Annotated in this window: 38 protein-coding genes, 1 pseudogene and 1 riboswitch (1 of these 40 only partly in view); of the genes and pseudogenes, 24 read left to right on the plus strand and 15 right to left on the minus strand. The window is 63.4% G+C overall.

The features are described 5' to 3' along the window. The 3 genes from murQ to murA form a co-directional block, all read right to left on the minus strand. Window positions 1-396, minus strand: the 5' portion of a protein-coding gene (gene murQ, locus NKJ06_RS06555; RefSeq protein WP_352809405.1) for an N-acetylmuramic acid 6-phosphate etherase. It extends 528 nt beyond the left edge of the window; 396 of the gene's 924 nt are visible here — the first part of the coding sequence; the start codon lies at window positions 394-396; its stop codon lies off the left edge, out of view. 179 nt (window positions 397-575) lie between these two features. Next, entirely contained in the window at window positions 576-1,454 is an 879-nt protein-coding gene (locus NKJ06_RS06560; protein ID WP_352631449.1) for a glucosamine kinase nucleotide-binding domain-containing protein, read from the minus strand. Then, window positions 1,451-2,707, minus strand: coding sequence for a UDP-N-acetylglucosamine 1-carboxyvinyltransferase (gene murA / locus NKJ06_RS06565; protein WP_352809408.1), 1,257 nt, complete (start codon window positions 2,705-2,707; stop codon window positions 1,451-1,453). Before murA ends, NKJ06_RS06560 begins: the two co-directional genes overlap by 4 nt. A gap of 171 nt (window positions 2,708-2,878) precedes the next feature. On the opposite strand from murA, the gene NKJ06_RS06570 reads away from it, so the two are divergent. Both NKJ06_RS06570 and NKJ06_RS06575 read left to right on the plus strand, forming a co-directional pair. After that, window positions 2,879-3,739 carry a MurR/RpiR family transcriptional regulator gene (locus NKJ06_RS06570; protein WP_352631453.1) on the plus strand — a complete coding sequence of 287 codons (861 nt, stop codon included), beginning with the start codon at window positions 2,879-2,881 and terminating at the stop codon, window positions 3,737-3,739. A 149-nt stretch (window positions 3,740-3,888) separates the two neighbouring features. Further along, window positions 3,889-4,578 (plus strand): SDR family NAD(P)-dependent oxidoreductase, encoded by a 690-nt coding sequence (locus NKJ06_RS06575; RefSeq protein ID WP_352631455.1) that lies wholly within the window; start codon window positions 3,889-3,891, stop codon window positions 4,576-4,578. A gap of 48 nt (window positions 4,579-4,626) precedes the next feature. Here NKJ06_RS06575 and NKJ06_RS06580 read toward each other — a convergent pair whose 3' ends face one another. The 3 genes from NKJ06_RS06580 to NKJ06_RS06590 form a co-directional block, all read right to left on the minus strand. Continuing rightward, window positions 4,627-5,982: a glutamine synthetase family protein gene (locus NKJ06_RS06580; protein ID WP_352809410.1), complete on the minus strand. Its 1,356-nt coding sequence runs from the start codon at window positions 5,980-5,982 to the stop codon at window positions 4,627-4,629. Window positions 5,983-6,094: 112 nt separating this feature from the next. After that, complete coding sequence (locus NKJ06_RS06585; RefSeq protein ID WP_352631459.1) at window positions 6,095-6,310, minus strand: hypothetical protein; 216 nt, start codon at window positions 6,308-6,310, stop codon at window positions 6,095-6,097. Window positions 6,311-6,580: 270 nt separating this feature from the next. Continuing rightward, on the minus strand, window positions 6,581-7,279 hold the full coding sequence (locus NKJ06_RS06590; RefSeq protein WP_352631461.1) for a GntR family transcriptional regulator: 699 nt from the start codon (window positions 7,277-7,279) through the stop codon (window positions 6,581-6,583). A 460-nt stretch (window positions 7,280-7,739) separates the two neighbouring features. Between NKJ06_RS06590 and ftsZ the strand changes: the two genes are divergently transcribed. The 12 genes and pseudogenes from ftsZ to NKJ06_RS06650 all read left to right on the plus strand — a co-directional run bounded on the left by ftsZ (window position 7,740) and on the right by NKJ06_RS06650 (window position 22,980). Further along, on the plus strand, window positions 7,740-8,777 hold the full coding sequence (ftsZ, locus tag NKJ06_RS06595) for a cell division protein FtsZ (RefSeq protein WP_352809413.1): 1,038 nt from the start codon (window positions 7,740-7,742) through the stop codon (window positions 8,775-8,777). A gap of 222 nt (window positions 8,778-8,999) precedes the next feature. Further along, the gene (locus NKJ06_RS06600; RefSeq protein WP_352631465.1) at window positions 9,000-10,046 is read left to right on the plus strand and encodes a substrate-binding domain-containing protein; all 1,047 of its coding nucleotides are present in this window, start codon (window positions 9,000-9,002) and stop codon (window positions 10,044-10,046) included. A 163-nt stretch (window positions 10,047-10,209) separates the two neighbouring features. Further along, window positions 10,210-11,052 (plus strand): annotated as a pseudogene (locus NKJ06_RS06605) (ABC transporter substrate-binding protein); the annotation flags it as partial. A gap of 381 nt (window positions 11,053-11,433) precedes the next feature. Continuing rightward, on the plus strand, window positions 11,434-12,279 hold the full coding sequence (locus NKJ06_RS06610; protein WP_352631469.1) for a carbohydrate ABC transporter permease: 846 nt from the start codon (window positions 11,434-11,436) through the stop codon (window positions 12,277-12,279). Beyond that, on the plus strand, window positions 12,276-13,121 hold the full coding sequence (locus tag NKJ06_RS06615) for a carbohydrate ABC transporter permease (protein ID WP_352631471.1): 846 nt from the start codon (window positions 12,276-12,278) through the stop codon (window positions 13,119-13,121). Before NKJ06_RS06610 ends, NKJ06_RS06615 begins: the two co-directional genes overlap by 4 nt. A gap of 21 nt (window positions 13,122-13,142) precedes the next feature. Beyond that, window positions 13,143-14,183 carry an ABC transporter ATP-binding protein gene (locus NKJ06_RS06620; RefSeq protein ID WP_352631473.1) on the plus strand — a complete coding sequence of 347 codons (1,041 nt, stop codon included), beginning with the start codon at window positions 13,143-13,145 and terminating at the stop codon, window positions 14,181-14,183. A 21-nt stretch (window positions 14,184-14,204) separates the two neighbouring features. Beyond that, the gene (locus tag NKJ06_RS06625) at window positions 14,205-15,485 is read left to right on the plus strand and encodes an amylo-alpha-1,6-glucosidase (RefSeq protein ID WP_352631475.1); all 1,281 of its coding nucleotides are present in this window, start codon (window positions 14,205-14,207) and stop codon (window positions 15,483-15,485) included. A 116-nt stretch (window positions 15,486-15,601) separates the two neighbouring features. Then, window positions 15,602-16,999 (plus strand): SWIM zinc finger family protein, encoded by a 1,398-nt coding sequence (locus NKJ06_RS06630; protein WP_352631477.1) that lies wholly within the window; start codon window positions 15,602-15,604, stop codon window positions 16,997-16,999. Then, entirely contained in the window at window positions 16,996-18,423 is a 1,428-nt protein-coding gene (locus tag NKJ06_RS06635; RefSeq protein ID WP_352631479.1) for a DUF5691 domain-containing protein, read from the plus strand. Before NKJ06_RS06630 ends, NKJ06_RS06635 begins: the two co-directional genes overlap by 4 nt. Before the next feature lie 31 nt (window positions 18,424-18,454). Next, window positions 18,455-19,534: an ATP-binding protein gene (locus tag NKJ06_RS06640; RefSeq protein WP_352631481.1), complete on the plus strand. Its 1,080-nt coding sequence runs from the start codon at window positions 18,455-18,457 to the stop codon at window positions 19,532-19,534. A gap of 4 nt (window positions 19,535-19,538) precedes the next feature. After that, window positions 19,539-21,761, plus strand: a complete 2,223-nt coding sequence (locus NKJ06_RS06645) for a DUF5682 family protein (RefSeq protein WP_352809418.1) — start codon at window positions 19,539-19,541, stop codon at window positions 21,759-21,761. Continuing rightward, a complete protein-coding gene (locus tag NKJ06_RS06650; protein ID WP_352631485.1) occupies window positions 21,754-22,980 on the plus strand; it encodes a VWA domain-containing protein in 1,227 nt (408 codons plus the stop codon). Before NKJ06_RS06645 ends, NKJ06_RS06650 begins: the two co-directional genes overlap by 8 nt. Window positions 22,981-23,039: 59 nt before the next feature. On the opposite strand, the gene fba is transcribed toward NKJ06_RS06650, so the two are convergent. Beyond that, on the minus strand, window positions 23,040-24,104 hold the full coding sequence (fba, locus tag NKJ06_RS06655; protein WP_352631487.1) for a class II fructose-bisphosphate aldolase: 1,065 nt from the start codon (window positions 24,102-24,104) through the stop codon (window positions 23,040-23,042). A 375-nt stretch (window positions 24,105-24,479) separates the two neighbouring features. Here fba and NKJ06_RS06660 point away from each other — a divergent pair, with 375 nt between their 5' ends. Next, window positions 24,480-24,827 (plus strand): hypothetical protein, encoded by a 348-nt coding sequence (locus NKJ06_RS06660; protein ID WP_352631489.1) that lies wholly within the window; start codon window positions 24,480-24,482, stop codon window positions 24,825-24,827. Window positions 24,828-24,967: 140 nt separating this feature from the next. On the opposite strand, the gene NKJ06_RS06665 is transcribed toward NKJ06_RS06660, so the two are convergent. Further along, window positions 24,968-25,441 (minus strand): 6,7-dimethyl-8-ribityllumazine synthase, encoded by a 474-nt coding sequence (locus tag NKJ06_RS06665; protein WP_352631532.1) that lies wholly within the window; start codon window positions 25,439-25,441, stop codon window positions 24,968-24,970. 77 nt (window positions 25,442-25,518) lie between these two features. Beyond that, a riboswitch (FMN riboswitch) is annotated at window positions 25,519-25,666 on the minus strand. A 71-nt stretch (window positions 25,667-25,737) separates the two neighbouring features. Next, a complete protein-coding gene (locus NKJ06_RS06670; RefSeq protein WP_352631491.1) occupies window positions 25,738-26,913 on the minus strand; it encodes an MFS transporter in 1,176 nt (391 codons plus the stop codon). A gap of 48 nt (window positions 26,914-26,961) precedes the next feature. Between NKJ06_RS06670 and NKJ06_RS06675 the strand changes: the two genes are divergently transcribed. Further along, window positions 26,962-27,501 (plus strand): Lrp/AsnC family transcriptional regulator, encoded by a 540-nt coding sequence (locus NKJ06_RS06675; protein ID WP_352809421.1) that lies wholly within the window; start codon window positions 26,962-26,964, stop codon window positions 27,499-27,501. 18 nt (window positions 27,502-27,519) lie between these two features. On the opposite strand, the gene mtnA is transcribed toward NKJ06_RS06675, so the two are convergent. Together mtnA and mtnK are read right to left on the minus strand one after the other, a co-directional pair. Next, on the minus strand, window positions 27,520-28,614 hold the full coding sequence (mtnA, locus tag NKJ06_RS06680) for an S-methyl-5-thioribose-1-phosphate isomerase (RefSeq protein ID WP_352631493.1): 1,095 nt from the start codon (window positions 28,612-28,614) through the stop codon (window positions 27,520-27,522). Further along, entirely contained in the window at window positions 28,611-29,885 is a 1,275-nt protein-coding gene (gene mtnK / locus NKJ06_RS06685; RefSeq protein ID WP_352631495.1) for an S-methyl-5-thioribose kinase, read from the minus strand. The genes mtnA and mtnK overlap by 4 nt, the downstream gene beginning before the upstream one ends. Before the next feature lie 135 nt (window positions 29,886-30,020). Here mtnK and NKJ06_RS06690 point away from each other — a divergent pair, with 135 nt between their 5' ends. The 4 genes from NKJ06_RS06690 (at window position 30,021) to NKJ06_RS06705 (ending at window position 34,663) form a co-directional block, all read left to right on the plus strand. After that, window positions 30,021-31,532 (plus strand): sugar ABC transporter ATP-binding protein, encoded by a 1,512-nt coding sequence (locus NKJ06_RS06690; protein WP_352631497.1) that lies wholly within the window; start codon window positions 30,021-30,023, stop codon window positions 31,530-31,532. Window positions 31,533-31,614: 82 nt separating this feature from the next. Continuing rightward, on the plus strand, window positions 31,615-32,610 hold the full coding sequence (locus NKJ06_RS06695; RefSeq protein WP_352809424.1) for an ABC transporter permease: 996 nt from the start codon (window positions 31,615-31,617) through the stop codon (window positions 32,608-32,610). 50 nt (window positions 32,611-32,660) lie between these two features. After that, entirely contained in the window at window positions 32,661-33,713 is a 1,053-nt protein-coding gene (locus NKJ06_RS06700; protein ID WP_352809426.1) for a substrate-binding domain-containing protein, read from the plus strand. A gap of 104 nt (window positions 33,714-33,817) precedes the next feature. After that, the gene (locus NKJ06_RS06705) at window positions 33,818-34,663 is read left to right on the plus strand and encodes an acyl-CoA thioester hydrolase/BAAT C-terminal domain-containing protein (protein WP_352631503.1); all 846 of its coding nucleotides are present in this window, start codon (window positions 33,818-33,820) and stop codon (window positions 34,661-34,663) included. 15 nt (window positions 34,664-34,678) lie between these two features. Here the strand turns inward: NKJ06_RS06705 and NKJ06_RS06710 are convergent, their stop codons facing one another. From NKJ06_RS06710 to NKJ06_RS06725, 4 genes are all read right to left on the minus strand, one after another. Further along, a complete protein-coding gene (locus NKJ06_RS06710; RefSeq protein ID WP_352631505.1) occupies window positions 34,679-34,951 on the minus strand; it encodes a type II toxin-antitoxin system RelE/ParE family toxin in 273 nt (90 codons plus the stop codon). A 1-nt stretch (window position 34,952) separates the two neighbouring features. Continuing rightward, on the minus strand, window positions 34,953-35,210 hold the full coding sequence (locus NKJ06_RS06715) for a type II toxin-antitoxin system RelB/DinJ family antitoxin (protein WP_023758994.1): 258 nt from the start codon (window positions 35,208-35,210) through the stop codon (window positions 34,953-34,955). Window positions 35,211-35,282: 72 nt separating this feature from the next. Next, window positions 35,283-37,337: a bifunctional aldolase/short-chain dehydrogenase gene (locus NKJ06_RS06720; protein ID WP_352631507.1), complete on the minus strand. Its 2,055-nt coding sequence runs from the start codon at window positions 37,335-37,337 to the stop codon at window positions 35,283-35,285. Window positions 37,338-37,427: 90 nt separating this feature from the next. After that, on the minus strand, window positions 37,428-38,393 hold the full coding sequence (locus NKJ06_RS06725; RefSeq protein ID WP_352631508.1) for a sugar-binding transcriptional regulator: 966 nt from the start codon (window positions 38,391-38,393) through the stop codon (window positions 37,428-37,430). Between the two features lie 190 nt (window positions 38,394-38,583). On the opposite strand from NKJ06_RS06725, the gene NKJ06_RS06730 reads away from it, so the two are divergent. The 4 genes from NKJ06_RS06730 to NKJ06_RS06745 all read left to right on the plus strand — a co-directional run. Then, complete coding sequence (locus NKJ06_RS06730; RefSeq protein WP_352631510.1) at window positions 38,584-40,224, plus strand: acyl-CoA synthetase; 1,641 nt, start codon at window positions 38,584-38,586, stop codon at window positions 40,222-40,224. A 188-nt stretch (window positions 40,225-40,412) separates the two neighbouring features. After that, window positions 40,413-41,021: a TetR/AcrR family transcriptional regulator gene (locus tag NKJ06_RS06735; RefSeq protein WP_352631511.1), complete on the plus strand. Its 609-nt coding sequence runs from the start codon at window positions 40,413-40,415 to the stop codon at window positions 41,019-41,021. A gap of 56 nt (window positions 41,022-41,077) precedes the next feature. Beyond that, window positions 41,078-42,226, plus strand: a complete 1,149-nt coding sequence (locus tag NKJ06_RS06740; RefSeq protein WP_352631513.1) for an efflux RND transporter periplasmic adaptor subunit — start codon at window positions 41,078-41,080, stop codon at window positions 42,224-42,226. Between the two features lie 192 nt (window positions 42,227-42,418). After that, window positions 42,419-43,694 (plus strand): efflux RND transporter permease subunit (locus NKJ06_RS06745; RefSeq protein WP_352809431.1); only part of this gene is annotated, 1,276 nt, incomplete at its 3' end.

Below are 43,694 nucleotides of genomic sequence, written 5' to 3' on the forward strand. Positions count from 1 at the left end.
CTGCAATGCCTTGGCGCCCATTTTCGGATCGTCCTCGGCGCCTTCCGTCGACCGCACCAGGGCGTCGGGACCGCCGGCGATCAGGCCAACCACCATGCCTTCGGGCACGCCGAACGTGGGCGGACACTCCGATGCATCGAGAACACCAAGCCGGCCGCTGGTGCCGGCACCCATATAGATCAGCCGCGCGCCTTTCTGGAAGGCAAGCACGATGCGGTCCACCGCGGCAGCGATTTCAAGCAGGACCTTTTCGACGGCCGCAGGGACGGCCTTGTCCTCGTCGTTGATCTTGCGCAGGACGTCGATGGTGGGCAGCAGGTCGATATCCATGGTCCGAGGGTTCCGGCCTTCGGAAACCAGCCGGTCCAGCTCGGACATCAACCTCTGTTCGGTCATCCCAATGCTTTCAAAACCATGTGGCACAGCCAAAATCGCGAGGCTTGCCGACCGGCACCGGCACACACCACCAAGGATATGTCGTCGCTACCCTGTTTTCTCTGTTAACTTTTTAGAATTGGATATTCATGTCGTCAACGGAAATTTGGAATATTTTATTCCTGCGCTGGCAAGGGGCGCTACTGTCCGTCGAGGGACCTTTTGGCAAGGATGATCGCGCCCGATACGGCATCGCCGTCAGCGGGCTTCAGGCGGCGCCGGACGTCGGGGGAGAGCCAGGGTTCGAGGGGGCTGGCGAGGCCGCCCAGCAAGGTCACGCGCGGCGCGCCTTTTTCGAACAGCACCCGCACCAGCGTATCGATCTGCTCGGCCGCACTTTGCACGATGCGCCGTCCGATGGAGTCGCCCTGGTCGGCATGGCGCATCACCATCGGCGCGAGCGCCGCATAGTCGGTGGCGCTGGCACGGTCCATCCAGGCGACGGCTTCCATCGGGTCACCCTCGAAACGCTGCATCACCTCCGCCAGAAGTGCTGTCCGCTCATGCCGACCGTCGTGGGCGCGCAAGGCCAGCTGCACGGCTTTCAGCCCGAGATCGGCGCCGCTGCCCTCGTCGGAGATCGGAAAGCCGTAGCCGCCGACGCGCAGGTCGCGTCCGTCGACGAAGCCGAGGCCGATCGAGCCGGTTCCGGCAATGACGATGGCGCCGTCCTGGCCCGAATGCGCGCCCAGGCAGGCGCCGACGCCATCGCTGACGAAATCGATGCTGGCGAAGGGATGCGCGATCGCCCGCAACGTCTCCAGCGCACCTTTGCGGCCGATGCCGGCAAGGCCGATGCCTGCGTGGATACGGGCGATCTCCGTTACCTCGAAGCCTGCTTCCTCGATCGCCGTGCCAAACGCTTTCGCGATGGAGGCCCAGGCCGCATCGATGCCGAGCCGCGTCGTTGCTGGTCCTGACAGGCCTTGTCCCAACACTGTCCCTTCGGAGTCCTCGATGCGGGCGCGACAGCCGGTGCCGCCGCCGTCGACGCCGAGAAAATAGCGCGCTGGGCTCATGCGCTCAGCCGCTCGATGTCGGCGCCGCACAGGCGCAGCTTATGGTCCAGTTGCTCATAGCCGCGGTCGAGGTGGTAGACCCGGTTGATGATGGTTTCGCCTTCGCAGACAAGCGCCGCCAGCACCAGCGACACCGAAGCGCGCAGGTCGGTGGCCATCACCTGCGCGCCATGCAGTTTCTCGCCGCCGCGCACCAGCGCCGTGGTGCCTTGCTGCTTGATGTTGGCGCCGAGCCGCATCAGTTCGGGCACATGCATGAAGCGGTTCTCGAAGATGGTTTCACGCAGCAGCGATGCGCCCTCGGCGCAACACATCAGCGCCATGAACTGCGCCTGGAGATCGGTCGGAAACCCCGGATAGGGTTCGGTGGTGAGATCGACAGCCTTGAGTGGCCTATCGCGCGAGACGATAAGCCCTCGGTCGCCGGGCCAGACGCTGACGCCCGTGGCTTCCAACAGTTGCACCACCGAGGCCATGTGCTCGAGCCGGGCGTGGGTCAGCTCTAGCTGGCCGCCGGTGATCGCTGCAGCAATCGCATAGGTGCCGGCCTCGATTCGGTCTGGGATGATGTCGTGCCTGGCGGCATGCCAACTCGTGTCGCCGGCAATCAGGATGCGGTGCGTACCGGCGCCCTCGATGCTGGCACCCATGACGTTGAGGCAAGCGGCGAGATCAGCCACTTCGGGTTCGCGGGCTGCGTTGAGGATTTCGGTTTCGCCCTTGGCCGTGGTCGCCGCCATCATGGCGGTTTCCGTCGCTCCGACCGAAGGCGAACTCAAGACGATGCGCGTGCCGGTCAGCCCGTTCGGCGCCGATGCGACGATCGAACCGTTCTCGATGGCAATCCCAGCGCCCAGTGCGGCGAGTGCGGCGACATGCATGTCGACCGGCCGCGCGCCGATGGCGCAGCCGCCCGGCAGCGAAACCCGGGCATGACCGAAACGGGCCAGCAGCGGGGCCAGCACCAGCACCGTCGCCCGCATCTTTCGCACCGTGTCGTAGGACGTCTCCTTGGATACGGCGGCACTGGTGTCGATCATTGCTGCATGCGCTGACCGCGTTACTTCGGCGCCATGAAGCCGCACCACGCCGAGCATGTTTTCGACATCGGTCACATCAGGCAGGTTGGTCAGTTCGAGCGGGTAGGGGCTGAGCAGCGCGGCTGCTATCTGCGGCAAAGCAGCGTTCTTGGCGCCGGATATGGTGACCGCGCCTTCCAGTCTTTGTCCGCCGACGATCCGCAATCTGTCCATGGGCTGAAACCTTGTGCGACGAAAGCCGGCCACACGCTCGCTCTGGAGATGCTGCTCCGAATCCCGGATGTTGGCCCGATCCGGTCGAGAATTAATTCTACGTTCTTGGCTGTCAATCGGAATTGGAATATTTTATTCCTTTTGCCGTCACCCGAAAGCGCGAGGGAATCCGTGTCAGTTCTGAACAGGATCAATGCGAAGCTCGACGGCATGGCTCCTGGCGATCGTGAGATCGGCCAGTACATCGTCGACAATCCCAACCAGATGCTGCGCCTGTCGACGGCGGCTCTTGCCGCCGAGATCGGACGCAGCCAGTCGAGCGTCGTCAAGTTCAGCCAGAAGCTCGGCTATGCCAGCTATCAGGAACTCAAGCTCGCGGTCAGCGAAGCCAAGGCGCAGGAATGGCAGGTGCCGGCGGGCATGATCCACGGGTCGATCGAGGTCGGCGACAGCTACCAGGTCATTTTGAAGAAGCTGATCGGCAGCAAGCTCCTGTCGATGCAGCGCACGGTCGCCGCCAACAGCGAGCGCATCATCTCCAGGACGCTGGAATTGCTGGATGGCGCGCGCCGCATCCATCTGGTCGGCGTCGGCGCTTCCTCGCTCGTGGCGCGCGATTTCTCCTACAAGCTGATGAAGCTTGGCCGCAATGTCCTGCATGACAGCGACAGCCACATCCAGATGGCCAATGTCTCGACGCTCGGGCCCGGCGATGTGCTGTTCGCACTCTCCTATTCCGGCGCCAGCATCGAAACCTTGCGCATCGCCGAGCTTGCGTACAAGCGCGGCACGACGGTGATCGCCGTCACCGGCCTGCACGACAATCCGCTCAGCCGCGTCGCCGACATCCGCCTCTACACCATCGCCGACGAGGAGCGGGCGCGCTCGTCCTCGATCACCGCGCGCGACGCGCAGCTGGCGCTGACCGATTTGCTGTTCATCCTGCTGGTGCAGAGGCAACCAGACGCCAACGAGTATGTCCACAACAGCGAAGCGGCGGTTTCGGTGCTGAAGGCCGAGCGGTCTTCGTAACGCCACAGGCGATACTGGACCGCGCAACGCCGGTCCCGCGGCCGTCTGGCTCAACGACTGCAGCAATTCCATCTCTTGCCTGTCACCCGCGAAGGCGCGACCCTGCCCAATCAGGCGCTTCCGCCGAAATCCGCAAGGAGAGAAAAATCATGACATCCGATGTGGCCGTCATCGCAGGCGCCGGCGCTGGTCTGAGCGCCTCGCTTGCGCGCCTTCTCACCCGCGAAGGCTTTCGCGTGGTTCTGGCCGCCCGCAACGTTGAGAAGCTGAGCGCTCTGGTCGACGAGATCGGTGCGCTTGCCGTCGACACGGATGTCGCCGACGCTGCGTCCGTCGCCAAGCTGTTCGATGCCGCCGACAAGGCCGGCCCGCTGGCGCTTGTGGTGTTTAATGCCAGCGCGCGCACGCGCGGCCCGATCGCCGAACTCGATGCCGAAGCGGTCAAACAGGCATTGCTGGTCAGCGCCTATGGCGGCTTCCTGGTCGGCCAGCAGGCGGCGCGCCGGTTGCTGGTCCGGGGATCCGGATCGATCCTGTTCACCGGCGCCACCGCCAGTGTGAAGGGATTTTCCGGCTCGGCCGGCTTTGCCATGCCGAAGTTCGGCCTGCGCGGCCTGGCGCAGTCCATGGCCCGCGAACTCGCCCCGAAGAACATCCACGTCGCCCACTTCATCATCGACGGGGCGATCGAGCCGCCCGATCAGCCCGGTGACCCGGACCGGCCGGACCGCCGCTTGTCGCCGGACGCTGTCGCCGAGGCCTATCTCGCGATCCATCGCCAGCATCGTAGCGCCTGGAGTTCGGAGCTCGAGTTGCGGCCTTGGGTCGAGACTTTCTGACAATCCAGATGATCGCCCAGGGCGACCGTGTCGTGCAAGCCCTTGGACCTAAACGCTTTCGAGATAGGTCTCGATTTCGAAATCGCTGACATTGAGCGCGAACGTGTTCAACTCCTGCCGTTTGCAGGCAACGAATGAGTCGCGCAGGATCGCCGGAAAGATCTCCGCCACATGCGTTCCGCTTTCAAAGGCGGCGATCGCGGACGCCCAGTCCGGCGGCAGCTTTGCCGGCGGAAGTCCTTGGCCATCGCTACCCGTCGGATCGCCAGGCGACAACTGTCTTTCAATGCCTATCAGTGCGGCGCCCAGTATGGCCGCAAGCACCAGATAGGGATTGGCGTCCGCGCCCGAAACGCGATGCTCGATGCGGCGTGCACCGCTCGGTCCGCCGGGAATGCGGATCGCGACCATGCGGTTCTCGTAACCCCAGGCGACGGCGGTTGGCGCATAGGATCGTGGGCGCAGCCTGCGGTACGAATTGAAGTGCGGTGCGAACACCAGCGTGCTCTCGGCCATCGCCGCAAGCAGGCCGCCGACCGCATGACGCATGATCTCCGAGCCCTGATCGGTGCCGTCGTCGAAGACGTTGCGTCCTTCGCCGTCGACCAGGCTGAAATGGACGTGAAAGCCGTTGCCGGCCCGGTCGCCATAGGGCTTGGCCATGAAACAGGCGGCAAAGCCGTGCTTGCGGGCAATGCCCTTCACCGTGCGCTTGAACAGCACCGCATCGTCGGCCGCCCGCAAGGCATCCGCGACATGGTTCAGATTGATCTCGAACTGACCGACACCGTTCTCGGCGATGGCCGTGTCGACGGGAATGCCTTGCGTCCGACAGGCCTCGTAGACGTCATGGATGAAGGATTCGAAGTCGTCGATCTCGTCGATCGACAGCGCCGCGTCGGAATCGAGACGGCGCCCGGTTACCGGTGAGACAGGCCCAACCGGCCGCTGCGATTGCGGATCGACGAGGTAGAATTCGAGTTCCGTTGCCGCGACCGGGGTTAGGCCCAAAGCCTTGTAGCGATCGAGGATGCGGGCCAGCGCCCGTCGCGGGTCGCCGAGATAGGGCGCGCCGGTTTCGTCGGCAAGCCAAAGCGGGATGAGCGCAGTCGGGTGCGCCGTCCAGGCCACCGGCAGAATGCCGCGCCCCGTCCATTGGCACAGTCCATCGGCATCGCCGGTCGAGAACACCAGGGTGTTGCCTTCGATATCCTCGCCCCAGATGTCGAGCCCGATCAGCGAATAAGGCATGCGCAGCTTGCCTTCCAGCGCCTTCCTTGCCTGCTCGACCGGAATGCGCTTGCCACGCATGATGCCGTTGAGGTCGCACACCGCCGCCCTCAGACTCTGGATGTCGGTTCTGCTTTCAAGCCAGTTCAAAACGTCCGCAATTGCATCGCTCAATTTATAACCTCTGGTTTTGAAGGTCCCGCAAGCCTGATCGGCTGCACTGTCCCTGGTAAAAATAGCTTGTGAGTTTTGGAAAACAGACCTGGCTGCCGCCAAGGGCTTTTCCTTATTTTTTCAATTCACTAGCTGGGATGTCGGGAGGCATTTCAAAACCATTTGCGCGATCTGCGATCGCAACATAGAGGCAAGAAGCCGGAAAGCCAAGGGCATCCAGGCTGTGATGTCGGCCCCCCAGCTCCTGGGCCGATGCCTGCTTCTTCGGCGAGAAAGTCTTGACGGTGGCGAACCGCATGCCTTGGCGATTGGCGGAAACGTCGGTCAATTCGTCATCCACGGGCGGAGCAAGGAGCGTAGCGACGCGGCGCAGACCCGAGGATCCATGCCGCGATGTCCGAGCGTTGCTGCGTTGCAGAATTCTGCTCCGTTGCATTCTTCGACCAAGGTCGCGGCATGGATCCCAGGGTCTCCGCGACGGAGCTTCGCTCCTGCTTCGCCCAGGGATGACGACGTTGGGGAGGCTTCAGCCAATCGCGAAGGTTTTGCGATAGTCCGCTGAAAGGAACGATGGGCGGCGCCTTTCGGGTGATCCATTCTAACCTCTAGCCTTCGGAAACCTGGCCTGCTGCAGGATGTGTGCGGCGCCTTCATCGATATCACGCACGATGGCCGTGCGAGCGCGCTCGCCATCCTGGGCCTCGATCGCCGCGACGACTTCCTCGTGATAGTCGATGTCGAGAATGGAGGCGAGGTCATCCTCGAACCCCATGGCAAGGTTCCTGAGAAACGGGCCGACCTGCATCCATACGGTCTCGATCAGGAAGATCATCTGTTCGTTGCCGCAATGGCGATAGATCGAGAATTTGAAGTCGTGGTTCTTGCGCAGATAATCGTCGATATCGCCCTTGCGGGCCGCCAAGGTCAGGTCGGTGCAATGGCGTCGGATCGTCCGCAGATTGTTGCCGTTGATGCGTTTCGTCGCCAGCTCGGTCGCCGAGCCTTCGAGGATCGTGCGCACGGCGGTCAACTGCGCAAACCGTTCGGCCGAAATGACCGGCACTTCGACGCTGCCGTTCGGCATCGGGCTGAGCGCCCGCAACGCCTGAAGTCGCATGAAGGCGCTGCGCACCGGCATGTCGCTGGTGCCGAGTTCCTTGGCGAGCTTGCGTGAGGTCAGCTTCTGGCCGGGCGCGAACCGGCCCGACATCAGCGCCCGCACGAGTTCCAGATAGACTTTCTCATGCAGGGGAACGGTGTCGACGGCGGTCAACCCGAATTGTGTCTTGTCGGCCATTGGCGGGGGCGCTACTTCATTCGTTCTGAAATCTACCCTGACGACAACAGCCGCGGATAATCCTGCCTGGCCGATCGCGGCGAGAACGCCAAGTCAGCGATTTATCGACGCATGATGGACGCTTCGATCGTTACGCGGCAAGCCAGCTCGTCACCCTGCCGGCCATTGCAGCCAGCAAACTTTTCCAGACACGGTCGCGGTTCTTCCGGCGGCTATCGCAACCGCATCGGATTCGGTATGGCGTATCGCGCCGGCTCTCGAAAGCCTCCACGATTCCGCTGTGCAAAACCGTCATCACAAATCTTGACCTTGCGCGCACTTGCACCTCTGGCCGCTCTCTGGCTTTTTGGGGTACCCATGCGAACGGACTGATTCGCGTTATGCCGCTCGATTGCAATGTTCCCAAGGCAGTCCGACGGTGGGTCGTGAAGCGCGCGCAATTGGCGAAGGAGAAACAGGCATGGCCGAGTTCAAGAAGCCCGAAATCTCCGAGATGAGACCCAAGATCACCGTCATCGGCATTGGCGGCGGCGGCGGCAATGCCGTCAACAACATGATCGCGGAGCAGCTTCAGGGCACGGAATTCATCGCCGCCAACACCGACGCCCAGGCGTTGACCATGTCGAAGGCAACGCGGCTGATCCAGCTTGGCTCTCATGTCACCGAGGGATTGGGCGCCGGATCGCTTCCCGAGATCGGCCGGGCCGCAGCCGAGGAATCGCTCGACGAGATCATGGATCATCTGGCCGGCACGCATATGTGCTTCGTCACCGCCGGAATGGGCGGCGGCACCGGAACCGGTGCTGCTCCCATCATCGCCCAGGCGGCGCGCAAGGCCGGCATCCTGACGGTGGGTGTCGTTACCAAGCCGTTCACCTTCGAAGGCCGGCGCCGCATGCAGATGGCCGAAGAGGGCATCGAGCGGCTGCGCGAGAGCGCCGACACGGTCATCGTCATCCCGAATCAGAATCTGTTCAGGATCGCCGATGCCAAGACCACCTTCGCCGATGCGTTCGTCATCGCCGACCGGGTGCTCTATGCCGGCGTCAGCTGCATCACCGATCTCATCGTCAAGGAAGGCCTGATCAATCTCGACTTCGCCGATGTCAAATCGGTGATGCGCGACATGGGCCGCGCCATGATGGGCACCGGCGAGGCCTCCGGTGAGGGCCGGGCGATGAAGGCGGCAGAAGCCGCGATCGCCAACCCCCTGCTCGACGAAGTGTCGATGAAGGGCGCCAAGGGCGTGCTGGTCTCGATATCGGGCGGCAGGGACATGACCCTGTTCGAGGTCGACGAGGCCGCCACTCGTATCCGCGAAGAGGTTTACGAGGACGCCGACATCATCGTCGGCGCGATCTTCGACAAGAGCATGGAAGGCCGCTTCAGGGTCTCGGTGGTGGCGACAGGCCTCGACCGTGCGTCTGGAGCAGAGGATGGCTATGCCGGCATCGCCCGGGACCATGCCGGCCAGCCGCCGGCGCGAACGCTTCAGTAGGATCCGCCGCTCGGAGTGCGGAGCGATAGTAGCACCGCACGGAGGCTTGGGCTCGCCGCATGGTGACCGCTGCCAAGCTTCATCTCGATTGCAACTTGACCGAAACTGCGCCGCAGGGTGGAAGGCAGGCTAGCCTCGGATCAATCCACGAGCTAGAAATTTAAAACGTTTGCAATTTTGCGAAAGACAATTACAAACGTTTCAAACTCGTTCGAGGGAGGAATGATGACGACCCGCGTCATCACGCTCAAGGAGCTTGCCGCAGGCCTTGACCTGTCGATCACGACGGTGTCGCGGGCGCTTGCCGGCCATGAACAGATCGCGCTGAAGACGCGTGAACGTGTCGCGCAAGCGGCGCGTCAGGCGGGCTACGTGCCCAACACCGCGGCGCGCACGCTTGTCTCCGGCCGCAGTGGTTTCGTCGGCCTCGTGCTCCCGATCCGCGGGCCGAACCTTGTCGATTCTTTCCTTGGCGAATTCGTCACCGGGCTCGGCGAAGGGCTGGTGTCGCACGGCGCCGACCTGATCCTGGCCACTGCGGCCTTCGGCCATTCGGAACTGTCGGTGCTGCGCCATGTTGTCGAATCCGGACGTGCCGATGGCGTTGTCGTCACGCGTATCGCCGAGGTCGACGAGCGCCTCGCCTATCTGCGCGAGCGTGGCTTTCCGTTCGTTGCCCATGGCCGGCTGCTCGATAGCGACTTCGGCTACAACTGGCTTGATACCGACGGCGCCCATGCCTTCGGCGAGGCTTTCGACATGCTCTACGATCTCGGCCACCGCCATTTCGGGCTGGTGACGATTTCCGAGCCGATGACTTTCCGGCATCTCAGGCAAGACGGCCTTGCCGCGGCCATCGCCCGTCGGGGCGACCCGTCGGTGCGGCTCGATGTGGTGACGGCACCGCGCTTCGATCAGGAAGTCCGCATCCAGGCCGTCAACCGCATGCTGCAAGGGCCTGACAGGCCGACGGCCATCGTCGGGCTGTTCGACGAACTGGCGCTGACCGTGATGGAGGAGGCCGCCCGCGCGGGCCTCAGCGTACCGCGCGACCTCTCCGTCATCGGTTTCGACAACATTGCCGCGTCGGCCTACGCGCCGCCGGGCCTGACCACGTTCGATGCCTCGATCCGCCAATGCGCGCGCGAGATTGCCGACATGCTGCTCACCGTGATCGCCGAGAAGCCTGCCGAACCGCTGACGCGGCTGATCCGGCCGACGCTGGTTGCGCGCGCAAGCCATGGACCCGCGCCGCAGACAAGAAGCTGACGCCGCAATGACGGCGCTTAATCCAGGGAGGAAGACCATGATGAAAGCCTTGAAGACACTGGCAGGTGCCGCGCTGGCATTGTCGCTTGCCTCAGGGGCCGTGCAGGCCCAGCAGGTTTTGTTCTGGTCGACACAGGCGCGCCCGGTCGAGGAAACCCAGAAGATGCGCGGCGAGGTGCTGAAAGGTTTTGACGGCCCGGTCGACTATCAGGTCGCCGAGGATGGCCCCTGGCTCACCCGCCTTCAGGCTGAACTGCAGGCCGGCACCGGCACCATCGGCCTGCTGGGTGGCCTGCACGGCGATTTCTCGACTGTCGGCGCGAACCTTGTCGATCTGTCCGCCGTCGATGTCGGCGGCGTCAAGCTCAACGAGGCCTACAAGAAGCTTGGCATGCTCGGCACCGGCGAGCAGAAATACCTGCCTTGGATGCAGGCCACTTATTTGATGGCGGCCAACAAGCAGGCCCTGCAATATCTGCCGGCAGGCGTCGATCTCAACACCATCACCTACGACCAGCTAATCGAATGGTCGAAGAACATCGCTGAGAAAACCGGCTTGCCGAAATTCGGCTTTCCCGCCGGTCCCAAGGGGCTCAAGCACCGCTTCTTCGAGGGTTTCCTCTATCCGTCGTACACCGGCTCGATGGTGACCAAATTCCGTTCGCCGGAAGCCGAGACGGCATGGAACAAGTTCAAAGAACTCTGGCAGTACACCAACCCGAACTCGACCAACTACGCCTTCATGCAGGAGCCGTTGCTTTCAGGTGAAGTCTGGGTGGCGTTCGACCATGTCGCGCGGCTTGCCGATGCCTTCAACAAGAAACCGGATGAGTTCGTTGCCTTCCCGGCGCCGGCCGGCCCGGCTGGTCGCGGCTTCATGCCTGTCGTGGCCGGCGTCGCCATTCCGAAGACCTCGCCCGACATCGACAAGGCCAAGGCACTGGTCGCGTACATGCTGAAGCCGGAGACCCAGATCGCGACGCTCAAGGCGACCAATTTCTTCCCGGTCGTCGACGTCAAGCTGCCCGACGACATGCCGGCCTCGGTCAAGGCCTTCGGCCCGGCGATCGCCACCATGACCGGTGCGCCCGATGCGCTGCCGGCTCTGCTGCCGATGGGGCTCGGCGATCTCGGCGGCAAATTCAATCAGGTCTACACCGACAGTTTCGAGCGCATCGTGCTCGGCGGTGAGGATGTGCATGGCGTGCTTGGCGAAGAGGCCACGGTGCTCAAGGGCCTGATCGACCAGGCCAAGGCGCCATGCTGGGCACCTGACAAGCCATCCACTGGCGCTGCCCCCGTCTACAAACTCCCCCCGTGGGGGCGCCGGTCGTTGGTGCCAAGCGGGGCGCCCAGACCGCAGCACTTGACCGCAAAGGACACCACCATGCCCGGCAAGGCTCTGCCATATCTGCTGCTGATGCCGGCGACTGTGTTCCTCTGCATCTTCTTCCTCTACCCGTTCGCGCTGGTCGCCTTCGAGGCGGTCACCCGCGACGGTGCCTTCACCCTCGACAATTTCCGCACCATGGCCGGCAGCTGGAAATTCCCGGTCACGGTCCGCAACACGCTGCTGCTTGCGGTCATCGTCGTGCCGATCCAGCTCGCCATGGCGTTGCTGATGGCGAGCGTGGTGGCGCGGCTGGAGACCGGACGCAGCGCGGCGCTCTATGTCTTCGCCATTCCGCTCGGCATTTCCGATCTCGCCGCCGGGCTGATCTGGCTCGCCATCTTCGACCAGTCGGGCTTCCTCAACACGCTGCTTTCCAGCCTGGGCGTTGTCGACAGGCCGATCATGTTCCTCGGCTACCAGAGCAAGCTGACCATCTTCATCGCCGTGGCGCTGGCCGAGATCTGGCGGGCCACGGCGATCATGATGGTCATCCTCGTCGCCGGCATGGGCCTGATCCCCAAGGAATACTACGAGGCAGCGGAGGTGTTTGGCGCCAACCCATGGCAGCGCTTTGTGCGCATCACGCTGCCATTGCTGCGCCCCAGCCTGCAGACGGCGATCATCCTGCGCGTCATCCTCGCCTTCGAGGTCTTTGCCGTCGTCGCAGCGCTTGGTGGTACAAATCTGCCGGTGCTGATGGGCGAGACCTACAATTGGCAATTCACGCTGCAGGACCGCAATGTTGCCGCCGCTTCGGCGCTGCTCATCCTCGCCATCTCGATCGCCTTCACGCTGTTTTTCCTCAGGGTGCTGCGGGTGCCAAAGGAGGCGCGGATATGAGCGCCATCGCCGAAGTACCGGCCACGGCGACCGCCGATGCGCGCAAGGCTGGCGACTGGCTGCTGATAGCCACTGCCATCCTGCTCTGCGTCTGGGTGCTGCTGCCGATCTACCTGTTGATCGTCAACGCGCTGTCGTCGCCGGATGAGGTCACGGCCTTCCCCAAGCGTTTCTTTCCGTCCTTTGATCCCGGCAGCCTGTCCTTCTTCATCAATTTCGCCGGTGTCGCCAGGGCGCTATGGAACTCGGTCCTCGTCGCCACCCTGACGATGATCCTGTCCATCGGCTTCGGCGCTCCGGCCGGCTACGCGCTGTCGCGCTTCGACTTTCTCGGCAAGGAAACCTTCCGCTTCCTGGTGCTGATGACGCGCGCCTTCCCGTTGCCGCTGCTGGCATTGCCGCTGGCGGTCATGTTCATCCGCACCGGCCTCGACGACACCGCCATCGGGCTGGCGCTGGTCCACACCACGCTGGCGCTGCCCTTCGCCGTGCTGGTCACTTTCTCGCTCTTCTCGGGCATTCCCGTCGAACTCGAGGAGGCAGCCTGGACGCTCGGCTGCACACGATGGCAGGCCTTTCGCAAGGTCATCCTTCCGCTGGCGCTGCCGGGCATCGCGGCCTCGGCGGTATTTGCCTTCACCATCTCCTGGAACGAGGTGTTTGCCGCCGCCGTGCTCACCATCGAGAACCGCACGCTGACCGCCTTCCTGCTGCAGAGCCTCGGTGAATCGCCGCTCTATCTCAAATTCGCTGGCGGTGCGGCACTGGTCGTGCCGGCGCTGGTCTTCATCTTCGCCGTTCGAAAATACCTGTTTGCCATGTGGGGGATCGCCAACCGATGACGCAGGGCACGGAGACCGCACATGGCTGAAATCGCGATCAAGGGGGTGGCAAAACGCTTCGGCGGCTTCACCGCCCTGCATCAGGTCGACCTCACCATATCAGACCAGGAATTCATGGTGCTGCTCGGCGCCTCTGGCTGCGGCAAGACCACCCTGCTGCGCATCGTCGCCGGGCTGGAAACACCAAGCCAGGGCGAGGTCTGGATCGGCGGCCGTCGCATCGATCATCTGCCGCCACGCGACCGCGGCATCGCCATGGTGTTCCAGAACTACGCCGTTTTTCCGCATCTGACCGTGTTCGAGAACATCGCCTTCGGCCTGCGCATGAAGAAATTGCCGCAGGCCGATGTCGAGCGTCGTGTCACCCGCACCGCCGAGCTGATGCACATCGAGCAACTGCTGAAACGCTATTCGGGCCAGCTGTCCGGCGGCCAGCGCCAGCGTGTCGCCGTCGCCCGGGCGCTCGCCATGGAGCCCGACGTCATCCTGATGGACGAACCGCTGTCGAACCTCGATGCGCTGTTGCGGCTGGAGATGCGTGCCGAGCTCAAGGGTGTGCTCGCCGCCTCGAAGACCACCACCATCTATGTCACCCACGACCAGGTCGAGGCGATGAGCCTCGCCGACCGCATCGCCGTCATGCATCAGGGCCGCATCGTCCAGGCCGCGTCGCCGGTCGAGGTCTACCGCAATCCGGCCGCGCGTTTCGTCGGCTCCTTCATCGGCAATCCGCCGATGAATTTTATCCCGGCGACCAAGGCCGCGAATGGCAGCTGGACCGTTGCCGGACTGACGCTGCCCGGCCCCAAATCGGACAGGGAGAGAATAGAGTTCGCCATCCGTCCCGAAGACGTCGACGCCGGCGACGCGGGTCTGCACGCCACTGTCCGCGTCATCGAGCCGCTCGGACCGCATACGCTGGTCACCTGCGATGTCGAGGGCGGCCTGTTCCGCGCCATCCTAGACTCGAATGCCGGCGTCCAGGTCGGTGATCATCTGCGCCTTGCGCCCAAACCCGACCGCATCCGCTGGTTCGATCCCGAAACCACCAATGCCCTTTGATGCCGAAAGCTTTGAACTTCCATGACTGCTTCTGCCACCAGCGACATCATCGCCCGCGCCGTCGAGGTGCTGAGAGAAAACGACCAGGGCGCCTACACCATCCCGACAAAGGGCCTTTATCCGTTCCAGTGGAACTGGGATTCCTGTCTCACCGCGATCGGTCTTGCCCACTATGACAAAGCCCGCGCCTGGACCGAGATCGAGACATTGTTCGCGCATCAATGGCCGGACGGCATGGTGCCGCACATCGTCTTCCACGTCTGGAGCGACGGCTATTTTCCCGGGCCGGAAGTCTGGCGCACCGGCCGCCCGACGGCCACCTCCGGCATCACCCAGCCGGCCGTTGCAGGCTTTGCCATACGGCGTCTGTTCGACCGGGCCAAGGACAAGAAACTGGCTGCGGAGCGGGCCCGCGCGCTGCTGCCGAAGATCGACGCCTGGCACCGCTGGTTCTACGAAAACCGCGACCCCAGAGGCGAGGGGCTGGTCGCCATCATCCATCCCTGGGAGTCCGGGCGCGACAATTCCATCGACTGGGACGATGCCTTCGAGCGCGTACCGACCGAAGGCGTCGAGCCCTACACGCGCCGCGACATCCTGCATGCCGACCCTGCGCACCGTCCGACACAAGGGCAGTATGACCGCTACATCTGGCTGCTGCAGCTTTTTCGCGGGCTTGGCTGGGACAATGCCAGGCTGCATGACGCCTCGCCCTTCCAGGTCGTCGATCCCGGCTTCAACGCCATCCTGATCCGCGCCTCAACCGATCTTGCCGATCTTGCGGAGGCGCTGGGCGAAACCGGGATTGCCAGCGCCAATCGTGCCCGCGCTGAAAAGGGCCTGGTGGCGATGGAGCGGCTGTGGAGCGATGCGCACGGCCAGTATCTCTGCCTCGACCGCGTCACCGGCAGACTGATCGACAGCGCCTCCGTCGGCGGCATCCTGCCGGCCTTCGCGGCGATACCGGAGGCTCGCATCGCTGCGCTGGCCGCCACCGTCGAACGCCTAGCCGCCAAGGCGCGCTATGTCGTGCCGTCGCATGATCCCGGCGATCCACGTTTCGACGCCAAGCGCTACTGGCGCGGCCCGGTCTGGCTGGTGGTCAACTACATGATATCAGACGGCCTTGCCGCGGCCGGCCACAACGACGCGGCACAGCGCATCACGCAATCCAGCCTGGATCTGATCCGGGAAAGCGGCTTTGCCGAATATTACGACCCGCTCACCGGCGACCCGCTCGGCGGCGGCCGCTTCACCTGGACGGCGGCGATGGTGATAGAGTTCTTGCGCAACGCGCGTTGAGCACTTGCGGTCTTGTGGATCGATCTCTATCCCTATCCCTCTGTTGCTACAAGAATCCGTCACATCAGGCCATCTATACTGGCAACCGGAATTCGTTCGAGCGACGGGGAGGCGGCTTGGAATTCGACTTGAAAACCATCGAGGCGCTTGCGCCCGACCAGGCGTCGTTGAGCGCCGCTTCCAAGTTGACCAAGCAATCGAACTGGCCACGGCTTGAAAAGAACGAACAGCTGGCTCTCATCTGGGGGGAATGCCAGGGTTCCGGCTCCAATCCCTACCGCGTGGTCGTCGACACTGGCGACCATGGCTACAAATGCAGCTGCCCGTCGCGAAAATTTCCCTGCAAGCACACTTTGGCGCTGATGTGGATCGCCGCTGCCGCGCCTGCCAGCTTTGTCGCCGCAGGCTCGACCCCGGAATGGGTGAATGATTGGCTCGGCCGCCGCAGGAAGGCCTCGCCGCAGCCGGCGGCGCCAGCATCCGGTGCGGGAGGCAAGAGCATCGGCGAGGCCTCCCGCGACGACGAAAGCGCAGATATCGAGGACGCAGCCGCGGTCCAGCGCCGCGAGGCCGCGCAGCGCAAGCGGACGCTGGATACGCAATCCGCGGTGTCGGCAGCGCTGGATGAGCTGGACCAATGGATCGCCGATCAGCTGCGGCTTGGTCTTGCCGCCTTTGTCGACAACAGCAGCGATCGTTGCCGCCGTATTGCCGCACGGCTGGTCGACATGAAGGCGACAGCGCTTGCCGGCCGCATCGACGAGATTCCGTCACGGCTGATGGGGCTGCGCAGCGAGGAGCGCCCGGACGCCGCGATTCGCGAACTCGGCAAGCTTGTGCTGCTGGCCAAGGCCTGGCGATCGATCCCGGACGATCCTGAGCTGAGGCGGCTCGTATCCACCTCCGAAAGCCGCGAACAGGTTCTGGCCAATCCGGATGCGACACAGGTTGAAAGCGTCTGGGAGGTGCTTGGCGAGAAGATCGAGTCCCGCCGTGACGGTCTCGTCAGCCATTCGACCTGGCTGCTTGACCTGAACAGCGCTCGCCCGCAATTTGCTCTCCTGCTCGACTATTTTCCGGCCTCGGCCGGTCGCCGGTCGAACGCCTTCACACCGGGCGACCGGTTCGACGCCCGTCTGGTCTTCTATCCGGCACGTCAGCCGCTGCGGGCACTGGTGGCCGATCGCAAGGGCGACGTCTCGTCCGGTGAGTGGCCCGACTTTACCGTTGGCGCTGCGGATCCGCTCGCGGCCCATGCCGCTCACCAGGACACAGCCCCCTGGCTCACCGACTGTCCTGTCATGCTGCCGCCCGGCGCGATTCTGCTGGACGACCGGGGCGCCTCCTGGTGGCAAGCCGCCGGCGAGTCGCACGGTATCGCCTTGCCGATCGTCGACACGGTCAATCCAACGCTGCTTGGGCTGGACCTCAAAGCAACGGCCGCACTTTGGAATGGCAGCCGGCTGGACCTTCTGGCGGCGCAAAGCGGGTTCGGGAGGCTTGATCTGTCGTGAACGAGATCGAACAGACAAGCCTGGCGACCATGCGCGACTGCTGGATCACCGGCGGCACCGGCTTCGATCTGGCTCCGGCCGCATGGAAGGAGATTGCCGGCAGCGCAAGCCCCGACGAACGCGAGCGTCGCCTGTTGGCAATCGCCGCACAAGCTCTCGACATTGCCTTGCGGCCGGCCGCGCCGCAGACACTGAAACGCCGCCCACCGCTGCCTGAACTTGCCTTGCCCATGCTGCCGGAGAAGCTGCGGCCGTCTTTGCGAGCCGCGCTGAAGCATGCGGCCGACGCAAGATACAAGACACGCGTGGCAGCGCTCGTTGCCAGCCGCGGCTTCGTGCTGCATCCAATGGATTGGATGCCCGCCGCGTCGTATCAGGAAAGTCCCGACGTTTATGCGCCGTGGGTCGACTGGCAGGCAGGTGCGGACGGTGAAAAACCTGCAAGCCCGGAGCATCTGACGGCGGAAAACTGGGATGAATTCTATCCCGCCGCACGCCGCGCCGCCCTCGCCGATATGCGCCGCATCGCGCCGGCTTCGGCTCGGCAACTGATCGAGACCAAGGCATCCGGCGAGCCGGCGGAGATCAGGATTGCACTCGTCGACCTGCTGCGCTTCGGCCTTGGGTCCGATGACGTGCCGTTCCTGAAGCGCCTCACCGCTGATCGTTCCGGCAAGCTGCGCGACCTCGCTGGCCGGTTGCTGGCAAGATTGGGGGAGCACGACTCTCCAGGCGTTGGTGGGCCGGAAGATCCGGGAACCGAACTCGCAGCCTTCATCGCGGAAGGCCAATCCGGCTTCATCCGCCGCCGCACCACCTACACGCCGGCAAAACTCAAATCGCCGGCGCAGGAAAGACGTCGCGCCGAACTGTTCGAGACCTGTAACCTGGTCGATCTTGCCGCGCGCTTCGGCGTCACCGAATCCGATTTTATCGGGGCGTGGCAATTCGGCGCCGACAACAACGCCGATATCCTTGTCGCTCGAATGGTCGCTGCATCGGGCAGCGAAGCCGCGGTGACGCACATGGCGGATACCCTTGTCGCCGAAGGCGGCAAGCCGGCGCTTTTCGTCCTCCATTTGATGCCGCGCCTGGACAGCCGGCGGCAGCGTGTCCTGATAAGGCTGATCCTGAAGGACACGCAACATCTTGGCGCGCTCAGCCTGGCCGAGGGCATCGAAGCAAGCTGGTTGGACTGGGCCGACCTGACAAACGGCAAGACGCTGCCGGCGCTGCGCGCCGCTGTCGCGGGAAACGATGACGCTGTGAAGCGCGGCGTCGACCAGCTTCTGGAAACGCTGGGCTTTCTCGCCACGGCGGCGACAGCGGAAAAACTGATTGGGGATGTTGTCGCGGCCGGTATGGCTCCGGCGGCGCCTTCGCTCGGTCTTCTGCGCCTCAACGCCTCGATGGCCGCGCCTTGAACCGACACATGATCAATCCGGAGAACAGCAAATGAACGCAGCCATCCGTCTTCCGGTCGAGCAGGCCTATGCCGCCGAGTTGCAGGCGCTCGCACGCAACGACGACCAGCAACGACCTGCCGGATGGAGCCTGTCGCCAAAGGCGGTCCTGACTTACCTGCTCGGCGGAAAAGCCGACGACGGGACATCGATAACGCCCAAATACGTCGGCCGCCGCCGGCTGATGGAGACCGCCGTGGCGACGCTCGCCACCGATCGCGCGCTGTTGCTGCTCGGCGTGCCGGGCACGGCGAAATCCTGGGTGTCGGAACATCTCGCCGCCGCCATCATGGGCGATTCGACGCTGATCGTGCAGTGCACGGCCGGCACCGACGAGAACCAGATCCGCTATGGCTGGAACTACGCGCAGCTTCTGGCCAAGGGCCCCAGCCAGGACGCGCTGGTGCCGACGCCGCTCTACCGCGCCATGCGGGATGGCAAGCTCTGCCGTCTCGAAGAGCTGACGCGCATGGGCTCGGACGTGCAGGACACGCTGATCACCGTGCTGTCCGAAAAGATGATGCCGATCCCTGAACTCAACACGTCGATCTATGCCCAGCGCGGTTTCAACATCATCGCCACCGCCAACAACCGCGACAAGGGCGTCAACGAATTGTCCTCGGCGCTGAAACGCCGCTTCAACGTCGTCGTGCTGCCCTTGCCCGAAGACATGGCGGAGGAGGTGGCGATCGTCTCCAAGCGCGTCGGCGAGATGGCCGGCGGTCTCGACCTGCCGGTGCCGAAGAATGTCGGCGAGGAGATCGCTCGCGTGCTGACCATCTTTCGCGAGTTGCGCTCCGGTGCGACAGCTGATGGCAAGGTGACGTTGAAGACCCCGTCCGGCTCGTTGTCCACGGCCGAAGCGATCGCCACCATGGTCGGCGGCCTCAGCCAGGCGGCCTGGTTCGACAGCGGCAAGCTCGGTGCCGAAGGCCTGGCTGCCAGTCTCGTCGGCGCGATCATAAAGGATCCGGTGCAGGACAAGCTGGTGCTGGAGGAATATCTGGAGACCGTGCTCAAGAAGCGGCCCGACTATGCCGGCTACTACGCGGCCTTGAACGCAGCGATCTGAAGCCATGGCATCAGGCGACGTTTCCTATTTCGGCATACGCCATCACGGGCCGGGCTCCGCCGAGAGCCTGGTGCAGGCGTTGCGGGACTTGAAACCGGTCGCCGTACTGATCGAAGGGCCGGCTGACGCTTCGGCGCTGTTGCCGTTGCTCGCCAGCCCGCAAATGCAACCGCCGGTAGCGCTGCTCTGCTATCCGGAGGACGATCCGGCCTCGACGAGTTTCTGGCCGTTCGCCGAGTTTTCGCCGGAATACCAGGCGACCCTGTGGGCCGTCGCCAACAACGCGACGGTGCGGTTCATCGACCTGCCGTCATCAGCGCGGGCTGCGCCGGTTGAGATCGTCGAGGAGGCCGATACCGATGGAACTGAAGCCAACGTCGAGGCTGACTTGGCGCCGCATTTGCGGGACCCGATCGGCACGCTGGCACAAGCCGCCGGCTATGAGGATGGCGAGAGCTGGTGGGCCGATATCATCGAGCAGAACCCTGAGCCCGGTCCCATCTTCGCGGCAATAGCCGACGCGATGACGACCTTGCGCGAAGGTGAAGGTCCGCTTGCCGAATTCGAGGCAAAGCGCGAAGCGCATATGCGACTTGAAATCGCTGCCGCGCGCAAGGAATTCGAGGGGCCGATCGCTGTCGTCTGCGGTGCTTTCCACGTGCCGGCACTACAGGCGACGCGACCGCAGAAAGAGGACCAGGCGCTGCTTAAGGGGCTCGCCCGGCGCAAAAGCATGATGACCTGGGCGCCATGGACAGGGCCGCGTCTGGCGCTGGGCTTCGGCTATGGCGCCGGCGTCGTCGCCCCCGGCTGGTGCAAGCATCTGTGGCAGACGCGTGGGCAAGGCGACGCCTCGGTCTTGTGGCTCGCGCGCATCGCCATAGTCCTGAGAGCGAAGGGGCACCTGATCTCGACCGCCTCGCTGATCGAGGCCGAACGGCTGGCCCGCACGCTGGCTGTGATCCGCGAGCGGCCAAAGCCCGGCTTCGAGGAATTGCGCGATGCCGCGATCGCCGCCCTGTTCAACGGCGAAGCGCTGTTGTGGGCGCTAGATGTCGGTGAAATTCCGCCCGACACCCCGCTGGCGCCGTTGATCGAGGATCTGCAACGCAACCAGAAAGCAGCGCGGCTGAAGCCCGAGGCGCTGGAGCGCGAACTGTCGGTTGATCTGCGCAGCGAAAGCGGGCTGTTCAGGTCGACCTTGCTGCACCGTCTGAACGTGCTTGGCGTGCAGTGGGGCAAACTGACCGACAGCGGTCGCAGCCGCGGAACGTTTCGCGAGCGCTGGGCGCTCGCCTGGGAGCCGGAATATGCCGTTCGCCTGGTTGAGAACCTCGTCTACGGGCCGACCATCGAAAAGGCCGCCAATGGCCGGCTGATCCAGATGATCCGCGCGGCGACATCTCTCGACACGCTGGCGGGATTGGTTCAGGGCGCCATCACGGCAGACCTGTCGGAAGCGTCGACCGCCGGTCTCGCGACATTGGAGGAACGGGCGGCGCGCAGCAGCGAATGCCTGGAAATCCTGGCATCGGTGCCGCCGCTCGCCGACATCATCCGCTATGGCGAGGCGCGCAAGACGCAAACGGCCCGCCTGTCGGGCCTGCTGGAGCGGCTGATCATCGAAGGCGGCATCGCGCTCCCCTACGCCGCCCGCGACCTCGACGCCCAGGCCTCCACGACGCTGGTCGGCGCCATGCGCAAGGCCGACGAGGCGATCAGGTTGGTCGCGCCTGGACAGGACGTGCTGGACGCCTGGCGCCATGGACTGGCTGCGGTGCTCGATGGATCGCGATCGACAGCGCTGGTGGCAGGCTGTGCCGCGCATCTGCTTTACGAGGCTGGCCACTTGTCCGCTGAAGCCGCGGCGGCCCTGATCGCACGGCGCCTGTCGCCGGGTACGCCGGTCACAGAGGCGGCAGGGTTCTTCGAGGGCTTCTTCAGCACCGCCGGTCAGCGCTTGATCTATGACGAGAGCCTGCGCGGCGCGGTCGACACCTGGCTCAATTCCCTCGATGAAGAGGCCTTCATCGCGCATCTGCCGCTGCTGCGCCGGGTCTTTTCGCATCTGGACTCGATGGAGCGGCGGCGGTTGATCGAAGCGGTCCTCGGCCGCGCCAGGCGCTTGCCGGCGGGGCTGACGCCGACGCCGGATGGCGGTGAAGCCTGGCGCCGCCACCTAGAACGGCTTGGCCCCCTACTGATGAGCGAGACCGGCAATGGATGACGAAGCCAAGACCAGCGAAACCGAGCCGGCCGGCGACGGACGCGAGCGCCGCTGGCGTCTGGCGATCGGCGCCGGTGACGAGGCCTCGTCAGCGCTTTCCGACAATGACAAGCGGCTCTCGGCGGCACTCGATGCACTCTATGGCGATGGTGCAGGCGACGCCGCTGCCGATCCGCGCAAGCGGCGCGGCGGGCTCGGTCGCTCGGCGCCCCGGGTGGCGCAATGGATGGGCGACATCAGGTCGTTCTTTCCCGCGCAGGTCGTGCAGATCGTCCAGAAGGATGCCTTCGAGCGGCTCAACCTGAAGCAGATGCTGATGGAGCCGGAGTTCCTCAAGGCGATCGAGGCGGACGTCAATCTCGTCGCCGACCTGATTTCGCTGCGCTCGGTCATGCCGGCCAAGACCAAGGACATTGCACGTACGATCATCGCCGATATCGTCGCCAAGTTGATGCAGCGGCTGGAGCAGAAGACGACCGAGGCGATACGCGGCGCGGTCGACCGGTCACAACGCACCAACCGCCCACGCCAGCGCGATATCGACTGGCCGCGTACGATCTCGGCCAACCTTCGCCATTACCAGCCCGAGCACAAAACCATCGTGCCGGAGAAGCTGGTCGGCTTCATGCGCAAACAGCGAAGGCTGGTCGACCTGGATGAGGTCGTGCTGTGCGTCGACCAGTCGGGTTCGATGGCAAGCTCGGTGATCTATGCTTCGATATTCGCCGCGGTGATGGCCTCGCTGCCGGTGGTGCGCACCAAGCTTGTCTGTTTCGACACCGCCATCGTCGACCTGACCGAGGAGCTTAGCGATCCTGTCGAAGTCCTGTTCGGCGTGCAGCTTGGCGGCGGCACCGATATCAACCAGGCCGTCGCCTATTGCGCGGACCGCATCGAACGGCCGACCAAGTCGCATATGGTGCTGATCACCGATCTTTATGAAGGCGGCAACGCTCAGGAATTGCTGCAGCGGCTTGCAGCACTCGTTCGCTCCGGCGTCAACCTCGTGGTGCTTCTGGCGCTGACAGACCAGGGCAGGCCTGGTTATGATCCGAAGATGGCGGGCTCGGTAGCCGCGCTCGGCATTCCGGTCTTTGCCTGCACGCCGGATCTGTTTCCAGACATGATGGCGGCGGCATTGCGACGCGAGGATATCGGCACATGGGCGGCCGGCGCCGACATCAAGCTTGTTCGTGCCGAAGCCGAAGCGCCGGAGTGAAACAGCTGGTCAAGAGCTGCCAGGATGCTCATGGCAGCTCTGGGAGAGATCGCTGGAGCTCAGCCAAACTTCGGGTCGAGACTGCCTGACTTATACCGCTTGGCCATCTCCGCGACCGGCAGCGGCTTGATCTTCTGCGCGTTGCCGGCGGTGCCGAACTGTTCGAAGCGCTCCTTGCAGAGCTTGCGCATGGCCGCCATTGCCGGTGTCAGATATTTGCGCGGGTCGAACTCGCTCGGGTTCTCGGTCAGCACCTTGCGGATCGCGCCGGTCAGCGCCATGCGGTTGTCGGTGTCGATGTTGATCTTGCGCACGCCATGCTTGATGCCGCGCTGGATCTCCTCGACCGGCACGCCCCAGGTTGGCTTCATCTGGCCGCCATATTTGTTGATGATCTCCTGCAGGTCCTCCGGCACCGAGGACGAACCGTGCATGACCAGATGCATGTTGGGCAGGCGGCGGTGGATTTCCTCGATGACGTTCATGGCCAGCACCGCGCCGTCAGGCTTGCGCGAGAATTTGTAGGCGCCATGGCTGGTGCCCATGGCAACCGCCAGCGCATCGACATGGGTATCCCTGGCGAACTCCACCGCCTGTTCCGGATCGGTCAGCAACTGGTCGTGGCTGATCGCGCCTTCGACGCCGTGACCGTCTTCCTGCTCGCCGCCGCCGCTCTCCAGCGAACCGAGCACGCCGATCTCGCCTTCCACGGACACGCCGCCCCAATGCGCCATGTCGACGACGCGTTTGGTGATGCCGGAATTGTAGGCGTAGTCGGCAGGCGTCTTGCCGTCTTCCTTCAGCGATCCGTCCATCATGACCGAGGTGAAGCCGTACTGGATCGCGGTGACACAGGTGGCTTCGTTGTTGCCATGGTCGAGATGCATGCAGACCGGAATGTCGGGATGGATTTCGACCAGCGCATCGATCAGCTTGGCCAGCACCACGTCATTGGCATAGGCCCGCGCCCCGCGGCTTGCCTGCAGGATGACCGGTGATTTGGTCTCCTCGGCGGCCTCCATGATGGCGAGGCCCTGTTCCATATTGTTCATGTTGAAGGCGGGTACGCCGTAGCCGTATTCGGCGGCGTGGTCGAGCAATTGTCTCAGTGTTATGCGAGCCACCCAATAGTCTCCCGTATCTGGTTTCAAGCGCAACGTCGCGGGCCAGCCATTCGCCGGCCGGCCCTTGATGCTTCTGGCCGGATTTCAGCCCAACCGCAACCTTCAGAGGTCTTCTCGATCGCAATTCTTGTTGCAGGGCTGAAATCCGGCTGTTTTGGCGCACAAAATCAAGTGGCACCTCTGCGCAATTTCACCCGGTTAGGCCGATGCCCTCACTCAGGAATGCTAGGCTTGTGATAAACGATCGCATCAACATCGTCGGATAGAGCGTCTCGGTTTCTCCCACGTGGCTTCCAGCATTTACCTACCCCGCAGATCATGCCTATGATCGGCGGCACTATGTTTGAGTTTATTAGACGGGACAGGTCTGCGAGTATGTACAAGACCCTACTTGATTATGGTGGTCCGCAGGCCCTTCTTGCGTTCTATTGCCTTGTTGCGGCGGTTGGATTTATGACGTGGCTAATCCTCCCTATAAGGGACACGCGTGCGAGCCTCATCGCGTCGATCCTGGGCTGGATTTCTGCATTTTTCGTTCTTCTCGTGGCTCTGGTATTTCGAGATTCTGACCGTTTTCTACAACATGGTATCGGTGGCGGCTTAGATGTCCCCGCACTCATATGCCTCGTTCTGCTCCCTACAGATATCGTTCCGATCATGGCTTTCTTTCTGTTCGGCCGCGTCGTTGGCAGGGTAGCGAAGCGCATCGTGCGCGGCCATTAATCCCCAATAAAAGGCCTCACCGCTTTGAGGAGAGCGGGCTTGGCGAGGGGGGCGAAGCCACTGGAGATGAATATCCGCCCGATTATGATGCGCCCCGCTCGTGATCGATCTCTTCCGATCTAGTGCTACATCTGGCGACCTTACGCCGCGATCAATTCCCGCGCCGCCAGGAGTTGCACGCAGGCGTTGGCCGCTTCCTTGCCCTTGACGGCGAAGTGCTCGAAGAAGAAGCGGTGGTGCTCGGCGCTGTCGTGGTAGTTGTGCGGGGTGAGCACCGCCGACAGCACCGGCACGCCGGTCGACAACTGCACGTTCATCATGCCGTCGATCACCGCGCTGGCGACGAACTCATGCCGGTAGATGCCGCCATTGACGACAAAGGCGGTGCCGAGGATCGCGGCATAGCGGCCGGTTTGGGCCAGGGTCTTGGCGTGCAACGGAATTTCATAGGCGCCCGGCACATCGAAGACATCGACGGCGAAGCGTTTCTCCCCAAGCGCGGAAAGCTCCGCCTCGAAGGCTTGCACGCATTGGTCGACGATATCCGCATGCCAGCGCGCGCGAATGACGGCGATGCGAACAGTTTCATAGTCTTTATGGGAATGCTGATTCATGGGTCCATCCTTCCGTTTCGAACCAGAATCAGGACGCACGATACGAATTCCGGCTCGCGTGAGCGGTCCGTTTTCCGTTTCGTTCTCTTCCATCCGGACTCTAACCGTCGGCTCCGGAATCATACCGGATCTGCTGACCTTTCCGATTTTACCGGAAAGCGCTCGCGGGCTTGGGCCGAGACCCTTACCGCCGGTGGGGACTTTCACCCCGCCCTGAGAACTTTAACGGCTTTTTATGGAAGGGCAGGAGTGCCGCTGTCAACCGTGAGAAGGTTAGGCCAGTCACGTTCTGTCGACTACCTCGTGCGCCAAGCCGCCGCCGAAGCGGCAACCAGCATCAGCAATGCCGCGACCATTGCGCAAGTGGCAAAGCCGAAGCTGGAGTAAAGCGGTCCGAAGCTGGTTGTGCCGACAAAGACGGCGAGATAGGTCACCGCGCTGTTCAGGCCCATGATCGTACCGCGCCGCGACGGATCAAGTGCCGACAGGCGCATCACCAGGACATTCAGCCCGAAATGATTGGCCAGTCCCCAGACCGCCACCATGGTCAAGGTCAGCCCGAAACTGCCGCTCGTCGCGGCCATGGCGACGTAGACGACGGCGACCAGAAGATAGGCGAATGGCATGACTCGGCGCGCACCAAGCCGGTCGATGACGCCATCGAGGAGAGCAGCCGTGCCGAAGCCGATGCCATAGGCGAGTGCCGCCAGGCCGTTGGCGCTGACCGGCTGTCCAAGTCCAACGTGAAGGTGGTCGCCGAGATAGCCATAGACACCGTAGAAGGCGGTCATGAAGGCGGCGCAGGCAATGAGCAGCGGCACGATGCCGGGAATGCCGAGCGCGTCCAGCGGCGTCGGCGCCGGGCCGCTCTTCCTGACGTCGCTCAGCGACGACAGTGTGAGCCAGGCCAATGCCAGCATTGCCAGCAGCGCGACCGCCGCGAAAACGGCGCGCCAATGTACGAGATCGGCAAGCACCGCCGAAAGCGAAACACCGGCCACCATGCTGAGCGTCCATCCGGTCAGCACGACGCCGATCGTGCCGCTTTCACGGCCGGGCGGCGCGATGGCGGCCGCACTGGCATAGATCGCCGGCATGGCTATGCCTGCAGCGATGCCCGCCAGCAACTGTGCCGCGACCAGCATAACCACCGTGGGCGCTATCGCACTTGCGACCAGCGCGATCGCCAGCAGCAACAGTGCGCCCTGCAGCATCCGGCGCGCGCCGAGCCGGTCGATATAGCGGGCCAGGAACAGCGCGCTTGCGGAGGTGCCAAGGCCGAACGCGGCCGCCGCAATCATCACGGCCGGCACACTGGTGCCGAACGACGAGGCCACGGCAGGTGCAATCGGACCCAACACAAGCGAATTCGAGCCGATGACCGCAATGCATCCGGTCAGCAGGTAAGCCAGCGCCGGGATAGGGGCTCGGGCGCTTGGCGCCAATGGTGCAACTTGATCTGCGTTCGCCATATCGTCATAATCGCCGTATTTTATTCAGCTGCAATCGGGAAAGTCGTCATGGATGAAGAAACAGATGGTATTCCGCAGAACAAGGCTGCGGCCCGCGACCTCGACGCGATAGACCGAAGAATATTAGGCGTCCTGGTCGACGACGCCACGATCAGCTACGCCGAACTGGGCGATCGCGTGGGCTTGTCGCCTCCTGCCGCGCACGAGCGGGTCAAACGCCTTCGGCGCAGCGGCGCCATCCGCAACACCGCAGCGATCATCGATCCCCGGGCGGTAAAAAAGCCGCTGCTGGCTTTCGTGCATATTGATACCAAAGGCTGGGGAAAGACTCCGGAACTGATGGCGGTCTCGGAGTATCCGGAAGTTGAGGAGATCCATTCGGTCGCCGGTGACAGCTGCATGCTGCTCAAGGTCCGCACCGAGGACACCAGGGCGCTCGAGGGATTGCTGTCGCGCCTTTACGAAACGCCTGGCGTCACCTCGACACGCAGCTATGTGGTGCTGTCGACCTATCTCGAGCGGCCGGTGCAGCCCGGCACCACCACCGAGTGGCCAACGCCGCGGCACATGGCCAAGCCGCTGTATTGAGGGTTCGACGACCGGCTCCTACCCGCGCTCGGGAAACATGGCCTTCAAGCCTTCGCGCGATGCCTTGGCGACGCCGCGTTCGGTGATCAGGCCGGTCACCAGCCGCGCCGGCGTCACGTCGAAAGCCGGGTTTGCCGCGGGCGTCGTCTCCGGCGAAATGCGCACCTGGGCAATCTCGCCGGCAGCGGTCTTGCCCCAGACCAGCGAGACCTCATCGGCCGAGCGCTGCTCGATCGGGATTTCGGTCAGCCCGTCATGCACCATCCAGTCGATGGTCGGCGACGGCAGTGCGACATAGAACGGCACATCATTGTCGGCGGCGGCGAGCGCCTTGAGGTAGGTGCCGATCTTGTTGCAGACATCCCCATTGGCAGTCGTGCGGTCGGTGCCGACGATGACCATGTCGATCTCGCCGCGCTGCATCAGATGGCCGCCGGCATTGTCGACGATCAGCGTATGCGGCACACCGTGCCCCGCCATCTCCCAGGCGGTCAACTGGGCGCCCTGGTTGCGCGGCCGCGTCTCGTCGACATAGACGTGGACCGGAATGCCGGCCTCTGTCGCCAGATAGATCGGCGCGGTGGCGGTGCCGTAGTCGACGGTGGCCAGCCAGCCGGCATTGCAGTGCGTCAGGATGTTGACCGGCTCGCCCTTCTGCTTGCGCGCCGCGATCGCCTTGATGATGGCGAGGCCGTTCTCGCCGATGGCGCGGTTGAGCCCGACATCCTCGTCGGCGATCTCACGGGCCCGCCGATAGGCGGCTTCGGCGCGTTGTTCTGCCGGCAGCGGGCGCAGAAAGCGCCGCATTTCATCCAGCGCCCAGCGCAGATTGATCGCGGTCGGGCGCGTCTCGTGCAACGTCTCCCAGACGGCGTCGAGCGCTACATCGGACGCATCGTCGGCCATCTGCATGGCGACGCCATAGGCAGCGGTGACGCCGATCAGCGGCGCGCCGCGCACCCACATGTCGCGGATCGCGGTGGCGATGCCGGCAACCGTGCCGATCGTCTCGATGCGGAAATCATGCGGCAGCCAGCGCTGGTCGATGATCTCCACCGAACGCCCGTCGTCGCTCAGCCAGATGGTGCGATAGTGGCGGTCGCCGACGTTCAAATGCTGCTCTCCTGTTCGATCAGCGCGGCCAGTTGGTTGACCTCGTCGATGCTGTGGATATGGCGCCGGTTGACGGCGATGTGACGACCGAATTTCAGCGCCTTTGCTTCACAACTGGCGCGCAGATCCTCGTCGGCAATGGTCTCGAAATCGGCATTGTGGGCAAGGCCGAGGATGCGCCGGTGAACCTCGATGCCGGCAAAGCCGAGCAGATCGGTCCAGATCTGGTGCAGCACATGGTCGAGCGCCTGCTCGGCGCCAAGCCTGTCGCCCTGAGCCTCGAACAGGCTCTTCTGATAGAGCATGCCGGTGCGTTCGGTGCGCCACAGATGCGAGAATTCGGCGCGGAACACTGACCAGGTCTCGACCGTCACGCCGAGCAGATAGGCGCGCATGGCATCGCGCTTTCCTTCCTGCTCATGCCCGCGCTGCGAGAAGAACGACATCCAGAAATTGGCGAGCAGCATGCCGACATCGAAGGCCATCGGGCCGTAGAAGGCGAACTCCGGATCGATCATCCGGGTTTCGGTGTCGGTGACCATGATCGAGCCGGAATGCAAATCGCCATGCAGCAGCGTTTCGGCATTGGCGGCAAAGATGTGCTTCAGCCGCTGCGCCTCGACCTTGAGGTCGCGGTCGGCGCGCAATTCGGCGACGATGCCGTCCAGTTGCGGGCTGGTGTGCCGGTTCATCTTGGCGTCGAAATAGGGGTCGGAGAACACCAGGCTCTCGGTGATGTCGCAAAGCTCGACATTGTCGGCGAACAGCGCCAGGTCGGCCTTGCGGTCCTTGGCCGCCATATGCAGGTCGGAGCCACGAAACAGCGTGCGGGCCATGAACAGGCCGATATCCCGGGCAATGTTCGGCAATTGCCGGCCTTCGATCAGCGCGCGGCGCAGGATGATGTGCGGCGGCGCCAAATACTCCATGATGATCAGCGCCTGGCGTTCATCGAAATAATGGATCGCCGGCACCGAACCCGGCGCGCGCGCCTCTTGCCTTGTCAGCGCATGATATTCGAAGAAGGAGCGTTTTAAAGGCAGCGGCCAGCTGTCGCCGACCAGACGGACATAGGGCAGGGCCTGCTTGACCACCGCCGCACCGCTGGCGCCCTCGACGATGAAGACGAGGTTGAGATTGCCGTCACCGACCTCGCGGACCTTCCAGCGTGCGGTGTCATTGCCGATCTTCGCGCACAGCGCGTCGTTTGTGGCAAGGCGGGCAGCCAGGGTCTCGACCGACAGGGCTTCGAACGGTAAATTTTCAGTCATCGTCATCCTCCCGCATATGCGCTCCCAACATAATTGAGGCATGGCGGCTGGGCCAAGCTAGGAAGCGATCTGGCAATTGTCAATCGTGTTGACAATTGCCGGTACAGCCCATAGCGTCATGTCAGGGAGGAACGCATGGTCGGCAATGCCGTGTTCCGCGTAGAGGGACTGAGGAAATCCTTTGGCCACAACGAGGTGCTTGGCGGCGTCTCGCTTGAATTGCATGCGGGCGAAGCGACCGTGCTGATGGGCGCCAACGGCGCCGGCAAATCCACCCTCGTCAAGATCATCTCCGGCGTCTACGAACGCGGTGGCGGCACGATGGCGCTCGCCAACCAGGATTTTGCGCCGAAAACCCCGGCTGAGGCGATCCGCGCCGGTGTCGTCACCGTTCACCAGAACATCAATGACGGTGTCGTCGCCGATCTCGACGTCGCCACCAATCTGACCCTGGACAGGCTGAGCGGCGGCGGTGCGCCGACCCTGTTCAATCCGGTCCGAGTGCGCCGGGAGGCCAAGGCGGTCGCCGACCGCATGGGGCTGGCCATCGATTTGAAAGCCCGCGTCAGCGATCTTTCGCTGGCCGATCGCCAGATGGTGGCGATTGCCCGCGCACTGGCGCACCAGCCGAAAGTGCTGATCCTCGATGAGCCGACCTCATCGCTCTCCAGCACCGAGGCTGATCGGCTGTTTACGCTGATCGACAGGCTGCGCGAGCAAGGCGTGGCGATCCTCTACATCTCGCATCGCATGTCGGATATCAGGCGGTTGGCCGACCGGATCGTCTCCATGCGCGACGGGATCATCTCGGGCATCTTCGACATGAAGCCGCTCGACTATGAAGGCGCGGTCAACGCCATGCTCGGCCGCAAGATCCATCTCGACCAGATCGTTGTCAGGAATTCGGCCAAGGCAATCCTGACGATCGAAGGCCTGCGCATCGCGCCGGGCGCCAAGCCGATCTCGCTGACGCTCGGCGACGGCGAGGTCGTTGCGATCACCGGGCTCGTCGGTGTTGGCAAAACGGCGCTCGCCGAGACGTTGTTTGGCGTGCGCCAGCCATTGTCCGGCACCATGACGATGAACGGCAAGCCTTATGCGCCGCGATCAACGGGTGAGGCGATCGCCGCCGGCGTGTTCCTCGTCGCCAAGGACCGCGGCGAAAACGGCATCGTCGGCGGCTTCAACATCCAGGAAAATATCAGCCTGCCGTTTCACAAGCGCATGTCACGTTTCGCTGTTCTCAAGCGCCGTCTCGAACGCGCCACCGCCCGCCGGCAGATTCAGGAACTGGGCATCGTCTGCCGCTCCGAGAAGGACGAGATGTCGGAGCTGTCCGGCGGCAACCAGCAGAAGGTGATGGTCGCCCGCTGGATGGCTCAGGATGCAAGACTGTTCATTCTGGACGAGCCGTTTCAGGGCGTCGACATTTCCGCCCGGCGCGACATTGCCGCCAAGCTGAGAGCGAGTGCAAACGGCCGCGCCACGCTGTTGTTCGTCACAGAGCTCGACGAGGCGCTGGAAACCGCCGACCGCATCCTGGTGATGTCTGAGCAGACCCTCGTCGGCGAGCACCGCAATGCCGATGTGGATCTCGATCGTCTGCTGGCCGAGGTCGCCGGCGGTCCGCTGCACAGTGCCGCATGAAGGCAGCGATGAATAGGAATTGGAACGGAGAGACCATGGGTTCGAGTTGGGTAAAGACGGCAGCGGCGCGCGGGAGCGCTGAATGACGTTGCGCGACCATGCCATCCGCTATGGGTTTATCGTGCTCCTGTTCGGGCTCGTCGCCTATTTCGCGATCGCCGCCGACGGTTTCGTCTCGCCGCAAAGTGCCGTCTTCATCTTCCAGTCGGTCGCCATCACCGGCGTGCTGGCGCTCGGCGTCACCGCGACGCTCGTCGTCGGCGGCTTCGACCTGTCGATCGGCTCGGTCGCCACATCGGCCATGATGGCGGCCGCCTATGTCATGGTGGTGCTGGAGCAGAACGCTTTCATCGCGGTCGTCGTCTGCCTCCTGATCGGCGCCATTGTCGGCCTGATCAACGGCTGGCTGATCGTCTACATGCGCGTGCCCGATCTGCTGGCGACGCTCGGCATGATGTTCCTGCTCATCGGCCTGCAGCGCATTCCGACCGAAGGCCGTTCGATTGCCACCGGCATGACCATGCCGGACGGTTCGGTCGCCAACGGCAAATTCTCTGACGCCTTCCTGGCGCTCGGCCGCCACCGCTTCGATTTCTTCATCCCCAACCTCATTCCGGTGTCGGTCGTGGTGCTGCTCGTGCTCGCCGTGCTGATCTGGTTCTTCCTCGAATACACCCGCTTCGGCCGCATGATGTATGCGGTCGGCAGCAACGAGCGCGCCGCCGAACTCGCCGGCGCGCCTGTCAAGGCATACAAGATCTGGGCCTACGTCATTTCAGGAGTTTTTGCCTCGATCGGCGGCATTTTGCTCGCTGCCCGGCTCGGGCGCGGCGACATCGCCTCGGGTAATAATCTGCTGCTCGATGCTGTTGCCGCGGCGCTGATCGGCTACGCGGTGCTCGGCGCCGCAAAGCCGAACGCCTTCGGCACCGCCATCGGCGCGCTGTTCGTCGGCATCTTGCTGCAAGGCCTGACGATGATGAACGCGCCTTACTACACGCAGGATTTCGTCAAGGGCGTGGTTCTGGTCGTCGCCCTTGTCTTCACCTTTGCCCTTTCGGGCAGGGGCAGGAGGTAGCTTTCGACCGGAACAGGATTTTGGGTTCAACAAGAGTGGAGGAAAACAAAATGAGCATTACAAGAAGACTTCTGGGGAAGATGGCGCTCGGATTGGCCGGCGCAACCATGCTGATGCAGGTCCCGGCTTTTGCCGCGGACAAGCCGGCGCCTTTCGATAAGCCTGGGGTCAAGATCGCGCTGGTGCGTTATCTCTCGACCGGCGACTTCTTCCAGGCCTATCTCTCGGGCGTCGAGGCGCAGTCGAAGGCTCTCGGCATCGACCTGCGCGTGCTCGACAGCCGCCAGGACGCCGCGCTTCAGTCCGATATGGTCGACCAGGCCATCGCGCTCGGCGTGCAGGGCATCATCATCCAGCACGGCCTGACGGAATCGATGAAGGACGCAGCCCAGCGCGCGGTCGACGCCGGCATCAAGGTGGTGGCCTTCGACGTCAATGTCGAAAACCCCAAGATCCCGCAGGTCGAGCAATCCGACCGTGACTTGGCGCGCCTCGCGCTCGAGCAGGCGGTCAAGGACAATGGCGAGAGCTGGAATGCCGGCTATGTCTATGTCGCCGGCATCGCGCCGCTCGACCGCCGCAACGAGACCTGGGTCGACGTGAAGAAGAAATATGCGGGCGTCAAGGAAGTCGCGATGTTCGGCACGCTCGACAACCCGATCGCCAACTCCGTCGCCAATCAGGCGCGGTCGGTGCTGTCGGCCCATCCCGATATCGAGGTGATGTTCGCGCCCTATGACGAATTCGCCAAGGGCGTGAAGATCGCTGTCGACGAAGCCGGCCTCAACAAGGGCATCAAGATCTATTCGGCCGACATTTCGACCTCGGATATATCAGCGATGCGCGAGCCCGACAGTGCCTGGGCGGCGACCGCCGCCACCAATCCGGCCGTCGTCGGCCAGGTCTCGGTGCGTGCGCTGGCACAGCTGCTGGCCGGTGAAGACCCCGGCCACAACGTCGTCGTGCCGCCGACGCTGATCACCCAGAAGGACCTCATCGACAAGGACATCAAGAACATGGAAGACCTGTCGGCCAAGCTGCCGCAGTTCGCCCATGCCGATGTCGCGATGCCAGCCTGGATGCCGAACCCGAACGTCAAGTAGGCGTCGCTATCGAAGGCCGCTTGCAGCAGCTTGTTGCAGGCGGCCTTCTTGCCGAATATTTGTAGAGCTGGCTCGTAGGTGCCGGCCCAAGGTTCGGTGCGTATATGGAAGCACAGGCGGTAATCGAGGAAGACCTGTCCGGCGCCGTCGCTGGAACATTGCTTCGATGCCCGCACGCTACCACCGGCGTCGTGGTGCTGGGTGGATCGAGCGGCCGCGTCGATGTCGGGCGCGCACGTCTCTTTGCAAACGAGGGCTCGTCGGCCCTGGCTTTGCAATGGTTTGGCGGTGACGGCCAGGCTCCAGGAATATGCGAAATTCCCCTCGAAACCTTCTTTGCGGCAACCGATTATCTCATTGAAACAGGATGCCGCCGCGTCGTCTACGTCGGCACATCCAAGGGTGCCGAGGCATCATTGCTCGCGGCGGTCCATGACCCGAGAATCAACGTCGTGGTCGCAATCAGCCCGTCATCGGTGGTTTGGGGAAATATCGGTGCGGGCCGGGATGGTGTCAGCTGGCCTGAGCGATCTTCATGGTCGCTCGACGGTATTCCCCTGCCGTTCGTGCCGACGGACCCGAATTGGGGCCGAGAGTATGTGGATGGCCTTGTGTCCTACCGGGGACACTTCGAGCATTGCTTGAAAGCCTTCGAACGGGAAGCAAAGGCGGCGACCATCCCCGTCGAGACCGCATCGGCCGAGATTCTGCTTGTCGCAGGTGGCGACGACGCGCTGTGGCCCTCCCTATGGTTCGCGACGGACATTGTTCGGCGGCGCGGTGGAGCTGGTAAGGTCACCCGTCTCGTTTCATCGCCGGAGGCGGGTCACCGCATTCTCCTGCCAGGCGAAAACACTCCACGCTCGGCACTGCATGCGCATGGCGGCAATGACGAGGCTGATTCAAGGCTTGGCAGAAAGGCTTGGGAAGGCATCCAGGAACTGCTGTAGCAGACCGGTTTCGGGCTACTCGTTGAACAGATCGGAGTGAGAGCCGGTGCGAGCAAGCTGTAATTCGTCGCTGGCCACCCGATAGATCAAGAGCCAGTCCGGTTCTATGTGCGCGTCACGATAGCCTTTCCAGTCGCCTTTCATGGGGTGATCCTTATAACTCGCCGGTAGCTCGTTTCCGGCGATCAGCCGGCCGAGCAGTTCGCGCAATTTGCCAAGGTCTTTGCCACGCTTCTCCATACGTTTCACGTCGCGACGGAATTGCCCGGAGCGAACAGGCGTCAGCACATCAGATGCCCAAATCCTTGAACAGCTCATCGGCCGAAGCGAAACGCTTGCCCTTGCCCTGTTCCAATTCGGCCATGGCCTTTCGAGTGGTTGCGTTAGGCACCTTCACCGGAAAGGGAAATTCCTTGTCGGCAGCGACGCGAACCAAAAGCAGGCGGATGGCGTCAGAAACCGACAGGCCCATTGCCGCCAAGGCTTCTGTTGCCTGATCTTTTGTCGCCGTATCGATCCGAGCGCGAACTACGGTATCTGTTGCCATGCTATGACTCCTCTAGTTGAGCCACAATGTAGCTACAGACTACCAACTACGCAAGCCTGTTGAGACTTTCGTCTACCGCAGTGCCGCCGCGATGTTGCCGCCATCCACCGTCGTCACGTCGGCGGTGGTCCGGTCGGCCAGCGCGTGGTGCAGGAACGCCTGCGCCACGTCCTGCGCCGTCACTTCCTGGCCGAGCAGATTGCCGGACATGTAGTCCTTCTCCGACACGCCGCGCGCGCCCGAACGGCTGGCGATCATGGCGTCGGTCAAAAGCCCCGAGCGGATGCGGTCGGCATTGACGGCGTTGGAGCGGATGCCGTGCGCGCCATAGTCGAGCGCGTATTGCCTGGACAGGAACAGGGTCGCCGCCTTCGGCACTCCATAGGCGCCGAACTTCGGGCCCGGATTGACTGCTTGTTTGGAGGTGTTGAACAACAACACGCCGCCTGTGCCCTGTTCGAGCATGATGCGCACGGCGTTCTGCGCCACCGACTGGTGGGCGAAGAAGTTGAGCTCGAAACTCCTGCGCAAAAGCGCATCGTCGAGTTCGCCGATCCGGCCTTCCCAGGCAGCACCGGCATTGGACACCAGGATGTCGACACCGCCGAACACGGCGATCGCTCTGTCGAAGGCGGCACGCACCTGTGCCGGATCGGTAATGTCGGCGGCGACACCGATCGAATTGTTGCCGGCTTTCTTCGCCGCCTCGGCGGCCTTTTCGGCGTCGAGATCGACGACGACGGCATGGGCGCCATTGTCGGCGAACAGTTTTGCCGTCGCTGCACCGATTGCGCCGGCACCGCCGGTGATCAGCACCACCTGGCCGGTCAGCGGCTTCGGCTTGTTGGAGGCGAGCTTGGCCTGCTCGAGCGACCAGTATTCGAGCGGGAACAGATCGGCCTTGGAGAGCGGATGGAACCGGCCGACGGCTTCGGCGCCGCGCACCGCCTCGATCCACATCTCGCCGACATCCGACGCGATCTTCGCATCCTTCAGCGTGCGGCCATGGCCAAACATGCCGAGGCCCGGCACCAGCGTCAGCCGTGGCATCTGGTCGAGCATGGTGCGCTTGACGTCGTCGAGCGCGTCATTGGTCTCGAAATAGGCGCGGTAATCCTTGGCGAAAGCGTCAACGTGGCTCTGGATCACAGCCCTGTAGTCGCCGGCCTTGTCTGCATCGGGCGCCGGCAGCGCCATCGGCCCGGTCTTGATGCGGATCGACAGATCGGGCGTCGACACCCCGCGTCCAGCATAATCGGCAATCTCGGCCGAATTGATGAAATCGGCGATGTCCGGCGAAGTGCGGAAGTCGCTGATCATGCGGTCGAAGCGGCCTTCGCCGCGCGCCACGGCGACGGCGCCGCGAAGCGTCGGCGCGATGGAGGCCGGTGTCGCGAGTTTTGCCGGCAAGGCCGCCTTTGCCGCCTTGGGCTTGCCGCTTACGGCAATGTAGTCCTCGGCGACGTTCACATAGTGGATCATCCGGTCGTAGGCCTGCCTGGCATCGTCGCCGAAGGTGAAGATGCCATGCTTGTCGAGGATCAGGCCCTCAACCGTGGGGTCGGCGTCGAAGATATCGGCCGCCGCCTTGGCAAGGTCGAAGCCGGGCATGATGTAGGGCACGTAACCCATCTTGCTCCCGAAGACCGTCTTCACCAGCGGCTTGGAGTCTTCCTGGTCGACGATGGCGAGGATGGCGGTCGAGTGCGTGTGGTCGACGAATTTGTGCGGCAGGAAGGCATGCAGCAGCGTCTCGACCGAAGGGTTGGGCGATGACGGGTCGATGAGGTTGACGCGTTGCAGGGCAACCATGTCCTCGTCGGCCAAACTGTTCAGCGCGCGCGCCTTGAGCAGCGGCTTGAGCTTGACCGCCGGCAGACCCTGCGGCTCGATGACGCCCATGTCCCAGCCGCTGCCCTTGACGCACAGCACGTCCCACTCGTCACCGACGAGATCGACGGCCGTCGTCTTGCAGGATGTATTGCCGCCGCCATGCAGAACCAGCCTTGGTTCGCCGCCCAGCAGCCGGGTCGTGTAGACGCGCAAGGCCAGATCGCGGCCGACGCCCTTCTTTGCATAGTCGGCAACGAGCTTTTCGGCTGCATCGTCATTCCAAAGGTTCTTCATGTTCGCTTCGTCCGGTTGCTGTCTTTGATGGTGAAACAGGAATGCCGCGACGCTTTGATGACAATGCGCCGGCGGCGAGGATGGTGGTTCCTAGGAGGCCTTTTCTGTTGCCGCGCGGGCATGATCCAAGAGCCGCTGTGCCATGCGCGCGCCGACCACAAGATGCGTGCAAAGTCCGCCCGCGATGGCCGCGAGCAGCGGTTCGAACTTGCTGTCTTCCTGCACCACCATCAGCCGTCTGGCGATGGGGCGCAGCGAGGACAGTTCGGCGGAGATCACCCGGCGGTTGTAGCTGCAGTCGAGCAGCTTGCCATCGGCGTCGATGATCTGCCCGGCAATGACGCCGGCCGCACCCTGCCTGCGCAGTTCCGCCATTTCACTTGGTGTCAGCGCGCCGCATTTGACCAGATGGCTGTCGGCGTCGACCGCGCCGACCGAGTACAGCGCCAGATCGCATTCGCTCACGCCCGACAGTTGTTCGCGGATCACCGGTTCGGCGCGCAGCGCGCGTGCCAGCTCTTCCGTCGACAGCACCAGCGGTGCGTAGAAGTTGAGCCCCTTGGCGTTGAGCCGCCGCGCGATTTCCATCGTGCACTGGTCGGGCCGGTAGGAATAGGGTGCGCCGAGATTGCCGCAGAGCTGCACCACCGTGACGTCCTGCAGGTCGGCATAAGACATGATGTCGGCGATCATGTAGACGGTGCGGCCCCAGGCGACGCCGATGCGGTCGCCCTTCTTGACCAGTTCGAGAAAGACGCTTGCCGCCAGCACGGCGATTTCCGTCGACGGGTCGGCGATATGGGCGTTTTCCGGCGCGATCCAGACGGCGTCGAGGCCCAGCGCATCCTCGAGCTTGCGCGCCAGCACGTCGTCGGTGAAAAGCTGGGTGGAGGTCGAGATGTTGACGATGCCGGTCTCGCGCGCCTTGCGCAGATACATGGCGACCGAGGCACGGGAAATGTTAAGCTGGCTCGCCACCTGGTCCTGTCGCAGGCCATGGGCATAATAGAGCCAGGCGGCCTTGTGGATGAGCTGTTCTGCCGGTCGGATCGCCATGCCGTCTCCTCGGCTGACATTATTCATGGCTCTCGACAAAAGTCAAACTCGGCAAGGGTATGCAATGCCCATCCGCCCGGCGAATCTGGATCATCATTGCGCCAAATGCGCTCCAACGGGGCATCGTTGATGGTGACGCGGCCCGAGCCTGTGATTAGAAGGTCCTAGAGAAAAGCGCGGGGAGCATGTGATGGGCAATCCTTACGAACAGGATCTCGACAAGAACGCGGCCAACCACCAGCCGCTGACACCGCTCACCTATCTGGAGCGCGCAGCCAGGACCTATCCCGACCATATCGCCATCATCCACGGCCGCCAGCGCATCGACTATCGCAATTTCTGGCAGCGCTCGCTGAAGCTCGCCTCGGCGCTCGACAAGCGCGGCGTCGGCAAGGGCGACACGGTCACCGTCATGCTGTCCAACACGCCGCCGATGCTGGAGGCGCATTTCGGCGTGCCGATGACCAAGGCGGTGCTGCACTCGCTCAACACCCGCCTCGATGCTGCGGTCATCGCCTTCCAGCTCGACCACGCGGAGACCAGGATACTGATCGTCGATCGGGAATTTTCGAGCGTCGTCAAGCAGGCCCTGGAGTTGGCTAAGGTCAAGCCGCTGGTCATCGACTACGACGATCCCGAATACGCCGCCGATGCGCCCTATCCGAAAGGCGAGCGCATTGGCGCGCTCGACTATGAGGATTTCGTCGCCGGCGGCGACGCGGACTTCGTCTGGTCGATGCCCGACGACGAATGGGATGCCATCTCGCTCAACTACACCTCCGGCACCACAGGCAATCCGAAGGGTGTCGTCTACCATCATCGCGGTGCCGCCCTGATGGCCTACACCAACACCATACATGCCGGCATGGCCAAGCACGCCGTCTATCTGTGGACGCTGCCGATGTTCCACTGCAATGGCTGGTGCTTTCCCTGGACGCTCGCCGTCCAGGCCGGCACCCATGTCTGCCTGCGCTGGGTGCGGCCGAAGCCGATCTACGATGCGATTGCCGATCTCGGCGTCACGCATCTCTGCGGCGCGCCCGTGGTCATGTCGGTGCTGATCAATGCGAAGGACGAGGACAAGCGGGAGTTCCCGCAGACGGTCACCTTCAACACGGCCGCAGCACCCCCGCCGGAAGCTGTGCTGTCGGGGATGGCCGATGCCGGCTTTGCCGTCACCCATCTCTACGGCCTGACCGAGACCTATGGCCCGGCGGTCGTCAACGAATGGCACGGCGCCTGGGACGATCTCGAAAAGCGCGAGCGCAGCGCCAAGAAGGCACGGCAGGGCGTACGCTACGCGGCACTCGAAGGCCTGACCGTCATGGACCCCGAGACGATGCAGCCGACGCCAGCCGACGGCCAGACCATCGGCGAGGTCATGTTCCGCGGCAACATCGTCATGAAGGGCTATCTGAAGAACCGCAAGGCGAGCGACGAGGCCTTTGCCGGCGGCTGGTTCCATTCCGGCGATCTCGGTGTCATGCACGCCGATGGCTACATCCAGCTCAAGGACCGCTCCAAGGACATCATCATCTCGGGTGGCGAGAACATTTCTTCGATCGAGGTCGAGGATGCGCTCTACAAACACCCCTCCGTCGCCTCTTGCGGTGTTGTCGCCAGGCCCGACGACAAATGGGGCGAGGTGCCCGTCGCCTATGTCGAGCTGAAGCCCGGCAAGAGCGCGACCGAAGCCGAGATCATCGACCACTGCCGCGCGCTGCTTGCCCGTTTCAAAGTGCCGAAGGCGGTGATCTTCGCCGAAATCCCCAAAACCTCGACCGGCAAGATCCAGAAGTTCCGGCTGCGGGAAATGGCAAAGGTCGCCTGAAACGCCGACGGCCTCTCGCGGAAAATATTTTCAGCAGTCCGCATCCTCGGGCAGCTTCGTGACGTCTATCGAATGTCACCATCTGTCACCAATCGTACGCGTACACCGAATCCGCATTGACAGGCCGCCCATTTCGATTTACGAGTGATGAAAATTGAAATTCGTCACTCGTAAATTGACAGAGGATCATGTCCGAAGCCGCCACCATAGTCGCCGAAGCCGCCCGACAGGAAAATGTGACGCGCGTTCTCGACTGCGCAGAGCGCCTGTTCCGGCACTACGGCTACGGCAAGACCAATGTCGCCGACATCGCCCGCGAACTCGGCATGTCGCCGGCCAACATCTACCGCTTCTTCGCTTCCAAGGTGGAAATCCACCAGGCGGTCTGCGGTCGGATGCTCGGCGCAAGCTATAAGATGGCCTACGAGATTGCCCATCTGCCGATCAGCGCCGAGGAGCGGCTTCGGCGCTACATACATGCCCAATACAAGATGACGATGGAAGTCATGCTCGACGAGCAGAAGGTCCACGAGATTGTCATCGTCGCGCTCGAACGGGACTGGGGCGTCATCGACAAGCATGTCGACAGCATTCACGACCTGTTTGCGGACGTGATCCGCGACGGCATCGAGGCCGGTGAGTTCAGGGAACAGGATCCGGTGACTGCGTCGCGATGCTTCGGCGCCGCCACCGTCATCCTCTGCCACCCGCAGATGGTGGCGCAGTGCCTCGCCAAGACCAACCGGGCGATGCCCGACGACCTGATCGACTATGCGATCAGGGCTCTAAAGAAATAGCTGCCGCCCGCCGGGCGTCTGTGTCGACAATTCATCTCCAGTTCGGGAGTGCCAAAGTGTCTTTGTCCAGTTCCATCCTCCGCAAGCTGCCAGTTGCCGGCCTGATGGCCGCGGCGCTCGGGCTTGCCGGCTGCTCGCAGGAGAAAGCCGAGGTCAAGGATATCATCCGTCCGGTCAAGGTCGTCGAGATCGCCCAGGCGCATGACACCCGCACGCTCTCCTATTCTGGCTCGGTACGGGCTCGCACCGAAAGCGCATTGGCTTTCCGCGTCAACGGCAAGATCACCGAGCGCCTCGTCGACATCGGCCAGCATGTGGCCTCGGGCGACGTCCTCGCCCGGATCGATCCCATTGACTACGATCTTTCGGTCAAGAGTGCGCAGGCAGCACTTGATGCCGCCGATCGGCAGGTCGAGACATCAGAGCTTGCCCGCAAGCGCGCCGAACAGCTGTTTGACAAGAAATTCGCGCCGAAATCGCAGCTCGAACAGGCAACGCTGAGCTATGACCAGGCGGTCGCCACCCGCGATTCCGCCCGCTCGACGCTTGCCCAAGCCAGGAACCAGGTCGGCTATACCGATCTCAAGGCCGACAGGGCCGGCATCGTCACGGCTGTCAGTGCCGATGTCGGCCAAGTGGTCGGCTCCGGCTCGCCGGTGGTCACCGTCGCCGTCGACGGCGAAAAGGAAGTGCTGATCGCCGTCCCGGAAATGGAAATCGCCGAATTCAAGCCGGGCAAGGTCGTGAAGGCGGGCTTTTGGTCCGACGACGCGCTGGCGCTAGACGGCAAGGTCCGTGAAGTCGCCGGCAGCGCCGATCCGCAGTCGCGCACCTTTGCCGTCCGCGTCAGCCTGCCCAAGGATCCGCGCGTGCTTCTCGGCATGACCGCCAGCATCGAAGCCTCGGCCGCCAATGAGCGGCAGCTCGTCTCGATCCCGCTGAGCGCACTGGCCGAGCAAGGCACCCAATCGATCGTTTGGACCGTCGATCGTGGCGCCGACACTGTTCATGCCCGCCCGGTCAAGGTTGCAGAATTCGCCGCCGATGGCGTGCGTGTCGCCGAGGGTTTGAAACCTGGCGATGTCGTGGTCGCTGCCGGCACGCAGTTCATGACCGAGAACCTGAAGGTGAAGCTCGCCGGTGACACCTTGCTGCAATCCGCGTCCGCTGCGGGTGACGGCGGCGACACCAAGCAGGTGCGCTGACAACAGACAACCGGCTGCGCGTTCCCGCAGCCGCTGGTTTCCGGGCGGCAAGCGCCCACCCGAGACGCTCGATTGATGTAACCCCCACATCGATTTTCGCGTCCCACCGCGATGAGCGTTTCTCCTCTCGGAGAGCCTTACCGCCCGGAAGCCACTCCGAACCTCGATTGCTGAACAGATGGATCTGCATCCATGACCAATTCCACGGAAGAGAAGCGGCCCTTCAACCTGTCGCGCTGGGCAATAGGCCATCCGTCTATTGCGCGGTTCCTGTTCGGCTTGATCATCATTTCCGGCGCGCTCGGCCTGATGCGTATGGGCCAGAAGGAAGATCCCGATTTCACCTTCCGGGTCATGGTCGTCCAGGCAATTTGGCCGGGCTCGTCGATCCAGGAGATGGAAGACCAGGTCGTCAACAAGATCGAGCGCAAGCTGCAGGAAACGCCGCATCTCGACTTCGTGCGCTCCTTCACCCGCGCCGGCAGCGCCATCATCACGGTCCAGATCAAGGGCGACACCAACACCGCCGAGGTGACCGACGCCTTCTATCAGGTGCGCAAGAAAGTCGGCGATATATCAGGCGATCTGCCGCAAGGCCTGCTCGGGCCCTATTTCAACGATGAGTTCGGTGACACTTTCATCACGCTGCATTCGATCAGCGGTGACGGCTTCAGTTATCCCGAGCTGAAGAAGTTCGCTATCCAGGCGCGCGACATGCTTTTGACGACGCCCGGCGTCGAGAAGGCCGTGATCATCGGCGACCAGCCGGAAAAGCTCTATATCGACGTGTCGTCCAAGGCGCTCGCCGAACGCGGCCTGACGCTGACCGATCTGCAGAACGCGATCAAGGGACAGAACAATGTCGATCCGGCCGGATCCGTCGACACCGGCACCAATTCGGTGCGCATTTCCGTCGAAGGCGACGTCGCCAAGGTAGAGGACATCCGAAACCTGCGCCTGCGCGCCGGCGGCCAGGTCACAAGGCTGGGCGACATCGCCACGGTGACCTCGGGGCTGGAAGATCCGTTCCAGCGCAAATACCGTTTCAACGGTCATGACAGCGTGCAGCTTGGCGTCGTCATGGCCAAAGGCTTCAAGGTTACCGATGTCGGCAAGGACGTCGAGGCCACCTACAAGCGCTTCGAGGAGGCGCTGCCCTATGGTGTTTCGGTCGACCAGATTTCCGATCAGCCGGGCGTCGTCACGGATGCGGTGGCCGAGTTCATGCATGCGCTCGGCGAGGCGCTGCTGATCGTGCTCGTCGTCTCGTTCCTGTCGATCGGCTGGCGCTCGGGCCTCATCATCGCCATCACCATCCCGCTGGTGCTCGCCGCCACCTTCGCCATCATGTACGAACTCGGCATCGACCTGCAGCGCATCTCGCTCGGCGCGCTGATCATCGCGCTCGGCCTGCTCGTGGCCGCCGCCCGGGTGGGGGGGGCCATGAGTGGGGGGCAGCGGGGAGGGG

Origin of the sequence: Mesorhizobium sp. M0293 (assembly GCF_040321735.1) — a bacterium.
Taxonomy (GTDB): domain Bacteria; phylum Pseudomonadota; class Alphaproteobacteria; order Rhizobiales; family Rhizobiaceae; genus Mesorhizobium.

What these genes read in the sequence shown, in the direction of transcription:
- NKJ06_RS06700 (WP_352809426.1), top strand. Translation starts at nt 32,661, where the DNA reads ATGAGCATTACAAGAAGACTTCTGGGGAAGATGGCGCTCGGATTGGCC.
- NKJ06_RS06625 (WP_352631475.1), top strand. Translation starts at nt 14,205, where the DNA reads ATGACTGCTTCTGCCACCAGCGACATCATCGCCCGCGCCGTCGAGGTG.
- NKJ06_RS06665 (WP_352631532.1), bottom strand. Translation starts at nt 25,441, where the DNA reads ATGAATCAGCATTCCCATAAAGACTATGAAACTGTTCGCATCGCCGTC.
- NKJ06_RS06695 (WP_352809424.1), top strand. Translation starts at nt 31,615, where the DNA reads ATGACGTTGCGCGACCATGCCATCCGCTATGGGTTTATCGTGCTCCTG.
- NKJ06_RS06610 (WP_352631469.1), top strand. Translation starts at nt 11,434, where the DNA reads ATGCCCGGCAAGGCTCTGCCATATCTGCTGCTGATGCCGGCGACTGTG.
- NKJ06_RS06675 (WP_352809421.1), top strand. Translation starts at nt 26,962, where the DNA reads ATGGATGAAGAAACAGATGGTATTCCGCAGAACAAGGCTGCGGCCCGC.
- NKJ06_RS06735 (WP_352631511.1), top strand. Translation starts at nt 40,413, where the DNA reads ATGTCCGAAGCCGCCACCATAGTCGCCGAAGCCGCCCGACAGGAAAAT.
- murA (WP_352809408.1), bottom strand. Translation starts at nt 2,707, where the DNA reads ATGGACAGATTGCGGATCGTCGGCGGACAAAGACTGGAAGGCGCGGTC.
- NKJ06_RS06715 (WP_023758994.1), bottom strand. Translation starts at nt 35,210, where the DNA reads ATGGCAACAGATACCGTAGTTCGCGCTCGGATCGATACGGCGACAAAA.
- NKJ06_RS06560 (WP_352631449.1), bottom strand. Translation starts at nt 1,454, where the DNA reads ATGAGCCCAGCGCGCTATTTTCTCGGCGTCGACGGCGGCGGCACCGGC.
- NKJ06_RS06730 (WP_352631510.1), top strand. Translation starts at nt 38,584, where the DNA reads ATGGGCAATCCTTACGAACAGGATCTCGACAAGAACGCGGCCAACCAC.
- NKJ06_RS06640 (WP_352631481.1), top strand. Translation starts at nt 18,455, where the DNA reads ATGAACGCAGCCATCCGTCTTCCGGTCGAGCAGGCCTATGCCGCCGAG.
- NKJ06_RS06590 (WP_352631461.1), bottom strand. Translation starts at nt 7,279, where the DNA reads ATGGCCGACAAGACACAATTCGGGTTGACCGCCGTCGACACCGTTCCC.
- NKJ06_RS06615 (WP_352631471.1), top strand. Translation starts at nt 12,276, where the DNA reads ATGAGCGCCATCGCCGAAGTACCGGCCACGGCGACCGCCGATGCGCGC.
- NKJ06_RS06705 (WP_352631503.1), top strand. Translation starts at nt 33,818, where the DNA reads ATGGAAGCACAGGCGGTAATCGAGGAAGACCTGTCCGGCGCCGTCGCT.
- ftsZ (WP_352809413.1), top strand. Translation starts at nt 7,740, where the DNA reads ATGGCCGAGTTCAAGAAGCCCGAAATCTCCGAGATGAGACCCAAGATC.
- NKJ06_RS06575 (WP_352631455.1), top strand. Translation starts at nt 3,889, where the DNA reads ATGACATCCGATGTGGCCGTCATCGCAGGCGCCGGCGCTGGTCTGAGC.
- NKJ06_RS06620 (WP_352631473.1), top strand. Translation starts at nt 13,143, where the DNA reads ATGGCTGAAATCGCGATCAAGGGGGTGGCAAAACGCTTCGGCGGCTTC.
- NKJ06_RS06720 (WP_352631507.1), bottom strand. Translation starts at nt 37,337, where the DNA reads ATGAAGAACCTTTGGAATGACGATGCAGCCGAAAAGCTCGTTGCCGAC.
- NKJ06_RS06600 (WP_352631465.1), top strand. Translation starts at nt 9,000, where the DNA reads ATGATGACGACCCGCGTCATCACGCTCAAGGAGCTTGCCGCAGGCCTT.
- NKJ06_RS06690 (WP_352631497.1), top strand. Translation starts at nt 30,021, where the DNA reads ATGGTCGGCAATGCCGTGTTCCGCGTAGAGGGACTGAGGAAATCCTTT.
- NKJ06_RS06660 (WP_352631489.1), top strand. Translation starts at nt 24,480, where the DNA reads ATGTACAAGACCCTACTTGATTATGGTGGTCCGCAGGCCCTTCTTGCG.
- NKJ06_RS06650 (WP_352631485.1), top strand. Translation starts at nt 21,754, where the DNA reads ATGGATGACGAAGCCAAGACCAGCGAAACCGAGCCGGCCGGCGACGGA.
- NKJ06_RS06725 (WP_352631508.1), bottom strand. Translation starts at nt 38,393, where the DNA reads ATGGCGATCCGACCGGCAGAACAGCTCATCCACAAGGCCGCCTGGCTC.
- NKJ06_RS06670 (WP_352631491.1), bottom strand. Translation starts at nt 26,913, where the DNA reads ATGGCGAACGCAGATCAAGTTGCACCATTGGCGCCAAGCGCCCGAGCC.
- NKJ06_RS06645 (WP_352809418.1), top strand. Translation starts at nt 19,539, where the DNA reads ATGGCATCAGGCGACGTTTCCTATTTCGGCATACGCCATCACGGGCCG.
- mtnK (WP_352631495.1), bottom strand. Translation starts at nt 29,885, where the DNA reads ATGACTGAAAATTTACCGTTCGAAGCCCTGTCGGTCGAGACCCTGGCT.